Below are 57,325 nucleotides of genomic sequence, written 5' to 3'. Positions count from 1 at the left end.
TCGGCCGGCCGGTCCGCCGCGGTGGCGATCTGGAGCGCGGCACGCCGGCCGCCGGGCAGGCGGACCGGGACCGCGTAGCAGGTGAGGCCGGGGAACACATCCTCGTCGTCGACCGCGGCGCCGAACGGGCGGCGGCGGGCGGCAGTGACCCGGCCGCCGCCGAGCACGATCGCGGCCGCGGTCGTCACGGGCATCTCCGAGCCGGACCGGGCGTCGATCGGCAGCGTGTCCCGGCCGGGGACCATCTCCAGCGCCACGAAAGAACGCCCGGAACCTGTCACAAGCGAGACGGCGGCGCCGGTCTGCTCGCGCAGCGTCTGGATCACGGCGGACGCGGCACTGCGCAGGCCCGTCACCGGCTCGACCTGCCGAGACAGGCCGAGCAGGTCCGCGGAGAGGGCCCAGCGGCCCTCGCGCCACTCCACCGCGTTCACGGCGTGGAGCTGGTCGAGCATCCGGTGGACGGTCGGGCGCGGCAGGCCGGTCAGCTCCACGATGCGGGCCACCTGACCGTCCGTACCCGCGAGCGGCAGTGCCCGCAGCACCCGGAACGCGCCGTCGACGACGCTGCGGCTCTCCGTCACGTCGGCTCTCCTAGCGATCGATGAGCACCCGAAGCCTACCGGGACCGCCGGGCGCCCTCGCAGCCTGTCTAAAGTCTGAATCCGTGAGCAACGGGGATGAGTCGCGGGTCAGGGAAGTCGCCTGGCTGTTCCTGAAGCTGGGCGTGATCGCGTTCGGTGGGCCGGCCGCGCACACCGCGCTGATGCGGGACGAGCTGGTGCGGCGCCGGGGCTGGGTGACGGACGAACGGTTCGTGGACCTGATGGGCGCCACAAACCTGATCCCGGGCCCGAACTCCACCGAACTCGCCATCCACCTCGGCCACGAACGGGCCCGCGGGCGCGGCCTGATCGTCGCGGGACTGTGCTTCATCCTGCCGGCCGCCCTGATCGTCACCGGCCTGGCCTGGGCATACGTCAGATACGGGGACACGCCGGCGGTGGCGGGTCTGCTCTACGGCATCGTCCCGGCCGTCATCGCGATCATCGCCCATGCCCTGGCCGCGCTGCTGCGTACCGTGATCAAGTCCCTGTGGTCGGGTCTGCTGGCCGCGGCCGCGCTCGGCGCCTATCTGCTTGGCGTCAACGAGCTGCTGATCCTCGCCACCTGCGCGCTGCTGGCGGCCGCCACCCGGCTGCCCCGGGTGCTCCAGTCGGCCGCGCCGCTGTTCGTGGACCCGACCGGCGGCCAGCTCTGGCAGCTCTTCGCCACCATGCTGAAGATCGGCTCAGTGCTCTACGGCAGCGGGTACGTGCTGCTTGCGTTCCTGCGCGGCGACTTCGTCGACCGGCTGGGCTGGCTCACCGAGCAGCAGCTGATCGACGCGGTGTCGATCGGCCAGGTCACGCCCGGCCCGGTCTTCACCACTGCCACATTCATCGGGTACGTCGTGGCAGGCCTGCCCGGCGCGTTCCTGGCCACCGTCGCGATCTTCCTGCCGTCGTTCGTCTTCGTCGGCCTGCTCACCCGCCTCACCGACCGGCTGCGCGCCTCCGCCTGGACCTCCGCGCTGCTCGACGGGGTCAACGCGGCCGCGCTCGCGCTGATGGCGGGCGTCTCGTTCCAGCTCGCCCGTACCGCGATCGTCGACCCGCTGACCGCGGCCATCACCGTGGTCACGCTGCTGCTGCTCTGGCGGACGAAGCTGAACAACGCCTGGTACATCGCGGCCGGCGCGGTCATCGGCCTCGTGCACAAGCTGTTCATCTGACCGGAGGCCGGCGGGCGTCGGTTCGGGCCATCGCGTTCGTCGATACGTTGCTACAGTGTGGACACCCCCCAAGTGCGTCCTGTCTGCACCCCCCAACCGCAGGAATTGTGGACGCGCCAGCTGTGGTCCCTCCGCCGGTTTCGGCGGAGGGACCATGGTCTGTCTCAGGTGAGCGCGTCACGGTCTCAGGTGAGCGCGTCGCGCGGCCTTAGGTGAGCGCGTCGCGCGGTCTTAGGTGAGCGCGTCGCGCGTCGCCCTGTCTCAGGTGAGCGCGTCGCGCGTTGCCGCGAGCACCCGGTCGGAGAGAGGGCTGCCGGCGGTCGCGCGTGAGATCAGCAGCGCGCCCACCATGGTCGACAGCGTCACAAGCGCCTCGTCGTCGATCTCGTCGCCGTCGGACAGGTGGCGTGCGTAGGACTCGACGCCCGCGAGGAACGGCGCCCGGGCCGGGCTGTCCAGCGCCTCCCGGGCGACGTCGGGGGCCAGCGCCGTGGTCGGGCAGCCTTCGCCGGGATTGTCACGGTGCGCGAGGGACAGGTACTGCGAAATCCACTCCTTGCGCGCCGCGTCCGGGTCGCCGGGGTGGCGCTCGCCCACCGTCCGCACGCGGGTCTCCTGGTCGGCGAACGCGCGGCCGGCGGCCTCCGCCACAAGCGCCTCCTTCGAGGCGAACTGTTTGTAGAAGCCGCCGTGCGTGAGCCCGGCCGCGGCCATCAGGTCCGCGACGCTCACCCCCGCGACCCCGCGTTCGCGGAACAGGCGGGCGGCCGTCTCGACCACCCGCTCCCGGTTCTGCTGCGCCTGCGCCTGCGATACCCGTGCCATCGGCCCATTATATGACGTCTGTCATCTAACCCTTGCGACTCTTAGATTATGACCATAATCTTTCGGCATGGACATCACGAACTCCGTAGCCCTCGTCACCGGCGCCAACCGCGGTCTCGGCCGCGTCCTCGCCCAGCAGCTGCTCACCCGCGGCGCCACCGTCTACACCGCCGCCCGCAACGCCGCCGCAGCCGACCTGCCCGGCGCAATCCCGCTGCAACTCGACATCACCGACCCCGAGTCAGTACGCCGGGCCGCCGAGCGCGCCGGCGACGTCACCTTCCTGATCAACAACGCTGGCATCTCCACCGGCGCGGACCTGCTCACCGGCGACCTGAACCAGATCCGCCTCGACATGGAGACGCACTACTTCGGCACACTCGGCGTGACCCGCGCCTTCGCCCCCGTGATCGAGCGCAACGGCGGCGGCGCGATCCTCAACGTGCTGTCAGTACTCTCCTGGGCGCACTTCGGCGGCGCCGGTTCCTACGCCGCCGCCAAAGCCGCAGAATGGGCCCAGACCGACGCGCTGCGCGAACTACTCGCCCCCCGCGGCATCCAGGTCAGCGCGCTCCACATGGCCTACGTCGACACCGACATGGCCGCCCACATCCCCGCCGACCAGAAGACCGCGCCCGACGTCATCGTCAAGCTCGCGCTCGACGGAATCGAGGCCGGCAGCCCCGAGATCCTGGCCGACGAGATCACCCGCACCGTAAAGGCCGGCCTCTCGGCCACCCGCTGAAACCCACCGGCCAGTCCACCTTCGCCTCTGGTGCTTCGCCTCTCGTGGTGGTAACGGCACCCATGCTCCCGCGAGCGCATGAGCTTGCCCTGGGGCGACCTCGGGCCCCGATCTTCCCGCTCCCGCGGCGGAGGCGGCCCGCATGCTCCCGACTCTGCTGCCCACTCGCGTGCGGTGGTCTGGGGCCCGACGATCGAAGGGCCGGCATCGAGGGCAGGAGTATGGCGGATCGTTTCGGCTGGTCGCTGGCCTCGCGGCCCGCGGGGGCAGCGCGGTCATCGCCTACTGAGGTTTCGCGGTCGGGGCGCGAGTCGGGCACTCCGCGCCCGAAATTTCGGTATATAGAAGCCCCTGGCACGCCTTACCCTGACCGCGGAAGGCCAGCAAGCGGCGGCTGGTCAGTGAGCAGCGGCTGGTCAGTTAGCGGAGGCTGGTCAGTTAGTTAGTGGAGGCTGGTCAGGGCGGCTGCGGTCTGGGCGGTCCCACGGTTCGACATCGAGGCAGCGGTGTCGTGGGAGGGCCCGTTGATCTTGGCTTGGTTGGCTGCAAGGGCCCGCACCAAGGCGGCGGGTGCGGCGGGAAGGCTGGGTGGTCTCGACCTCGGTGGTCACAAGGGCCGGCACCGAAGCCGTGAGCTGCCGAAGGCCAGTCGATCTTGGCTCTCGTGCGTCGCCGTGCCAGGGCCACGGCAGCTCGGGTGCTCCGCGACGAGATGGTTCGCTATTCGGAATCCTGGGTCTATCTGACGGGATGCAAGATCCTTGCGGCTCTGGTGGCCCTTATCCGAGCGCGATAAGGGCCACCAGAGCCGCAAGGATCTTGACGTGGGCGCTACTGACCTTTCGGCGTCAGGGTTAACGCGCAGGGCGGTGCCTTTATAACGAAATGTCAGGCGGGCATCGCTTGAACGTGGACCCTGGCTTGCGGACCTGCATGAGGCGGGTCGTGAGCATGGGCCGTGTCCTGACGTATTCGGATCCGGTGCGGCTCCGCGTCGGTACCCGCCCCTGATGCCTGCCGAGTGCCGCGACCGGCTTCACACCTGCGGAACTCGGGGCCTCGGTGCCGGTCCTTGCCCACTCGCGCCGTGCCTGCTCGCGCCTTGCCTGCTCGCGCCGTGCCCGCCTCGGCCCGCAGCCGCTGAGACGGCGGCAGTGCTGCTCTCACGCTCCGCAACTACAACGAACAGCTGAAACGACTCACCACGCCCCAGTCCTTTCGTTCGTGGGTCCCATGCGGCGGACGCGAATGGGTGGCTCGGTTATCGCTTGATCAGACCCAACGCTTGTCAGAGATATCGCGAAAGTCCTCTGCTGCTGGCCGTTGCCGCTGTCATTAATCGGCAACGGCAGATAGATCAGCGGTCAGGTGAGGCATGAGCACGTCATTCGCCGCGAATGACGTGCTCATGCCTCACCTGACGCCTTCCACCCTCGCTACTTTCTCACATTCCACCAATATCGTCGCCGCGCCGCCCAGCCCGGCCCCGCCTTTGATCTTGGGAGGCGTGCGCAGCACACAAAGGTGACCGCCTGGCTGCCCCGTCTGCCATCGACCCGCCCCACGGGGAGCAGATCATCGGCAGGGCCGCCACCAACGAACAGATACCAACACCGCGAACCGCGACCAACAGCACGCGCCCACCCACGGGCCGGAACCCGGCGAACCCACCGTGACCAGCAGACCCGTGAGAACCGATCAAGACGGCGCCAACACCACCCAGCCTGGCGGCCCTGCCGATGATCTGCTCGGCTCTGCCCGGGTCGATGACAGACGGGGCAGACAGGCCACACGAAACCCAGCCACCCCGGGTCAGAAGGCGAAGCCGCAAGCTTTTTCGGTCGCCCCGGAGCCGGAGCGCTCCTCCCGGAGGGCCGCCGGAGGCAAAACCGCAGCCAACCCACTCTGACCATCAATAGGTAGAAATGTCGGGGTAGGCCGCCGTCGACGGGATGCGTTTCGTCATGCCGAGGGGCGCGCACCACCACCGGCCGACACGTGGCAAGACCTCGGGCCGCACGGCGCCTGATGCTGCACGGCGCCTGATGCTGCACGGCGCCTGATGCTGCACGGCGCCTGATGCCGCACGGCGCCTGATGCTGCACGGCGCCCGATGTCACACAGCGCCCGATCCCGGGCCTTACCGCGGAAGGTAAGTAAGTCACGAAATTTCGGGCGCATAGCGCCCGCCCCCGCCCCTCGGATGAGCAACAGCGTCGCTCCTGCCGGTAAGTCTCGGCGTCGCCTCCGCAGGCAAGCCTCAGCGCCGCCTCCGCAGGCAAGCCCCAGCGCCGGGCTCCGCTGCTGCTCCGCGCATCGTTCGGAGCCGACCCCGCCGTGGCCGGAAAACCATCACGCCCCTCCCCGACAGCACCGGCGCGCCCGGGACCGGCGGTCAGCCGATCCCGGGCGCGGTGTTCCGGCTGCCCGCCGTTCGTGCGGCGGCCGGGTGGGCCGAGAATTACCGGCAGTTCGTCCAGCGCACCGGCTTGCCGCCGGAGTTGCCGTAGGCGATCCCGGTGTCGCTGAGCGCGGTCACATAGGGCACTCCGCCCGGCGACTGGAGCCGGATCCGGGAGCCGTCGCGGCGTTCGATGACGTTGCCCTGGCCGGCGACGCTGCCGTGCCCGTTGACCACGTTCACGATGTCGAGGCTGCGGATCTCCCGGTCCGGCCCGCCGAGGTTCCAGAGCATCGGGGTGTCGGCGCCCTGGTAGCCGGTCACGTAGCCGCCGCTGATCCCGATGCCTCTGCTGCCTTCGCCGAGCGACTCCACGCGGTTGTCGGCCGGGTGCCAGATCACTGCCGGTCCGGGTAGGCCGGGCATGCCCTTCTGGACCAGGACGGTGCCGTCCTCGTCCACGCCGATCGCGGAGTGCGGGGCGTCGCCCGGCATGATCTCGACCGTGCCGGGTGTGTCGGCCGGCCATCGGACGGCGTGCTGCGAGTCGAACACGGCGGGGTCGTCGGCGGTTCCGACGATGTCGCCGCGGGAGTTGATGCCTGTCGCCTGGGCGTTCCAGCCGTCGTGCGGTACCGGCAGTTCGCGCAGGCCCGTCGTCTCCGACCAGGTTACCGGCACTGACGCGTAGCTCATGGTGAGCCCGTAGCCGACAGTGAGGCCTGAGGAGTTCACGTCTGCCAGGTGGCCGGTGCCGAACGGCAGCGGCGGCACGCTTACCGCGCCGTTCCTCCAGACAACCTGCTCGATCTGGTCGTTGATCTCGGTGCTGCCGACCGCCCACCGGCCGGTGACGTCCGCCCCGGCGATCCAGGTGTTGTGGGCGACCGCGTTCGGCGGCAGCGGCAGATCCGTGACGCTGCAGCGTGTGATCGCGGACTCCGCGGACGCGGGCGCGACTGTGAACGCGACTGCGGCGAGCACCCCGGCGGCGACCGCGGGCGCAACTGTCCTAAAAGGACTGTGCATGCCTGTTCCTCCTGCTTGGGCGGCGGCTGACCCCCGTGTGTCAGCCGCTCGACGTGAGGAACACGTCACGGTCCGGCGACCGGTTGCAGGCGGATCCGGAAAACCTTCGAGGCGATCCAGACCGGGGAAATACAAACACTGACCGTCCGCACAGGATCTTCACCGTGGCAGGTGGTTCGTGTACGTGCGGGGAGATCCACCGCTCCCTGAGACGTGGAGAATCTATGTCGCCTCGCGCTGGTGCGTCCGGCCGTGGCACAGGATGCGGAGACGCCGAGCATCGCGCTGGCCCAGGAGGCGACCTACCAGAAGGCGCTGCGGGACGCCGTTAACGGTGGTGCCGGGCGGCAGGGGATCGAGCAGGCCTCGCGGACGTTCGTCGGGTCCGAGGACTTCGCGGCCGAGCCCGGCTCGACGCCGCCGACACGCACTACGTCGGCTACCTCGGCGAGGAGCTGGCCGCGCCCGAGGCGGACTGGCGGGCGCTGAAACCGGCCGACAGTGCGGGCCGGGAACGCGCGCTGGTCCGGATGGGCAAGCTGCTGCACGGTGTCGGGTTCTTCCACTCCAACGCGGTCGAGCTGCTACACGCCCGTTCGCACACGCCAGCACAGGGCGAGCACGCCGGCACAGGCCGAGACGGAGACCGGCGAGGACTTCCTGAAGCGGTTCGTCACGGAGATCAAGGAGCCGGACTTCGCGCCGGACGTGCCCACGATCGTGCGGAACCGGATGCGGCGCAAGCTGTTCCGGCGGCTGCGGTTCCCGGCGTACGAACGTGGCGACCGGACCCAGAGCGGCGGGAAGCTCAGCACGAAGCCGTCCACGCCCGCGCTGCGGTTCGCCTACCCCGCCTTTCCGTCCACCCAGGACACCGCCACCACGCTGCTGCATCCGCTTGAGAACCTGGAGCACAAGCTCCTCACCGCGGGCTGTACCGGCGGCTGGAGACGACGTTGTCCCGCTACCGGCATCCGTGACCGCTCAGCCGCCGCCGTAGTCCTGGATCTCCATGTCGACGTGGAGATCCAGGTGGACGTGCACGGTGTCGGGCGCGTGGTGGCCGTGATCGTGCGGGTCGTACCCTTGATGGTCGTGTGGATGCTGGTCATCCGGATGCGGGCCGGCCGCCTGCGCGGGATGCCCCGACGTCGCGATGCCGAACACCGCCCCCAGCCCCGGCACCGCCATCCCCGCCGCCCGCCGTACCCTGGCGCTCCCGCCGAGCCCGGCCAGGCCCGCGCCGAGCGTCACCGTCGCGCCGATCTGCGACCAGGTCACCTCCGTGTGCGCGGACGGCGTCGGACCGGGTAGAGGCGTGTGCAGCCAGACCGTACCCTCGTAGCCCTTGTCCGGCAGCGCGACCGCCGTCCGCCGGAACTCGTCCCGGTCCAGGCCCGGGTAGCGGTGTGCGATCACGTCCCGGTAGATGTCGTCGGTCACGGCGATCGCCAGGTCGATCGCGTCGTCCTCGGCCATCGCGGCGCGGACCTGCGGCGCGTCTATGGTCCGGCAGGCCGCGATCACCGCATCGCCGACGAACCCGCTGGCCGAGTTCGCGATCGTCCCCTGGGCCAGCGCGGCCCGCATCCGCAGCCGCCCGAAGAGGCCACCGTCCCGGTTCGTCTCGTAGAGGCCGTGCCGAAGACCAAGGATCAGCGCGGGTACGGCCTGCGCCTCGTCCAGCCCGGGCCGCATCACCAGCAGCTCCCCGTCGCCCTGCTTCTGCGGCTGCGGCCAGACGATCCCGGCGCGCGCGCAGGCGTAGCGCATCACGCGGGTCAGCCGGGTCTGCGCGTCGACCTGTTCCGCATTGGAGTGCCGGCTGTAACCGACCACGTCGGTGACCAGGCAGAGCCGGCGGCGGAAACGCGGCAGGCTCATGATGGCATCGCGGTGAACTGGGTGATGATGTCGACGGCGCCGCTGTCCACCTCGTCCAGCCGGGCGCGGTGGCCGAGCAGTTCCCGCTTCACCCGTGCCGCGTTGTCCCGGCCCTGGCTGAGCTCGTACATGACCGTCTCCACCTCCTTGCGGACGCCGGCCAGCTGCCCGCCGAGGCTTGAGTCGATGCCCATCCGGATGGTGTCGAGCGCGGCCTGCACCTCGCCGCCGATCTTGGCGGCCTGCTCCGGCGCGGAGCCGCGGATCTCGTCCGCCACCTTCTCCGCGACCTTGTTCGCCAGGTGTTCGTTCGCCCGGTCCAGGCCGACGACGAACTGGATGAACGCGGCCGCGGCAAGCATCGCGGCCAGGCCGAACGGGCCGAAGCCGAGCAGCACGCCGAGCACCGCGACGCCGAGCTGCGGGCCGACGCCGGCCAGCACCTGCTTGAAGCCGAACCGCGCGCCGACAAGCGCCATGCCGGGGCTGAGCACCAGCCCGACCGCGGTGGCGGCGGTACGTTCGAGCGCGGACGGCTGCGCGACCTCCGCGCCGGACGCGGTGCTGCCGGCCGTGAACGACAGCGTGACCTCGTCGATGCCGGCCACGAAGTGCCGCAGGTTGTCGTCGATGTCGCCCTCCAGCCGCTCCAGATGCGCCTCGAGCATCGGCATCAGCGTCTCCGCCTGCCAGGTCGCGAAGTGTGCCTGGAGCCGGACGCCGAGCCGCTCCGCGACCTCCTGGGTGGCGGCCTCGACCTGCTTGCGGGCGGTGAACGGGTTCATCGTGATCCGGTGCTCGCGCTCGGCCTCGCGGGCCCAGGTGGCGCAGGAGGCGGCCGCGTCCGCGAGCATCCGCCGGGCCGAGTCCTCCGCGTCCGCGCGCGCGGCGGACAGCTGCTGTTCGATCATGGTGACGATCAGCCGCCGCTCCTGCTCCAGGTGCCGCATCGGCTCCTGCGCGCGGTCGTAGCGGTCGCGGAGCGTCTCCACGTTCTCGTCGAGCATGCGGATCTGCCTGTCGATCGCGTCCCGCGCCTTCGCGACCAGGTGGTTCAGGTGCCGGGCCGGCGGCACGATCTTCAGCGTGGCGCGCTGGTGGGTGAGGAAGAACTCAAGCTCCCGCTCGAAGTCCGGGATGCCGCTCGCGGCCACCTGGGCCGGGTCGCCGCCCTGCCGGCCGCGCAGCGCGGACCGGGCGTCCACGAAGAACACCCGCCGGCTGGACGCGTCCCAGTTCTCGGCCAGGATGCGCAGCACCCGGTTGCGGACCGCGTCCTGCTCGTCCGGGTCGTCGTCGACCAGGTTGATCCGGTTGCAGATGAAGAAGATGTCGTCGTGGCCCTGCGCCTTGATGTGCAGGTTGAGGAAGTCCCGCTCGCTTGCGGACAGCGCGCGGGTGGCGTCGGAGACGAACACGATCGCGTCCGCGCGCCCGACGTACCCCATGGTGACCTTGCTTCTGGCGGGGTGTTCGTTGAGGCCGGGGGAGTCGACCACGACCACGCCGTTGCGGCACAGCTCAAGCGGCCAGTCGATCTCGGCCAGGCCCCAGGTGCTGACGTCGTCCGGGTGCAGCTCGTCGATCGTGACGTAGCGGTTCAGGTCCTCGATCGAGATCGGCGTGGGCGTGTCCGACACGCCGCTTGGGGTGGACTCGTCGAGCGCGTAGAGGCGGGCGGCGGGCGCGTCCGCGTACCTGACCACGCTGAGCACCGCGGTGGCCGGGGTGGCGCGCGCGGGCAGCACCTTCGCGCCCAGGACCGCGTTGATCGTGGTGCTCTTGCCGGTCTTGAACTCGCCTGCCACAAGCACCACGAACTCGTCGCTGCCCACCCGTTCGCGCAGCTCCGCGATGTCGGCGAGCTGAGGCAGTGCCAGCTGGTCCGCGACCTCGTTCATGATCAGGACCAGGCGCAGCAGCTCGGCGCGGATCTGGCCGACCCACTCGTACCCGGCGGTGGTCGGGTCGCTCATCCCTCGGCTCCGTTCGTCTTCAGGGCGGTCTCGATCTCGTCGGCGAGGCGGGTGGCGCGCGCGGTCAGCCCGGCCCAGTCCCGGGTCTGCGGCGCGCCCGGCGCGGCCAGCGCGTGCACCCGGTCGTCGTGCCAGGACCGACGCCGGCGTACCGCCTCGGCGAGCAACTGGTCGTAGAGCGTGCGCAGCGCCTCCGAGATCGCGTCGCCGAACTCGGCGAGCACGCGGTCGATCAGCGGCCCCAGATGCCGTTCCGCGACCGTGCGCTGCCTGTCGACCGCATTGCGCAGCAGCACCTCGCCGAAGACCACACCTGCCGCGGTGGCGCCGATGGTGGCGAACGGCACGAGACCGGCGCCGAGCGTGGCCACAAGCAGAGCCAAACCCAGTGGCCCCACGCGGTACGCGATGCGCCGGTTCCGCATGTTCTCCAACTGCAGCTCCTCGGGGTCGACCCGCGGGGCGCGCAGTGCGTCAAGCGTGACGTCCAGCCCCTCCGGCCGCAGCGCGAACCGCTCGGCCAGCCGCTCGCGCAGCCAGCTCAGGTCGATCTCCACGCCGGCCAGCAGCGACCGCTCGTACTCCTTCGCGGTCACGGCCAACTCGCGCCGCAGCCGGTACGGCAGGTCCCGCTCCCACCACAGCCGCGGGTCCGGCGAGTGGTTCAGCTCGTACCGCAGCACCTCGGCCAGCCGCTCCCGGGTCGCGGTCAGGTGACCGCGGAACCGGGCGGCCGCGTGGTGCTGCCGTTGCCGCAGCTCCACCCGCAGCCCGTCGAAGACGAGGAGCTCCTCGGCGAGCGTCGCGCGCGCCCGGGCGTCCGCCTCGGCACGGGCGTCCGCGTCGAGCCGGTCAGACTCGGCCGCCGCGCCGGTCAGCGCGGCCGCGTCCCGCATCGCACGCGCCAGCCGGGCCGCCAGCGCGCCGCCGCGCAGCCGGGGGCGGTCCGCGTCGCGTGCGGCAGCGGTCAGCCACTCGGCGACCGGCGCCACACCGTCGTCCGCCGCCTCAAGCACCGTGATCCGCGGCGACACCGACCGGGCCCGCTCCACGATGAACGCGCGCACCTCGTCGCGCTCCTCCGCCTCGACCTGGTCCAGCCGGGTGACCACCACTGCCACGTGCGGGATGTCCAGGGCCAGCACCACGTCCGTGAGGAACCGCGTCTCGGTGAGACTCAGCGCCGCGGTCGCGAACACCACGAGCAATGCCGCGTCCGCGCCGCCCACCACCGCCCGCACGCTCTCCGGCTCCTCGGCCGCGGTGTCGTTGACCGCGGGCGTGTCCACAAGCTCCAGGTCGAGGCCGGTGAGCAGCTCGGAGACCAGGCCGCGGCGTACCGTCGCATGGTCTCTGCCGGTCAGGTCCGGCCAGGCGCCGGGCTCAAGCGGGGTGGTGCCGCCCACGTCCCGGACCTCGAGGCGGTCGGCGGTGTCGCCGGCGACGAGCACCGGCACCGGGCAGGGCGGGTCGGGCGGCACCGCCTCCGTGCCGAGTAGGCGGTTGATAAGCGTGGTCTTGCCGCGGCCGCGTTCGCCGAGCACGACCGCGCGGAACGCGGGCCGGGCCGTGTGCGCCTGCACGGCGCGCAGGTCGGCGAGCACACCTGGCAGGTCAGCAGTGGACGCGATCGACCGTGCCTCGGTCAGCCAGGCGGTGAGTTCGGTCATCGGCGTGCCTTTCCGGAGAGTCGGGTGCGGGCCTGGTCCAGGCGCGCGCGGTGGGCCACGGTCTCGGTCCGGGATGCCGCCAGCCGGTCCGCCCGGTCCCGCAGCGCGGCCCGCCGGGCCTGCTGGTCGGCGCGGGCCGCGGCGACGGTCTGCCGGTAGCTGTCCCGGTACCAGCCGAGATGGTCGGCGAGCGCGGTGTCGGCGCGGCCGGCGCTGACGTCCACGGCCTCGGTCAGCTTCGTCGCGGCCTCGCCGAAGACCGCCTCCGCGGTGGCGATCGCGCTGGCCGTGGCCTCGGCGCGCACCTCCTCCAGGTCACGGGCGAACGCGGCGCCGGCGACCAGTCCGAGCAGCCCGCCGACGACTGTGCCGACGCCCGGGAAGATCAGCGTGCCGATCGCGGCGCCGGCGCCCGCGCCGAACCCGAACGCCTTCTTGTCGCGGCTCTGATCCTCGACAGTCACTGCCACTGCCGCGCCGAACGTGCCGGTGAGCACCAGACGGTCCGACTCGACCCGGGCCGCGGCCGGCACGTCGATCTTCGGCACGCCCGCGCGGCGCAGGCGGGCGTACTCGCGGGCGAACGCGGTCTGCACGATCCCGGTCGCGGCGTCGAGCTTGGCCGTGAAGATCGCGCGTACCTCGGCCGCGGCCCGGTCCGCGAGCCCGTCCAGCTCGCGGCGGACCAGGTCGGGCACGGCGCCGCGCAGCGCGGTCTCCATCGCGGCGGTCCCGGCGCAGTTCCGCAGCGTGGTCCGCACGCCGTCGCGCGCCGACTCCAGCGCGGCCGCGCACAGCCGGTCGACAGCGACCCGGGCCGCGGCACGGGCGTCGCGCAGTTCCCGGCCGGCCGGACGCCGCTGTTCGCGAAGGAACGCGTCCAGGTCGGTGAGGCCGGCCGCGTCAAGCGCACGCTCCTGCCGCCCGGCCGCCGCCCGGTCCTCGGCAAGCGCCTCGTCAAGCCCGGCCAGCAGGCCGTCGACCAGCCGGAGCGCGGTGTCGGCCGCGGCCGCGGGGCGCCTGTCGCCGACCGCGGTGGTCAGCCACACCGGCAGCGCGGCGAACCGGGCGGACCAGCGGGCCTGCTCGTCGGAGAGCGGGACCCCGCGGCGGGCGCGGACGGCCGCACCGGGCGCGCAGAACGCCACCGCCGGGTCCGGATCGTCAAGCATCGAGCGAATGCGCTGGACCGCTGTGGTACGCACCCGGTCCGCGTCCTCGTCCACCTCGTCCATCCGGGTGACCACGTAGAGGCACCGGCTCAGCAGGTGCGGGTCAAGCGTGGCGGTGAGGAAGTCGGCAAGCGTCGCGGGCATCAGCCGGCCCGCGCTCAACACGATCAGCGCGGCGTCCGCGTCGAGCACTGCCTGCCGGGCGATCTCCGAGTGGCCGTCCTCGGCGTTCGTGCCGGGCGTGTCCACGATGACAAGTCCGTCGCGCAGCAGCCGGGCCGGGTGGCGCAGCTCCACGGCCGTGACCTGTGGCGCCAGGTCGTCACCGGTGGTCAGATGCTTCAGCGCGCCGAGAACGTCGTCCGAGTCGGACCGCCACTCGCTGCCGTCCTTGAAGAGCGCGCGCACCTCGGGACGCGCGCCGTAGGAGATCCGGACCGCGGCCGAGGTGGTCGGCCGCGCCGACACCGGGAACACCTCCGCGCCGAGCAGCGCGTTGATCAGCGTGGTCTTGCCGCTCGAGAACTCGCCGATCACGGCCACCCGGTGACCGCGGTCGGCGATGCGCTCCCGGGCCCGGTCGATCCGGGCCCGCCACTCGTCCCGGCGGGCGTCGCCGGAGGGGAACAGGTCGGTCAGCCGCTGGGCGAGCGCGAAGTGCTCGCCCACGGCCGGAAGGTCGGTAACGCGCGGTCCATCGGGCACGTCGGCTCCTCCGATCACCACCGCGACGGCGGGTCGAATGGGAGCGAATCACCGGGGCGGAGCGGGCCGCAAGACCGCGGCCGTGCAGTGCACCCTTACCGGTGGCCGATATGTCCGCGCAGGTCAGCGCCGGTTCTCGATCGGCTGGAAGGCCCGGCCGATCGTGCACGTAAGCCTCCGCAACGGTGGAGCCGTTCCGCATTGGACGCGGGCTCCTCGCCACAAGCCGGCCTCACCGCTGCCTCACCGCCGTCTTGCCGCAGCCTCACCGCCGTCTTGCCGCTGCCTCACAGCCAGCCGGAGCGGCGGAAGAGCCGGTGCAGCACGAGCGCGGAGGCGGCCATCAGTGCCAGCGCGCCCAGATATCCGTACCGCCACTGGAGTTCTGGCATGTTCTGGAAGTTCATGCCGTAGACGCCGGCGATCGCGGTCTGCGCCGCCGCGATCGCGGCCCACGAGGCGATCTTGCGCATGTCGTTGTTCTGGTCGACAGCGACCTGTGCCAGCCCGGCCTGCATGATCGAGTTGATCAGCTCGTCGAAGCCGGCCACCCGGTCGACGGCCCGGCTGAGCCGCCCGGCGACGTCTGTGAAGTAGTGGTGCAGGTCCGCCGGAAGCGGGCTGTCCACGTCCTCGGCCAGCTCCCGCAGCGGCGCCTGCAGCGGCAGCACCGCCCGCTTGAACTCGACCACCTCGCGCTTCAACTGGTAGATCTGCTGCATGTCGAGCCGGCCGTCCCGGGCGAACGTGCTCTCCTCCATGCCCTCCAGGTCCGTCTCTACGTGCGCGGCCACCGACAGGTAGAGCTGCACCATCTGGTCGCACACGGTGTGGGCGACAGCCCACGGGCCGAGCGTCAGCATCGGCGGCCGCCGCTCGAGGCCGGCCCGCACGTCGGCAAGCGCGCCGGCCGCGCCGTGCCGGACGGTGACCACGAACCGCTCGCCGATCAGGATCATCACGTCGCCGGTGTCGACCACTTCGGAGGTGGCGGTCAGCGCGTCGTGCTCGACGTAGCGGGCCGTGCGCAGCACCAGCAGCGTGACGTCGCCGTGCCGCTCGACCGTGGGCCGGTGTCCGTCGGTGAGCGCCTGCTCGACCGTGAGCGCGTGCAGGCCGAAGACCGTGCCGACCTCGGCCATCAGCGCGGCGTCCGGCTCGTGCAGGCCGAGCCAGACGAACGCGCCACGACGGCGGCGGGCCGCGGTGTACGCGTCCGCGAAGTGCCGCCGCCCGGCCTGGCGTCGCCCCTGGACGTAGACGGCGCAGTCCACCACCGCGTGCGGGTTCTCCCGCGCGGCAGGGGTACGCGGGGCCGGTGCGTCCATCTGGCGCAGCCTGGTCAGCAGTCGCAGGCCCGGCAGCGTGCGTCGCCGCGTCTCGGTCACGGTCACCTCCGTCGTCGTGTAGGCGAGAACGGTACGGCCGGCGGGATGCGGCCCTCGCGGCGCGGGTCGGCCTGACGAAACGCCTGGTCTACCGTGTTCCGGACAATCAATATCATCTGGTGCACAACCTATCGAGAGTGGACGTTATAGTGCACCGGTGATGCGACACGGATCCAGAGACGTAGGCCATGCCCCTGGAGGCGTTTACCCACCGGTGACTGTGCGGCAGACCGCCCAGACCGTCGGTGAGAACCGCCGCCCGACCATCGAGGCCATGGAGATCGTGCAGCGGACCGCGGCGAAGGTGGCCGACCGGCCGGTCGCCCTGGCCGAGGCGTTCTACGGGCACCTCTTCGCGCTGGCGCCGGGCGTCCGCCAGATGTTCCCGGCGGACATGACCGCGCAGAACGAGAAGCTGTGCCGCGCGCTCCTCAACGGCGTCCGCGCGCTTGTGGAGCCGGAACGGTACGCCACCGACATGGAGCGGACGCTGCAGAGCCTTGGCGTGCACCACGCCCAGTACTTCGGCGTCCGGCCCGAGCACTACCCGTACGTGGGCCATGCGCTCGTGCGGGCGGTCGGTGACGTGTCGGACGACTGGACCTCCGGCACGGCGTCGGCCTGGATCTGGGTGTACGACTGGATGGCCGCCCACATGCTCAGCTCGGCTGCCACGCGGTCATAGGTGCAGGCCCGCCCGGGGTCGCCCGGAGCGGGCCAGCAACCGCGCCTCCTCGTCGAGGTAAAAGTTCGGGCGCTGATCGGCCTCGTGGTAGTAGCGGTGGAACACCGGCGTGGCCGCCCCGGACATCGGCGGCACTATCCAGCTCCAGTCCGCCGGCACCTCGCGGCCGGCCTGCTGCTCGCGGCGCACGTGCTCAAGGAACCGCGCCGCCTCGGTGTGGTGGTCGCTCATCTTCACCCCGGCCCGGGCGAAGGAGTGCAGCACCGCGCGGTTCAGTTCGACGAGCGCGCGGTCCCGCCACAACGTCGTCTCGGAGCTCATGTCCAGGCCCAGCCACTGCGCGACAAGCGGGAGAAGGTTGTACCTGTCAGTGTCGGCCAGGTTGCGGGCGCCGATCTCGGTCCCCATGTACCAGCCGTTGAACGGCGCGAGCGGATAGCTGACGCCGCCGATGCTGAGTCGCTGATTGGCGATCGCGGGTACGGCGTACCAGCGCAGTCCCAGCTCCAGGAACCAGTCGTGCTCCGGGTGGGCGAGCGGCACCTCGAGCACCGCGCTTCCGGGCAGCTCGTACATGTGGGTGCCGTGCTGCGGGGTCTCGATCACCAGTGGCAGCACGTCGAACGGCGTGCCCTGGCCCTTCCAGCCGAGCAGCTCCATCGACTCGGTGAACTCGGTCTGTGACGGGTCGCCGATCAGCGAGCCGTCCGGCAGGCGGTAACCCGCGTACCGGATGAGCTGGTCGTTCCAGACGCGCGCGTACGGCTGCCCGGGCTTGGCCGGGGCGAACACGCTGAGCACCGGCCGGATCGCGCCCTGCCGTCCGGCGCGGCTGCCGGGCCGCACGTCGGTGCCGCTTGCGACCTCCAGGTGGCGCACGAGCGCGGCGTAGATCTCGTGCGGCGTGCGGGCCGCGCGCCGGTCAAGCACGTGCAGGCTGCGCCAGTAGAGCCGGCCTATGCAGCGGCTGGCGTTGCGCCAGGCCATCTTCGCGCCGTAGGTGATCTCGTCGAGCGTGTGCTCGTAGGTGCCGGTCCTGGAGATCTCCGCGTACACCTCCGCCAGGCGGGCCGGCAGCGAGCCTGCGCCGGGGTTCTCCGCGTGGTACTTGTGGAGGAACTCCTCGGCCTCACCCCAGTCCGCCGTCGCGTCCGAGTCCCAGTCAGCAACGGGATGGTCCCGATAGCCGGGTGTGCCCACGTCTCTCCCACCGTCCACCATTAGTCCATTTAGAACCGATGAGGATAGTAAAATCCCGACAGAACGTCGTCAATGGGACAAGAGTCACCCGATGATCACTTTCAGTGCCAGGCGGCCGGGTCCAGGGCTCCCGGACCCGGCATGGCCTCAGGCGGACGCCACCATGCGCTCGTAGAGCGCGGCATATCCGGCCGCCATCACGGCCGGGGTGAAACGGCGCGCGGCCTCGGCCCGGCACTCCGCCTCGGAGATGGCGTCCACCCCGTGCATCAGCGCGCCCAGCTCGTCCTCGTCAGTGGTGAGCAACCCGGTACGCCCGTGCTCGATCAGCTCCGGCAGGCAGCCGCGGGCGATACCGACCACGGGTGTGCCGAGCGCGAGCGCCTCGACGACAGCGGTGCCACCCGGCTCGTTCCAGCGCAATGGGAACAGCGCCGCGCGGGCACCGGCCACAAGCGCGTCCCGGTCGTCACCGGCGACCGTGCCGACCCAGCGGACCCGGTCGCCGTCCACGTGCGGCGCGACCTTCTCCCGCCAGAACCGCACGTCCGGGTTCTGCGGATCCGCGCCGGCCAGGGCCTCCGGCGTGTGGTACGGCCCGACCGGCCCGGCCAGCACCAGGTCGAAGCCGTGCCGGTGGGCCAGCTCCGCCGCGAGATCCTGGCCCTTGCCCGCGTTGATCCGGCCGAGCACGACGGCGTACCCGTGCTTCTCGTGGCTCTCCCGCCGGTCCGCGTCGACGGCCAGCGGCGTGGCCAGGTGCACGTGCCCGATCGCGTGCCGCCGCAGCGCTTCCGGCGCGTGCGTGAGCTGGTCGGCAGAGACGCCGTTGACCCGGACCCGGTCGCCACCGTCGAAACTGCCGTACAGCTCCGGGTGCTTGCGCAGGTCCCAGTGCAGCGTCTGCAGGCCCGGCGGCCCACCGGCGCCGAACGCGGCAAGCATGGTCAGCCCGGCCGCCTCCACGTGGTCGTGCACGAGGTCGATGTCGCCCACGGCCACCCGGCGTACCACAGCGGCCTGGTGTGCGGGCACGACGCCGCAGGCCTGGTTGTACGGGCGTTGCAGCATCTCGAACTGCCCGGACGGGAACGTGTGCACCCGCTCGTCCGCCGCGAGCGTGCTGTCGCCGACCGTGGCCAGCACCACCTCGATGCCGAGCGCGCGCAACTCCGGCACCAGCGTCGCCACGATGTTCTCGATGCCGCCGTAACCGCGCGGTGGCACGGGCAGCCAGGGCCCGGCGTTCATCAGGACCCGCATCACGCGGCCGCCGGAAGCGTGCGGACCGCGGCGGCAGTGGACGCCAGTGGAGGCCGCTCGGTGACGACGATCTCACTTGTGACGATCTCCCGCTCCAGTCCGGGCAGGCCACCGGCCGCGCCGCGCCGGAACTGCGTCATCATCGCCGACGGCGGCAGCGGCTCGGTGACCAGGCCACCGCGGTGAAGGCGGCCCCACGCGGTCATCATGATCTGCGCGGACATCCGGCCCAGCGCCTCGGTGGTCTGGTGGCGGTGGTGTCGTACGCCCAGGTCGACCTGGGCCAGCGCGTCCAGCCCGACCAGGTGCAGCAGGTCGATCAGCATCGCGATCTCGACGCCGTAGCCGGACACGAACGGGATCCGCTCCAGCGCGGTACGGCGGCCGGCGTACTCCCCGGCGAGCGGTTGCACCACCCCGGCCAGGTCCGGCCAGAACAGGTTGATCAGTGGGCGAGCGGCCAGCTCGGTGACCCGGCCGCCGCCGTCCGGCTCGACGCCTGTGGCCCGGTGCAGCGGCCGGTGGTAGAAACCCTTGACGAACTGGACGGACGCGTCGGTCAGCAGCGGGCCGAGCAGGCCGACCACGAAGTGCGCGGAGAAGTCCTCCAGGTCGCCGTCGACGAACGCGACCACGTCGCCGGTGCTGGCGGCCAGGCCGGCCCAGAGCGCGTCGCCCTTGCCCTCCATCCGCGGCAGGCCACGGGTCATCTGGTCCTGGCTGACAACTGTGGCGCCGGCGGCGCGGGCGATCAGCGCGGTGTCGTCGGTCGACCGGGAGTCGACGACGATTATCTCGTCGACGAGCGCGATCTCCTCGATCAGGTTGCGGCGGATGGTGGTGACGATGGCGCCGATTGTGGCCTGTTCGTTGCGGGCCGGAATGACCACGCTGACGCGGGTGCGTCCCTTGCCCTGTGCGAGGTCGTGAGCGGTCCACTCGGAGTGCACGCGGGTGCGTGCGGAGGCCCAGGCCTCGATGACCGGAGAAACAGCGAGCGTCATTCGTACCCCCGGAAGTTGATCTCGGTAATTGATCCTCTTGCCCCGGTGGGACTCCCATCAGTCTCGTTTGTGAGAAAACTTTTGCTGTTCCGCAAGTGTTTGCCAGGCGCTCCCACCGAGCAGTGGAGATCCACAACAACTGTGAGGAGTACGGGATGCCGCTGACCAAGGTCGGAATCGTCGGTGCGGGTGGAGTCGCCCAGCGCCATGCGAGGGTGCTGTCCGAACTGCCGGACGTGCAGGTGGCAGCCGTGACCGACGTGGTCGCGGACGCCGCGTCCGCGCTGGCCGGGACGCACGGCGCACGGGTGCTGCCGGACGTGGCGGCGCTGCTCGGCGAGGGCCTGGACGCGGTCTACGTGTGCGTGCCGCCGTTCGCCCACGGCGCTGCGGAACGCGCGGTGATCGAGGCCGGGCTGCCGCTGTTCGTGGAGAAACCGATCGCGATCGACCTCGCCACCGCGCGGGAGATCGCCGATGCGGCAGCCGAGCGTGACATTCTCACCGCTGTCGGTCACCACTGGCGGTACCTCGCGGTCGTCGAGCAGGCCCGCGCGCTGCTGGCCGGCCGCCCGGTCCGGCTCGTCTCCGGCGCCTGGCTGGACAAGGTGCCGCCGGTCGGCTGGTGGCCGCACCGGGAGAAGTCCGGCGGCCCGGTCGTCGAACAGGCCGCGCACGTGCTCGACCTGGCCCGCCACCTGGTCGGCGAGGTCACCGAGGTCTCCGCGGCAGGCAATGGCACCCCGCCTGTCGACGGCGCGGACATCGACGGCGCCACGGCCGCGGTGCTGCGCTTCGCGAACGGCGCGGTCGGCACGTTGGCCGCGACGTGCGTGCTCGGCTGGAAGGAACGGGCCGGCCTGGAGATCTACGCGGACGGCCTAGCGCTGAGCATCTCCGAGACCGGCCTTACCGTGCGTGATGCGGACGGCACCCGCACGATCGACAGCGACCCGGACTCGGCCCGGGTGGCAGTGGACCGCGCGTTCATCGCGGCGGTCCGTGGCGAGGAGCAGGACGTGCGCGTGCCGTACGCCGAGGCGCTGCGCACCCACGCACTCGCCCTGGCGGTCGCGGAATCGGCCGCCACAGGTTCGGCGGTGACCCTCGATGCGTGACCGCAACCTGATCGTCAGCGCCCCCGGCACGCTCGAGATCGTCGAGGAGGAGGCGGCCCCGGGCCCGTTCCGCGTCCGCACGCTCTACAGCGGCGTCTCCGCCGGCACCGAGCTGTCGTTCGTCAAGAACACCCACCCCGGGCTGCACACCGGCTTCGACGCGGAGCTGGGCCTGTTCGGCGGCCCAGCCACCGACGCGTTCCCGGTCACCCGGCTCGGCTACATGGAGGTCGGCGTCGTCACGGAGAGCGACGCCCCAGTGGTGAAGCCCGGCATGACAGTGGCGATGACCTACGGCCACCGGACCGGCTGGACCGGCGACCCGCTGCGCGACCGGATCGTCCCCCTGCCGGACGACCTCGACCCGATCCTCGGCATCTACGCCGCCCACATGGGCCCGATCTGCGCCAACGGCCTGCTGCACGCGGCCGCGGACCTCTACGGCCCGGCCGTGCGCGGGCTCGGCGACGGTGTCTCCGGCCGCCGCGTCGCGGTCACCGGCGCCGGCGTTGTCGGCCTGCTCACCGCGCTGTTCGCCCGCGCGCACGGCGCCGCCTCGGTCGTCGTGCTTGACCCGTCGCCGGAGCGCCGCGCGATCGCGGAGGCGCTCGGCCTGGACACGCTCGACCCCGAGGCCGGCGACGCCGCCGTCACGCTCAAGACCGCGTGGCGGCACTGGCCCGGCGACCGCGGCGCGGACGTGGTGTTCCAGTGCCGCGGCCAGGCGTCCGCGCTGCACCTGGCGATGCGGCTGCTGCGGCCACAGGGCACGGTGGTGGATCTGGCGTTCTACCAGGGCGGTGCGGCGGACGTCCGGCTCGGCGAGGAGTTCCACCACAACGGCCTGAGCCTGGTCTGCGCGCAGATCGGCCGGGTGCCGCGCGCGCTGGCCACCGGCTGGGACCGCGAGCGGCTCTCCGCGGCCACAGTGGACCTGCTGCGCGCGGACGGCGATCTGGTGCGCCGGCACCTGATCACCGCGGTCGTGCCGTTCGGCGAGGCACCGGAACTGCTTCACGACCTGGCCGCCCGCCGCCGTCAGGAGGTGCAGTCGGTGCTGTCCTTCGAGGACGCCGGTGACGGCCGCTGAAGTTGATCAAAAGGCGTCATTCGAGACCTTTCCGTGATCGGCTAAGGTCTGCGGCCATGCGCCGAAGAATGTCGATAGCCCTGACCCTCGGGGTGGCCGCGGGCGCGCTCGCGGTCGGCCCGCTCGTCACCGCGGACGCCGCCACCACGGCCGGCGACCCGTTCTCCCTGACGAACGGGCTGTTCGTCAACTCGGCGCTGCCGGCCGCCCGGTGGGTCGCCGCCAACCCCGGCCACCCGGCCGTCGGCGCGATCCGGACCTCGATCTCCACCGCGCCGATGGCCCGCTGGTTCACCGCGACAAGCGACCCGGACATCGGCGCGGCGGTCGCGAAGTACACCGGCACCGCAGTCTCGGCCGGCGACCGGCTGCCGATGCTTGTCGCCTACAACCTCCCCGGCCGGGACGCCTGCGGCGGCGAGTCGTCCGGCGGCGCCCCGAACGCCGCGGCCTACAAGCAGTGGATCTCCACATTCGCGGCCGCGATCGGCGACCGCCCCGCGCTCGTCGTCATCGAGCCCGACTCGCTCGGCGATTTCGAGTGCCTGACCGCGGCCCAGATCGCGGAGCGGAACACGCTTCTCGACTACGCCGGCCGGATGTTCGCCGAGAAGGCGCCGAACACCTGGGCGTACCTGGACGCGGCGAACCCGAACTGGGTCTCACCCGCGGTGATGGCGCAGCGGCTGACCGCGGCCGGCGTCGCCCGCGTGCACGGGTTCGCGGTCAACGTGTCCAACTACGTCGACACCGCAACCTCCCGGGAGTACGCCGCGCAGATCCGGTCCGGGCTGGGCGCCGCCACGCCGTACCTGATCGACACCAGCCGCAACGGCAATGGCTACAACGGCCAGTGGTGCAACCCGGCCGGCCGGAAGATCGGCGCACGCTCCACAAGCGACCGCACCGCGCTCCAACTCTGGATCAAAAACCCCGGCAACTCCGACGGGACCTGCGGCATCGCCCCCTCGACCCCCGCCGGCACCTTCTCCCCGGTCCTCGCGAACCGCCTGATCGCCGGCTCGTAGCCCAGGATGACCGCCGAGGTCACGCTTGTCGCGATCGTGCTGCTGGTCAGCGCGGTCCTGCAGACCTCTACCGGCTTCGGCTACGGCCTGCTGAGCGCGCCGATCCTGGCCGCCACGCTCGGCCCGGCCGAGGCCGTCTCCACGATCATCGCCACCGGCGTGGTCGTGGACGCGCTGGTCCTCATCGCGGGCGGACGCCGCCCGCAACCACACCGGCGCGACGTACTCGAACTCGGCGCCTGGTCCGTCCCCGGCCTCGTGCTCGGCGCGGTGCTGCTCACCGCACTGCCGGCGACCGCGCTGCAGTTCCTGGTGGCGGCCGCGGTCCTGCTTGCGGTCTGGCACCGCGCCCGCACCCGCCCCACGACCGGCCGGACACCGCGTCGCCGTCAGCTGTGGCTGGCCGCGCTGGCCGGCCTGACCTCCGGCGCGCTCAGCACCGCCACCACACTCGGCGGCCCGCCCACTGTCATGTACCTGACCCGCGAGCCCCGCCCTCCACAACAGACCCGGGACACGCTCGTCGCGCTGTCCCTGCTGCGCCTGCCGATCAGCGTGGCCGCCCTCTGGTACAGCGGCGCCTGGATCCCGCCCACCGCGCTCCCGCTGCTCTGGGCCGCCGTCGTGCTCGGCTACCTCTCCGGCCGCTGGATCTTCGCCCGGCTGGACGTCACCCGCTACCAGCGCGCGGTCCTGCTCACCCTCCTGGCCGCCGGCCTCACCGCAATCATCACCGGCCTGCTGCGCGCCTGACACCCGCTTCAGAGCCAAACGGCCATTGAGTGGTACGACAGGAGGGATGGGCGAGCGGGATTGAGCCCTTCTCGCACTACGTGATGATTGATTGGTGCTGAGGCGCCTCCGCACTTCACGATGCGGTCTCGAGTGGGGCGCGGGTCTGGAGGATGTCCAGGAGGGCACGGTTCAAGTGCCGCGGACGTGCGTTCGGGTGGTTGTGGAGTGACCGGCCACGGCGGGTCCGGCTCTGGGGTGACGTGCGGAGCCGGCTCCGGGGCGACGTGCGGGGCGACGTGCGGGGCGACGTGCGGGGCGACCTGCGGGGCGATGTGCGGAGCACCAGCGGAGCCCGCCGCGCCGTTTTGCCCGCGCGAGCGACTCTGTTGCCCATTCGCGTCCGGTGGCCTGGGCCTGACGATCGAAGGGCCAGTCGATCTTGGTTATCGTGGGTCGCCGCGCCAGGGTCATGGCATCTCGGCGCTCCTCGCTCGCGATGGTTTCGTTATTCGGGATCCCGCGTCCATCTGACGGGATGCAAGATCCTTGCGGCTCTGACGGCCCTTATTGCGCTCGGATAGGGGCCACCAGAGCCGCAAGGATCTTGACGTGGGGCCTTACCGATCTTTCGGCGTCAGAACGAACGCACAGGTCGGCGCCTATATGGTGAAATTTCCGGCAGGTGGGGTTCGAATGTGGACACTGACCGCGGGCCGTCATGAGGTAGGCGGGCCGGAGCGCCGCGGGATGTGGTTCAGGGGGTGCGGGGATCGAGGCCGAGGAGAAGGGTGCCGTAGTCCTGGGTGACGGCGTGCGAGGCGAACTGGACGTGGCGGGAGCCGATGGAGACGTCGCGCCAGAAGCGCTGGAGCGGGTTGGTCGCGCTGAAACCGCTGGAACCGTGCAGATCCAGCAGGTCGTCGAGGGCGTGGCGGCACTCGCGGGTGGCGGAGAGCAGGTCCATGCGCAGGCGGGACCGATCCAGCGGCGTCAGCGATTCGCCAGGCGGGACGGCGTCGACAGCGGCGGCGACGCGCATCAGGCGCTGCTCCGCGGTGTCGATCCGGTGGGTGGCCTCGGCGAAGGACTGCTGGGCGCCGGGCACGTGCGGAAGGTCCGGGTAGGCGGCGCTTGGGGAGGGGCGGTTCCCGATGGCGGCGGCCACCACGTCGAGGGCGCCGCGGGTCGCGCCGAGCAGCGTGGCGAAGAGGCCTGCCGCGATGGCGATGTCCGGGTTGCCGCCTGTCGTCATCCGGGTGATGTCGAGCACGTGTGAGTCCGGCACCAGCACGTCGTTGCCGACGAGCGTGTGGCTGCCACTGCCGGACAGGCCGGCGACGTGCCAGTCCCGGTCCACTGTCAGGTCCGTGGCCGGTACCAGCGCGGCCACCGGCGTCGTGCCGTCGATGAGTGCGACAAGGAGCGAGTGCGTGGCGTGCTCGCACCCGGAGGCGTAGCCCCAGCGACCGGAGATGCGCAGCCCGCCCGCGACCGCCTCGGCCCTGCCCGGACGTGCGGACGCGCACATCACCGCGTCCGGATCGGCGAAGACCTCCGCCTCCGCCTTGTCCGACAGTGCGGCGCGGACCGCGATCTTCGCCTCCGCGGTGGTGGCGGTGATCCACGCCGTCGACGGGCAGCCCTGGCCGAGCGCGGCCAGGACCTGGACGCGGGTGCTGAGGTCCGCCTCCCGGCCACCGTGCCGGATGGGCGTGGCCAGCGCGAGCGCGCCGGTGTCGCGGACCGCGGCCAGGCTTGCGTCTGTCACCCGCCGATCACTTTCGGTCCTGCCGGACTCGCGGGCGAGTGTCGGGATGATGTCACGGGCGGCCTTGACGAGCGGTGCGGTGTTGATGGCGGTGCCTTTCGTCCTGTCTGGATCCCGATGGTACGACTTCGCGCGTGCGCCGCGACGGCCCGGTGACGCGCTGTCGACGAGGTGACAGCGGCCGACGATATAGCTGGCCGAACAGCTGGTGGCCTGCGGTTTTGCCGCGTGCGAGGGTCACGGCCATGTCTGCATCCGATCACCCGATGGACGACGCGCTGACCGCCTACGCCGAGGGGCGCGCGGACGGCCTGGCCGGTGCCCGCGACGAGCACCGCACCGGCGACCCCGACTACCGCACCGGCCTGCACGACGGGCAGGTGGCGGTCTTCGAGAACGACCTGCTGGCCGCGGTCCGCAAGGCGCTGGGCGAGGACTGAGTCAGCCCTCGAGCCGGGCTCGCACGTCGCGGGTACGCGCACGTTGCTCCCGGCTACGCGGCCCTCGATCGATGCGATGCGCGGTGCGGCGCGGTGCGAGGCACGGCGCGGTGCGCGGTGCGATGCGGCGCGGTGCGATGCGGTGCGATGCGCTGCGCGGTGCGATATGCGGCACGGCGCGGCGCAGCGTCGGCCCGCGCCTCACGACTGACCGATCGATTGCCTCATAACACTTTTCCGGGCGCTGTTATCGACGATTAACAGGCGATGTCGGATTGGTTGCATCGACGTTTATCGCGTTGTATGTTAGCGGTCACATCGCGCCTCTCATGAATGCGAAATCGGCATTCCGGGCACTGCCGGATGGTCCCGGCAGGTGAGTGAGTGCGTCGCATCGCCGTGGCGGCCGAGTCGGCACCGCCCGCATCGCGACCCTGCGCGATCACCTCGCATAACACTTTTTCATGCTCGGAGGAGACCTCCATGAGACGTACCCTCATGTCCCTGTCCGTGGTGGCCGTCGCGGCGGTTGCGGCCGGCACCGTGCTCGGCGGCGTCGCGCAGGCCGGGACCACGCTCGGCGCGGCCGCCGCGGAGAAGGGCAGGTACTACGGCGCGGCGATCGCGGCCGGGAAGCTCGGCGATTCCGTCTACACCGGCATCCTGAACCGGGAGTTCAACTCGGTCACGCCGGAGAACGAGATGAAGTGGGACGCGACCGAGCCCAGCCAGGGCCGGTTCAGCTACGGCAACGCGGACCGGATCGTCAGCCAGGCGCAGTCGCACGGAATGCGCATCCGCGGGCACGCGCTGCTCTGGCACCAGCAGCAGCCGAGCTGGGCGCAGGGCATGTCCGGAAGCGCGCTCCGCAACGCCGCAATCAACCACGTCACCCAGGTCGCCACCTACTACCGCGGGAAGATCTACGCCTGGGACGTGGTGAACGAGGCGTTCGCGGACGGGAACGGGGGCGGGCGGCGCGACTCCAACCTGCAGCGCACCGGCAACGACTGGATCGAGGCCGCGTTCCGGGCGGCGCGTGCGGCCGACCCGGGCGCCAAGCTCTGCTACAACGACTACAACACGGACGGGATCAACGCGAAGTCGACAGGGATCTACAACATGGTCCGCGATTTCAAGTCCCGTGGCGTACCCATCGACTGTGTGGGGTTTCAGTCGCACCTAACGAACTCGGCGCCGTCGGACTACCAGGCCAACCTGCAGCGCTTCGCCGACCTCGGCGTGGACGTGCAGATCACCGAGCTGGACATCTCCGGCGGCAGCCAGGCGAGCGCGTACGGCGCGGTCACCCGGGCCTGCCTGGCCGTGTCGCGGTGCACAGGCATCACGGTGTGGGGGATCAGGGACAGCGACTCCTGGCGGACCGGCCAGAACCCGCTGCTCTTTGACAACAGCGGTAACAAGAAGGCGGCCTACACGGCGGTGCTCGACGCGCTGAACTCCGGCGGGATGACAGTGCCGACCGGCGGCCCGACCACGCCGGTGCCGACCACGCCGGTGCCGACCACCGGCGGGCCCACCCAGGGACCCGGCGGCTGTTCCGCCACCGTGTCGCTCAACTCCTGGTCCGGCGGCTATGTGGCCACCGTCCGGGTCACCGCCGGGTCCGCACCGCTCACCGGCTGGACCGTGAACGTGGCCATCCCGTCCGGCGGCGCGGTCACCAGCGCGTGGAGCGCCACGAACAGCGGCACGAGCGGCACCGTGGCCTTCCGCAACGTCAGCTACAACGGCACGGTCGCGGCCGGCGCCGCCACCGAGTTCGGCTTCCAGGGCACCGGTAGCGGCCCGACCGGCACGCCCACCTGCGCAGCGAGCTGAGACAGCTCACGCCGGCCGGGTAGGCGTCTCGCCTACCCGGCCAGCGGCGCGCGGATCACGAACGACGACTCCGCCTCGGTGGACTGGTCGACCCACAGCTCGGCGCCGCGGCGGTGCACGAACCAGCCGGGGTAGTTCGACGACTCCAGCGCGATCGTTCCCGCCTCCGCGCCGGGCAGCGCGCAGAACGTCGCGTCGCCGCGGAACAGCGGGGACGGGTCCGGCAGGTCGAATCGCAGCCGCCAGGACGAGTGGCGCAGGAAGCGGCCGTCGGCGAACCGGAACGAGTGGCACCGCGCGTCCGCCAGGCCCTCTACCACCTCGAACGTCGCCGTCACCCGGACCGAAGCGGTGCTTCCCGGCCCGGCCGGGGCCAGCCCGGCCACGCCGCGCGCGGTGGAGACGAACGACCCGGGCACGTCCGCCGACTCGAGCGACACCGCGCCCGGGGACAGTGTGGTGGGCGTGGGGGAGGGGCGGCCCGGCGGCGCGGCGATGACCGGCAGCGCCGGGGACGTCGGAGGAGACACCACCTCGGCGGTACCGACCGCGGCGCCGGCCGCGAGCGTGCCCGCGGTCAGCGCGGCCACCACCGGGTGCGCGCCGATCGCCTGGACGATCAGGCCGAGGACCCCGGAGCCGCCGGTGACCGACGCGCCGGCCGCGACCAGCCCGGCCTTTCCCGCGGCGAGCTTGCCGAGCACCGCGCCCGCCAGGCCGGCCGGCACCGGCAGCAGGGCCAGCACCGGGAACAGCCGGTCCGCCGGGAGTAGGCCCTCGCCGGCGGGCGCGCAGACCCGGCAGTCCCGGATGTGCCGGTCCGCGCGTTTGCGCCACAGCGGCCCGGGCTCGCCGTCCCAGCCGGTAAGCGTGACGGCCAGGCCGGGGCAGCGGGGCTTGAGGTCAAGCGCGGCCACCACGCCGCGGGCCGTGTCGAGCCGGTCGCGCAGCCGCTGCACGCGCACGCCCGCGTGCGCGACGCTGACGCCGAGCGCGGCCGCCAGGTCGGCCCGGGACATCTCGTCCGCCATCTCCAGCCACCACAGCGACAGCAGCACGCGGTCGTCCGCGTCAAGCCAGAGGCCCGCGCGCCGGGCCTGCCGGCGCTGCCCGGACAGTTCCGCACGCAGCAGCGCGGCCTCCTCGAACGCGGCGTCCGCCGTGTCGTCGGCCTCGTCCAGCACGGTCATCCGCTCCGCGGCCCGCGCGGACCGCTCAAGGTAGGTGCCGACCTGGCGGACCGCGATCGACGTCAGCCAGGGGCGGAAACTCTCCGGATCACGCAGTGCCGGCAGCCTGCGCAGTGCCCGCAGCATGACGTCCTGCACCAGGTCGTCGACGTCCGCGCGGTCGTCAAGCGCCCGGCGCGCGATCGTGTAGACCAGCGGCAGGTAGGCGGCGACCAACTCGTCAAGCGCCGCCCGGTCACCGGCCCGTGCCGCACCGATCAGCTGCGCGTCGTTCCTGTGTGTGGTGTGCACATCTCCTCATCGTCTGCGGTCCGCATCGACTGTGAATGATTGATGCAGCCTGCGTCAACATCCAGGAGACATCGATACCTGGTCCCGGAGACCGTATCGACGTGGGAGCCGGGCCGCGGCGAGGCCCGGCCGCACGGCGCACCACGCCGGCCGCACCTGGATCCGGCCTTCAGGTGGGCTCGGTGAGGCCGTTCTGCCAGGCCCAGATCGCGATTTCGGTACGGTTGCGCGCCGCCAGCTTCTCCTGCGTGCTCGCCAGGTGCGACTTGACAGTGGACAGCGAGATGCACAGGTCCGCAGCGATCTCAGCGTTGGTCAGCCCGCGGGCCACCGCGAGCGCCACGTCCAGCTCCCGGCCGGTCAGCGGCAGGTCCTCCCGGTCCGCGGCCCGGGTGGCGTCGTCGGTGAGACGGCGCAGCAGCCGTACGGTCACCGATGGTGAGACTATCGCCTCGCCCTTGACCGCGGCCCGGACCGCCTCGGCCAGCCAGCCCGCGCCCGCGTCCTTGAGCAGGAACCCGGAGGCGCCGGCCCGCAGCGCGGCGTAGACGTTCTCGTCGACGTCGTAGGTGGTCACCACCACGACCTTGAGCGGATCGTCGACATCCGGGCCGGCAAGCAGCTCGGTGGCGCGCACGCCGTCCAGTTTGGGCATGCGGATGTCCATCAGCGTGACGTCGGGGCGCAGGCTGCGGGCCAGCCGTACGGCGGCCTCACCGTCCGCGGCCTCGCTGATCACCTCGATGTCCGGCTCGGCATCCAGGATCAGCCGGAACGCGGTCCGGATCAGGCTCTGATCGTCGGCCACCAGCACGCGGATCGGCATCAGTCTCCCAGGGTTCGGCAGTGGACCGGCCTTTTCGGCAGGCGACCCTGGCCGAAAGTACTACCTTCGGTGGACGCGTGGTGCGGGCGCTGCTGGGATCGGACGGTCAGATCCCTGCCACGAAAGGACTACCGTGCGCAGACCGACCGCCGGTACGGCGTTCGTCCTCACCACGGCGTTGCTGCTCACCGGCACCGCCGGCCCCGCCGGTGCGGCACCTGCCGACCCGTTCACCGCGTTCGCGAACCAGGACGTCGCCTGGGGACCGTGCGCGTTCACCGCGGACCCGGACGCGTTGCCGTCCGAGTGCGCGGTGATCACCGTCGCCCGTGACTGGGCCGCGCCCGGCAACGGGCGGACGATGCAGGTCTCGATAAGCCGGGTCGCCGCGAGCGGTGAGCACCTCGGCTCGCTGCTGATCAACCCGGGCGGTCCCGGCGGGCAGGGCACGTCGCTGCCCGGCGTGCTTGGGGCGCTCCAGCCGCAGTTGCACGAGCGCTACGCGCTGATCGGCATGGACCCGCGTGGCACCGGGCAGGAGGGTGGCACCACGCCGGAGACCGAGAAGTGTGAGGTGCCGCTCGACCGGCTCTCCGCCCGGACCGACCTCGACGCGCGGGACCGCTCGGCGGACAGCATCGCCGAGCACCTCAAGCAGCCGCGCGCGATAGCCGAGGCCTGCCAGAGTGAGGCGCTCGCGCCGTACATCACCACCTGGCAGACCGCGCACGACATGGAGCTGATCCGGCTGCTGCTGGACGAGCCGAAGCTCGACTATCTCGGCTACTCCTACGGGACCTGGCTCGGCGCCAAGTACGCGTCGCTCTTCCCAGGCAGCGCCGGGAAGATGGTGCTTGACTCAAGCGTCGACTTCCAGGGCCGGTTGCAGGCTGCTTTCGAGGCGTGGCCGCCGATCAATCAGCGGCTGTTCGACGACACGTTCCTGCCCTGGATGACCCGGGTGTTCCCGGCCGAGGTCGGCGCCACCACCGAGGAGGCGGCGGCGAACTGGGAGCGGGCGCGCGACTTCTACGCGTCCGCCGGGGTCAGCCCGGACGCCTATGACAGCATCTTCGTCGGTATGGGCGCGCCGATCCGCTGGGTGCTCGGCGCCGCGATCTTCGTGATGGGCGTCAGCGGGGCGAACGGCGAGACCGGGGCACCGACCGACTCCCGCCTCGCGCCGCAGCTGGACGCGTTGTCCCGGGAGCGGTTCGACGTGCCGCTCGCCGAGCTGACGCCGTCCGTGGCCGCCGCGGCGCTCGCGGACGACCCGGAGGATTACGCGCTCATCCCGACCACCCGGTACGCCGTGGCCTGCAACGACCAGCCGACCCGTACGGCCGGCTGGTACCAGCGGCTCAGCGACCGGCAGGGCCCGGAGTACCCGCTCTTCGGCTGGCAGTACGGCCTGAGCGAGCCGTGCGGTTTCTGGTCGGACGCGCCGCGCCAGGGCCTGCCGCAGTTGCCGGCCGAGGTGGCCGGCCGGGTGCTTGTGGTGCAGGGCGAGTTCGACCCGCAGACCGGGTACGAGCAGGCGAGATCAGCTGTCCGTGCCGCGCCCGGGGTCAGTCTGGTCTCGGTGGACGACAGCCCGTTCCACGGTCAGTACACCTTCGACGGCAACCCGTGCGTCGATGGCATGGTCAACGTGTTCCTGCTGCGCAACTCGCGGCCCGGCACGCTTACCTGCCCCGGCGTTCCGCTGCCGGGCGAGTCCGAGGTGTTCCCGGTGTCCGGACCGGTCCGCACGCCGGGCGCGGCGACGATGACGGCGTCGTCGGTGGCGCCGCTGCCCGAGCTGCGCGCGTCGGTCCAGGCCCGGATCAGCGAGATGAACGCGCCTCGCTGATCGGCTGAACAGGGTGCGGTGGCTCGTCACCGCACCCTGTTCTTTCTTCATCCGCCAGAAACACCTATCCGAAAAGTGTTACGCCGATCGGCCGCCGATCGTGAACTGCGCATCGATGGTTCTCACTTGAGAAGAAGCGATGGGAGCGCTCTCGTACCATGCCAAATGCATTTACGCCTATAAATGTGTTTGCCGCAGGTGCGGAAGGGAGTGGCTGTCATGGACAGATTCAGAGCGGCCGGGGTCGGGCTGGTGACGGCCGCGGTTACGATTGCGGCGGCGGCGGTGGCGCTGCCGGCCGGCGCCGCGGCCGCTGGATGCGCCGTCGACTATGCGGTGTCGTCGCAGTGGCAGGGTGGCTTCGGCGCCAGCGTGGCGGTGACGAACCTCGGTGATCCGCTGAACGGCTGGACCGTGACCTGGTCGTTCGGTGCCGGGCAGACCGTGACGCAGGCGTGGAACACGACGCTCACCCAGTCCGGCGCCGCGGTGACCGCGAAGAACGTGAGCTACAACGGTGCGGTGCCGACCGGCGGCACTGTGTCGTTCGGCTTCAACGGCTCGTCGGGCGGCAGCAACCCGGTCCCGGCGAGTTTCGCGGTGAACGGCGTGACGTGCACCGGGGGTGTCGCTCCCACGACCGCACCGCCCACCGGCCAGCCGCCGACAAGTCAGCCGCCGAGCAGCCCGCCACCAGGCACGTGCACGCTTCCGTCCACCTACCGCTGGTCGTCGTCCGGGGTGCTTGCCACGCCGAGGTCCGGCTGGGTCTCGTTGAAGGACTTCACCACGGTCCCGTACAACGGCAAGCAGCTCGTCTATGCCACGACGCATGACAATGGCACGTCGTGGGGTTCGATGAACTTCAGCCTGTTCACGAACTGGTCCGAGATGGCCTCGGCGAGTCAGAACGCGATGTCGTCCGGCACTGTCGCGCCGTCGTTGTTCTACTTCGCCCCGCGCAACATCTGGGTGCTCGCCTACCAGTGGGGTGGTGCGGCGTTCTCCTACCGGACGTCGAGTGATCCGACGAACCCGAACGGCTGGTCGTCGCCGCAGACGCTGTTCTCCGGGAGTATCTCCGGTTCGGGGACCGGGCCGATCGATCAGGCGGTGATCGGTGACTCGTCGAACATGTACCTGTTCTTCGCGGGTGACAACGGCAAGATCTACCGGGCGAGCATGCCGATCGGGAACTTCCCGGGCAGTTTCGGCTCCACGTCCACGGTGATCATGAGCGACTCGACGAACAACCTGTTCGAGGCTCCGCAGGTCTACAAGGTGCAGGGTCAGAACCAGTACCTGATGATCGTCGAGGCGATCGGTGCGAACGGCCGCTACTTCCGCTCGTTCACCGCGAGCAGCCTGGGCGGGTCGTGGACTCCGCAGGCCGCCACCGAGAGCAATCCGTTCGCCGGCAAGGCCAACAGTGGTGCCACCTGGACCAACGACATCAGCCACGGTGAGCTGATCCGGGTCAGTGCGGACCAGACCATGACTGTCGACCCGTGCAACCTTCAGCTGCTCTACCAGGGCCGTTCGCCGAGCTCCGGCGGAGACTACGGGCTGCTGCCGTACCGGCCTGGCCTGCTGACGCTGCGGCGCTGACGGTTGATATCGTCGCCCATCGATGATTTACTTCCGTGGAAGCGCTCCCACTGCTGGTCGAACCGACATTCTCTGGGAGGACGAGGTATGAACAAACACCGGATCAGCCTGCTGGGCCTGATCGCCGCCCTGGTCATCGGAGTCTCGATGGCCATGGCGGGGCCGGCCGCGGCGAGCGCCCCCGCGACCGTCGCAAGTGTCACGACAGGTTACGAGAACACCTGCACGATCGGCACCGACGCGTCACTGTGGTGCTGGGGCAGCAACTTCGCCGGCCAGGTCGGCGACGGCACCACCACCAGCCGCAGCGCGCCGGTGCGGATCGGCGACGCCACCTGGGCGAGCGTGGACGGCGGCACCAGCCACACCTGCGCGATCCGCACCGACGGCTCACTGTGGTGCTGGGGCTTCAACCTCAGGGGTCAGGTCGGTGACGGCACCACCACAAACAAGACCTCGCCGGTACGTGTCGGCACCGCCTCCACCTGGGCCACAGTCAGCGCGGGCAGCAACCACACCTGCGCCACCCGCACCGACGGCACGCTCTGGTGCTGGGGCTTCAACCGGCACAACCAGCTCGGCCAGCCCTCGTCCGTCTACGTGGCGTCCACGCCGCTGCAGGTCGGCACCGCGACCAGCTGGGCGAGCGTCACCACCGGGTTCGCGCACACCTGCGCGGTGCGCACGGACCGTACCCTCTGGTGCTGGGGTGACAGCTCCAGCGGGCAGCTCGGCGTCGGCAGCCTCGGCTACCGCACCAGTCCGGCCCAGGTCGGCACGGCGACCAGCTGGGCGAGCGTGACCGCGGGCTACACGTTCACCTGCGCGGTGCGCACGGACGGGACGCTCTGGTGCTGGGGCGAGAACGGCTACGGACAGCTGGGCGTGGCCGGCACCTATCAGGTCTCACCGATCCAGGTCCCGGGCACGACCTGGGCCTCGGTCACCGTCGGCAACGACACGTCCTGTGCGCGCCGTACCGACGGCAGCCTGTGGTGCTGGGGCAACAACGCGTTCGGGCAGCTCGCGGACGGCACCACCACCCACCGGTTCGCGCCGGTACGGATCGGCACGGACACCACGTGGACGGGCGGGTTCGCCGCCGGGCCGCACGTCTGCGCGATCCGTACCGACGGTGGCCTGTGGTGTTGGGGTAACAACTGGAGCGGGCAGCTCGGCGACGGCACCACAGTCACGAGGTCCGCACCGGCGCGGGTGCTCAGCTGACCCGCGGGTAGTACGGCCGCAGGCTCGCGGCGGCGATCCGATCGAGGACGCGGTCCGGGAGCAGGCGGGAGAGCCGGATGAGCACGGCGGCGTTCAGGCCGATGGCGAACCGGGCGCGGGGAGCGCGCCCGGTCACCGCCCTCGCGATGGCCTGCGCCGCCCTGTCCGCGCTCAGGGCGCCCTCGGTGCCCGCGCGCGACTGGGCCAGGACCGCCTCGATCAGCGAGCCGTAGCGCCGCTGCTGGTTCGGGGTCATGGCGGCGGCGAGTCGGCCGGCGGCGATCCGCCGAACAGGTTTACCTCGAACAGGCGCCGCCACTCGCTCAGCGGCATCGCCTCGACCGGCGCGTTGGTCTGGATCGCCGCGTTGTTCACAAGCGCGCGCAGGTCGGGGCCGACCCGTTCCCGCAGCGAGTCGATGTGGTCCTGCCGGGTGAGGTCAAGGATCACCGGCTCGAGGCCGGGCGCGCGCAGCTCCGCTCGACGAGGGTGGACCCGGAGCCGTCACGCTGCGCGAGGTGGGGGCGCGGTGTCAGCGGCATCATCAACGCGGAGCTCAGCGGCCAGCTCACCGGCGAGAAGTGGGTGCACCTCCGCCGATGAGCCGGCCGACACGCTGACCGCGATGATCGAGCGTTACGCCGCGGGCTGACTCATTTCCCGAAGCCGGCGGTGAGGCCGCTGAGCAGCTGGCGGCGGCCGACCGCATAGGCCACCAGGATCGGGACCGTGGTGAGCGTGACCGACGCCGCGATCGCCGGCGTGTTCACCCCGTACTCACTCTGGAACGTCCAGAGCGCGAGCGGCATGGTGCGCTGCTCCTCGCTCTGGGTCAGGATCAGCGGCAGGACGAAGCCGTTCCAGATGCTCAGCGTGTTGTAGATGGCTACCGTGACAAGCGCGGGCCGGGTCAGCGGGAATGCGAGCCGCCACATCGTGCCCCACTCGCCGGCCCCGTCGACCCGCATCGATTCGAACAGCTCCTTCGGCACGTCCCGGATGAAGTTCGACAGGACGAGCACGGAGAGCGGAATTGCGAACGCGATCGAGGGCAGGATGATCGCGGCGAGCGTGTCGTACATCTTCAGCCGGATGATGATCAGATAGACCGGGATGATCACTGCCTGCAGTGGGATCGCCAGGCCGAGCAGGAACACCGAGTTGATCGAGCGTAGCCACCGGTTGCCGGCGCCGCGGACGATTGCGTATGCGGCCATGAACGACACCGCGACGGCCGGGATCACCGCGCCGGCGGAGACGATCACGCTGTTCAGGAAGTACCTGACGAAACCGGCCTCGAGCACGACCTTGTAGTTGTCAAGGATCGGCTCGGTCGGTGGCGCGAACGTGTTGGTGACGAAGTACGACGACTGCGTCTTGAAGCTGGTGATGACCACCCAGTAGATCGGCACCATCGCCACGATGAGCCAGATCCAGCTGAGTGAGCCGCCGATCCAGTTGCGCCGCATCTCAGACCCCCTCCTGCTGGCTCTCGTCGCCGCGCCCGCCGAGCCGCCGCAGCAGCTGGGACAGGGCCAGGCCGACCAGGACCAGGACGACCGCGATCGCGCTTGCCGGGCCCATCAGGCTCTTGCCGAAGCCGGTCTCGTACATGTCAAGTGCCAGCACCCGGGTGGCGTCGCCGGGGCCGCCCGCGGTGAGCACGTAGATCAGGTCGAACAGCGTCAGCGAGCCGACCACCATCAGCGTGGACGACGTGACGATCGTGTACTTCAGCTGTGGCAACGTGATGCTGAAGAACTGCCGGACCCGGCCCGCGCCGTCGATGAGCGCGGCCTCGTACATGGTCTTCGGGATCGACCGGACCGCGCCCTGGTAGATGAGCGTGTGGAACGGGATGAACTGCCAGGACACGATGAAGACCAGCACGCCGACCGCGAGCGTGGAGTCACCGAGCCAGTCCTGGCTGAGGAAGTCGGCGCCGAGCCCGCTGCCGATCCCGAAGTTCGGGTCGAGCAGGGACTTGTAGGTGATCGCGATCGCGGCGGAGCTGAGCAGCAGCGGGATGAAGTAGAGCACGGCCAGGAGCCCGCGGTACCGGATGTGCGGGGCCAGGAAGACACCGAGCAGGATCGACATCGGCGTCTGGATCGCCCAGGACAAACCCATGATCAGGAACGTCACGCCGAGCGCGTGAAGCAGGTCCGGCGAGGAGAGCACTGTGGTCCAGCTGTCCAGTCCGGACGGATGGATGGTTCCGATCCCGTTCCAGGTGGTGAAGCTGAGCGCGAGCACACCGATCAGCGGCACGATCGCGAAACCTGTGAAGAGCAGGAGAGCGGGCAGTGTCAGCCAGATCAGGGCGCCGCCCCGCCCGCCGCTGCGGGCGGTGGTCTCGGTCATCCGCGCGGCGGGCGGAGCAAGCGTGGTCATTTGCCGATGACCGCGTTCATGTTGTCGACCCACTGCTGCGGGCTGATCTGGTTCTGGAACAGCTTGGCGATGTTCTCAAGCAGCGTGGTCGCGGCGGTCGGGGACAACGCCTGGTCCCAGGACTGGGCGAAGACCTTGGCATTGACCGACGTGTCGTAGCAGAACTTGAGGAACTGGCCCTTGGGCGAGGTGTCGTACAGTTTGTCGCTGCCCTGGATGATCGGCACGTTGCCCGACGTGATCCACTCGTTCTGCTCCGCGTCGTCAAGCAGGACCGTGGAGAAGAACTTCTTCGCGACCTCCTTGGCCTCCGGCGTGGCCTTGGACGAGATCGACAGGTAGTGGCCGGGGTTGCCGACCTGGTTGGACGGGTCGCCCTTGCCGCCCTCGACCGGCGGGAAGTTCATGTACCCGAGCCCGCCGCTCTTGACGAAGTCACCGCCCTGGGCCTCCTGGATGCCGTACGACCAGGAGCCGTGCACCATCATCGCGGCCTTGCCGGTGTAGAGCAGTGCCTGGTCCGCGTTCGAGTCGGCGGTGATCGAGGAGAATCCGTTGATGAAACCGTTTTCAGTGATGAGCTGCTGAACTTTGCCGAGCATGTCCAGAACCGCCGGGTCGGACCAGGCACCCGCCTCGCCGGCGAAGACCCGATCGAAGACCTCGGACCCGGCGATGCGGTCGAGGAGCAGCTCCAGCCACATCATGTTCGTCCACCGGGACTGGCCGCCGAGTGCGAACGGCGCGATGCCGGCCGCGTTGAACTTCGGCACCAGGGCCATGATGTCGCCCCACGACTGCGGCGGCTCCGCCTTGACCTGCTCGAAGACCTTCTTGTTCCAGTACAGCAGGATCGGCTGCACTGTCTCGTGCGGCATCGCCCAGATCTTGCCGTTGACAGTGGCCGCGCCGAACGAGGTCGGGAACAGCTTGTTCTTGACCTCGGCGTTCTGCGTGAACCAGTCGGTCAGATCCTCGACCTGGCCGGCCTCCACGTAGGACTTCAGCGTGCCGCCGCCCCAGCCCCAGATCATCGTGGGCGCGTCGCCGGCGCCGATCGCGGCCTTGATCTTCTGCTTGAACGGGTCGTTCTGGAAGAACTGCGGAGCGATAGTGGTGTCCGGGTTGGCCTTGTTGAACCTGTCGACCGCGGCCTGACGGGCCTGCTCACCGGGCGGCCCGCTGAGCGACCAGTAGGTGGCGGTGGCGTCGCCCGGGCCGGAACTGCCGCAGGCGGCCAGCGCGGCGGCCACACCGGCACCGGCGGTGAGACCGAGGAGATGACGTCGGGACAAGCCTGTACTGATCATGTGAACTCCGTAGTCGAGACGCTGGATTGCGCTTTGCCGGGTTCGTGGCACAAAGGGCCCTGGCCCGGTCTCGACGGGATCGCCAGGCCGGGCCGAGGACGAAGGTGGCGCAACCGTAAAAGCGCTGAAACCCCTGTGTCAAGACCTCGAAACTTTCGGAATGAAACTGTCGGAAAATGTTGCCTGCCGGTCGACACCCCATCGACCCAGATCACGTGGTCACGACCGTAAAGCTGACTACGCACCGCGCGGGCCGTCACCGGAGAACAAAGCCGAGCATTCCGAAAACTTCCGGAAACTAGCGGGGCCCGGACGATGCTGTTGGGGGCTGCGCGTACCCGTCAGCATCTGTTACGGTCGATGGCTGGCATGGAGCCCTCCGCAACCGTCACAGGCCGCTTGTGCGCGCGGCCGGGCGACGCTCAGAACGGCAGCTGGTCGGCCTTCAGGCTCGCGTGGACGGCGCGCAGGGCGTAGTGCACCCGGGACTTGACGGTGCCGGGCCGCAGGTGGTGCCGCTCCGCGATCTCCTCGACGCTGCGCCCCTCAAGGTGATGCTCGCGCAGCACGGTCCGGTGCGGGTCGCTCAGCCGCCGGAGGGCGAGCCGCACGCTGTGCGCGGCTACCGCCTGGTCGGCCGCGTCCGGGGCGAGCACCACCGACTCGTGCGGATCGAGCCGGACCTCGCGCGGACGGGCCTGGCGCATGCGCATCGAGTCGATGGCGACGTTCCGGGCCACTGTGTAGAGCCACCGGGCCAGAGCCTCCGGATCCTCCGGAAGCGAGTCGACGTGCCGCCAGGTGCGGACCATCGTCTCCTGCACCAGATCCTGCGCCAGGTCGGACGAGCGGGTGAGGCGGGTCAGGTAACGGTGCAGCCCGGCCGCGTGCGTGGTGTGGATCCCGGTGAAGCGGGTGGTGCTGGCGTACGACGACGAAGGCCTCATTGCAGCGAAGGTATGGGCCGGCACTTGAAGGGCAGTGGATTCGCTCTGAACGGCCGGCCTGACGGCTGACCCACTGCCCGTCAAGTGCTTCGCCCTACCGTGTGCCGGGTGACAGAGGTGAGCACGGCCGAGCCCGGCCGGTGGAGGAAAGCGCTACTGGCCGTACCCGTGGCGGTGGTTCTGATCGTGTGTTCGTGGGCCGTGTGGTACGGCTGGCTGGGCGCGTTCGCGGATGAGGGGGCGCTGCCGCCGCGGTCGTCGGCTCCGGACCTGCCGGCCGGTGCGAGCGTCGTCGACGAGTCGGTGGCGTGCGGCTCCGGCGGCTGCTGGCGGCTGATCACGGTGGCGCCGCCGGCCGGGACGTCGCCCGTCGATCTGGCGGCCGGGATGGGCCTGTCCGAGGAGCGGTGCACCGAGCCGACGATCGTCGAACCCCGGTCCGTGTGCGTGTGGGCCAGCCCGCGCGACGAGCTGCTTGTCGTCTACAGCGGCTACCGGTGACGCCGGGAGTCAACTGATTCTCCACCGGGCCCGCCTACGGTGCGGAGCCGGCCGCGCCGCACCAGAGGTGTGATCCACGTCGCTCCTGAAACGTTCCGCCAGGTGTGTGGCGTGTTGTCGGTGCGAGTCGTACCAGATCAACCTTTGAGGGGCATGTGTGAATACGCGTACGCGCCAGGTGGTGCTTTGTGTGCTGGCCCTGGTCCTGCTGGGAGCGGCCGCGATCACGATCGGCCTGCGCCGCGCCGGGGAGACGCCGGATCTTGCCGCAGGCGGTGACCTGGCCCCGGCAGCGGGACCGAGCCGGGACCCGGTTGCGCTTGCCGAGGTGGCGCATGCCCGGCTGCCGGCGACCGCTGACGCGCGGCTGACCGAGCACCAGGGGCCGGTGACCACGGCGAACCTGCAGACCCGCGGCGGCGACTACCTCGGCGACCTGACGCTCTGGGTGGCCTGCGCCGGTGCCGGGCGGATCACGATGACCGTGGTGGGCGTGCTGCACGCCGAGGCGATGGGCACCGAGTCCGAGGTCGCCAGGATCCCGGTGGACTGCGCGGACGACCCGGTCCCGGTGCAGGCGCGGTTCCCGGGCGAGAGGTACCGGCAGTACCTGCGGTTCGACCTGGCGGACACGGCCGGTGCGGTCGGCGCGGCCGGCTTCGCGTTCCGGCTCACAAGCAACACCGGGCGCCCGATGACCGCCTCGGACATCTCCCGCGAGATGAGCCTCGACGACGAGAGCGGGCACAGCCTGGCCAGTGTGGTCGGGGACGGCGACCTGATTCACCAGGGCGACGCCATCGCCGGCTCCCCGACCGTGATCATGCCGGTGAAGGCCGGATCGTATGCACCTGTCGGAGTCTGCGCGGGCCTCGGCACGCTCGTCCTCCTGGTCGGCGAGCAGCGGCAGGAGCTGCCGTGCAGCTGGCCGCCGAAGCGGAAGCAGCTCACGCTCGCCCCGGTCACCGGAACCGGCGCGCCTGTCACAGTGGAGTACCTGTCGACCTCGTCCAGCGCCGCGTTGTACTCCATCGTGTTCGTCCCGCGCTGAGCGCACCGCGGATGAAGGACTTCGACGAGGTCTACGCGGCCAGCTACGCGGACATCACCGTGCAGCTGTACGCGTACTTCAACGACCGCCAGGAGGCGCAGGACATCGCGCAGGAGGCGTTCTGCCGCGCGCTGGCCCGGTGGCGGAGCGTCTCCAGGTACGACGATCCGGTCGCCTGGATCCGCCGGGTGGCCTGGAACCTCGCGGTCAGCCGCTGGCGGCGCGGGCGTACCGCCGTGCGGTTCCTGCGCCGGCAGCGGGTGGAGGAGCCCTACCTGGACGGGCCCGGCCCGGACCGGGTGATGCTCTTCGCCGAGCTTGCCAAGCTGCCGGCCGCGCAACGACGCGTGGTGGTGCTGCGCTACCTGGCCGACCTGACCGTGCCGGAGATCGCGGAGCGGGAGGGCGTGCCGGAGGGGACCGTCAAGACGTGGCTGCACCGGGCCCGTACCGAACTCGCCGGGAAGGTAGACCATGACTGACCGCGAGATGGCGGACCTGTTCGCCGCCGGTCGCACGCAGGCGCTGGGCCAGGTTCGCGCTCCAGGCGTCGAGGCCGTCCACCGCACGGTGCGGCGCCGCCGCCGGCTTGGCGCCACCGCGGCCGCGTGCGCGGTGCTTGTCACCGCGCTCGGCTCGGCCGCGCTGCTGCCGCGGCTGGACGGCACCCCGCCGGCGCCGCCGATCGACATCGCCCGCAACGATCTCGACGCCGGTGGGACTGTCGTGATCGCCGAATCCGGGCAGGCCGACGCCGGCTACACCCGCTCCTTCCCCGCCTACCTGGGCAATCTGACGGTGCAGGTCTCCTGCGCCGGCACCGGCCGGCTGACGCTCGTGGTGGACGGCGTGCCCGAGGCGGCGACCGGGCAGCGGGACCCGGTCGAGCAGACCCGGGTGACCACCGAGTGCGGCACCGAGCCCACAGGCACGCTGTTCGCGGTCGGCCGCGGCGTGGACGGCCTCACGGTCCGGCTCGACGACGTGGCCGCGGGGGCGGCGTTCGCGTACCGGATCACCACCGACACCGGCGTGCCGATCACGCCCGGTGACCCGGCGGCCGACCCGGTCGCCACACTCGCCGCTTCAGGTGTTGAGGCGACCGGGCACCACCTGTGGGTCGCGCCGTCGAGCGGCTTCCACGATCAAACGCCGCTCGACGCCGGTACGTACCGCCTGGTGATCGCCTGCGCGGGCGCCGGAACGCTCCGCGTCGAGTTCGTCGGCGTCGACGGGACCGCGGTCACTGCCGGGCAGGAGACGGCCTGCGGCTGGCCGGCCCGACAGGCGATCTTCACGGGTACGCGCGACTCCACCGCCCTCCTCTCGATCAGCTTCCAGCCGGTGGCCGGTGGCGTCGCCCCCGCCCGGGTCGCCTGGGCCGGATCGTGACAGTGGAGCTGCAGGTCCTCGGCCCGCTGCGGCTGCGGCGCCACGGCGAGGAGGTGGACGCCGGTCCGCGCCAGCAGCGGTGCCTGCTTGCGCTGCTGCTCGCCCGGGTCGGTAACCCGGTCGGCACGACCGACCTGCTCGAGCTGCTCTGGGGTGCCGACCCGCCGGCCAGCGCGGTGAACGTCGTCCACAAATACGTCGGGGCTCTGCGCCGGCTGCTCGAACCGGGCCTGGTGCCCCGGTCGCAGGGCAGCTACCTGACCCGGCACGGCAACGGCTACCGGTTCACCGCCGGCCCGGAGACGCTCGATCTCGTCGCGTTCCGGCGGCTCGTCGCGGACGCCAAGGCGAGCGCGGGCAGCGACGACCCGGGCAGGGCGCTCGACCTCTACCTCGAGGCGCTCGGGCTCGGGCGCGGCCGGACCGGGGACGGCCTGGCCGACACCCCGTGCGCGCGGGCCGTGTTCGCGCGGCTGGACGGTGAGTTCTGCGACGCGGCCGTCGCCGCGGCCGAGATCGCGCTCCAGCTGCGGGAACCCGCGCGGATGCTGGCACCGCTGCGGCGGGCGGCGGAGATGGAGCCGCTCGACGAGCCGGTCCACGCGAGCCTGATGACGATGCTCGCCGCCGCCGGTCACCAGGCCGAGGCGCTGTCGATCCACCGGGCGATCCGCGCGCGGCTCGGTGACGAGCTGGGAATCGAGCCCGGCCGTGAGCTGCAGGAGGCGCAGCGCCGGGTGCTGACCCAGACCGTGCTGCCACCCGCCGTCGAGCCGGGCGTACGCCCCGCGCAGCTGCCGCCCGGCCTGACCGTGTTCGCCGGCCGGGCGGGCGAGCTGGCCACGCTGCACCGGCTCGCCACCCGCTGCGGGCCGGGGCCGGCGGTGATCGCGCTCGACGGCATGGGCGGCGTGGGCAAGTCCGCGCTCGCGGTCCGGTTCGCGCACGAGGTGGCGGCGGACTTCCCGGACGGGCAGCTCCACCTCGATCTGCGGGGTGTCCCGGCCGGGGAGGCGCTGCGCGCGCTGCTGCACGGGCTCGGCACGCGCGCCCCGGACGTACCCCTGGTGGGTGTCTATCGCAGTCTGACCGCGGGGAAGCGGCTGCTGGTCCTGCTCGACAACGCGCAGGACGCGGCACAGGTGCGCCCGCTGCTTCCCGCCTCCGCCGGCAGCCTGGTACTTGTGACAAGCCGCCGCCCGCTGCTCGGCCTGGCCGCGGGTGACGGCGCGCAGCTGATGCGGGTGGACGTGCCAGACCTCCGCACCGCCCGGGAGCTGCTCGGCCGCCGGCTGGCCCGGGCCGCCGACGCGGACCTGTGCGACGAGATCATCGAGCTGTGCGGCCGGCTGCCGTCCGCGCTGGCGATCGTGGCCGCCCGGCTGGCCGCCCGCCCGGGCCTGTCCCTCGCGGCGATCGCCGACGACCTGCGGGACGACGCGCGCCGCCTCGACGTCTTCGCCGGGCACGGTGTCGACGACCCCCGGACCGCGATCGCCGGCGCCTACCGGCAGCTCAGCGCGGGCGCGGCCGGGCTGTTCCGGCGCCTGTCCACGACCGGCGGGCCGGCCACCGACGGGTCCGCGTTGTCCGAACTTGTCGACGCCGCGCTGGTCACCGAGCACGACGACGGCCGGGTCAGCATGCATGTGCTGGTGAGGGCGTATGGCGCTCAGCTACACCGCGCCCTCCGCCGAGGCGCGGCGACCGCCTGACGTGCATGCTGCTCTATGCCCCGGCGTCGCGGAAGCCTCGCGCCTCCCGAAACCCGACCGTCAGCGTCTGTACACAGAGGAACACCGCGCCGGCCGCGAGCAGCGTGTCGTAGACGTACGGCAACGGGCCGGTGACGAAGCCGGACAGTCCTAACAGGATCAGTGCGACGTGCGCCTCGGTCGGGCCGAGCCGGCCGAACGACAGCCGGAACTCGCCGATCAGGACCGTCCGCAGCAGCACCAGGATGTTGAGCGCCTGCAACGCCACAAGCGTGAGCAGCGCGACGGGCATCGAGGCCAGCGGGGACACGCCCAGCCCGACGAAGAACAGGATCTGCGACACGGTGTCCAGGAAGTGGTCGACGTAGAAGCCGTACCGTGGGCGGTCCTCGCCGCGCAGCCGGGCCACAGTGCCGTCGAGCGCGTCACCGCACCAGTGCAGCGCCACGCCGGCGACCGCGACAGGGATGAACGCGCGGTGCAGGGTGCTCAGCGCGTACCCGGCACAGCACAGGATCGCGCCGGCCAGCCCGGCGAGCGAACAGGCGTCCGCGGTGACGCGCGGCGCGACAACCGCGGCGAGGCGGTCAAGCAGCCGGCGCTCCGCGACCGCGAGCAGACTGTCGTTGACCCGCGTGATCATTGGGTCAGGGCCTTCTCAAGCGCCAGGACGATACGCGCGTTTTCGTCAGCGCCCCTGACCGCGATCCGGACCGTCCGGCCCTCGAACAGCGCGGACATCGGGGACAGGTCGCGCAGGTAGACGTCGTGGCGGCGGCAGTGCGCCACCACCCGGGCCGCGCTCGGCCCGCCCGCCGGGAGCGTGACGAGCAGGTAGTTGGCCACGGCCTCGTCCACCGCGCCGATGCCGGGCAGCTCGCGCAGCGCGGCCGCCAGCCCGGACCGGAGCCGGTGGGTCTCCTGCCAGCGCCGCGCGTAGTAGTCCGGGTCGGCGAGCGCGTGGATCGCGGCGGCCTGCGCGGGCATGCCGAGCACCCACGGCGGCGTCCACCGGCGCAGCGCGGCAGCGGTCTCCACGTCGGTGATCAGGTACGCGGCCCGGGCGCCGGAGAGCGCGTACATCTTCGACATCGACGTGCACACCGCGACGTTCGGGAACTCGCTCGTCAACGGCGCCGCGGACTCGTGCGGGCCGGCATATCCGATGTAGGCCTCGTCGATCCACAGCCGGGTGCGGGACGGCAGCGCGGCCGCGATCCGCCGCACATCGGCCAGGGGCAGGTGGCGGCCGGTCGGATTGTTCGGATTCACAAGCACCACCAGGTCGTAGGCGTCGCCGGCCCGCGCGATCAGCCGGTCCACGTCGATCTCCCAATGTTCCTGGTAGCGCACCGCGAAGCGATCCACCCGGGCGCCCGCCACCTGCGCGGCGACGTGCTCGTACTCGCCGTAGCTCGGCTCGATCAGCAGCACCCGGCTCGCCGGCCGCAACCACTCCCGGAACGCCCGGAAGATCAGGTCGGAGGATCCGGCGCCCAGGCTTACCGTCTCGGCGCGCACCCCGCGGTCCGCCGCGATCGCCTGCCGCACACCGTCCGACGCCACCGGCGGTGACGTGCGGGCGAGCCACGCCGCGTCCGCCGTCAGCGCGTCAAGCACGCCCGGCGCCGGGTCGAACCAGGCGTCGAGCACGTCCGCGGCGACCACCGCGCCGCGCCGGTCAAGCGCGCTCAGATCGGTGCCGATCGCGGTGAACGAGGCACCGCCGTGCTCGCAGCCGTCCTGCTCCCGGACGAGTGGCAGGTCCAGCCGCCAGTCGAGGTCAAGCGCGCCGATCTGCCTGAGGAAACGGTCACGTACCCGGGCGGGCATGGTCCGGTGGTCGCCGCTCATCACCTCGAAGTCGACCCGGCCGGAGCGCACCGTGCGGCCTGTCGGAAGCAGGCCAATCGACCGGTACATGGAGGTCAGGCCCGCGCGACCAATCCCCACCACCCGCCGTGCGCCACGCGACTCTACCCAGCGCAGCGCGGCGTAGATCAGCAGCGCCGCGACAGGGGTGCCGCGCTCCTCCGGCGCGACGGTCAGGATCCGTACCTCGAACGTGTCGTGCGCGTCCAGGGCAGGTACTTCCGCGCGGGTCACGTACTTCTCGAGCGACAGGCGGCCCAGCCACGGCGGCGTCACGCTCACGAACCCGGCCGGCCGGCCACCCCGCAGCGCCACCAGGTAGACCACGCCCAGCTCGTCCATCGCGTCGCTCAGCTCGCCGGCCGCGTTCGTCTCGTGCTGGCCCAGCTCCGCACCGAACACGCGATGGCGCAGCCGGTAGATCCATTCCCGATCACCGGGTTCGCCCTCACGCAGTTCCACACGCCGACTGGTCATGCGGACGATCCTTCCGCCGGGTGACCGTCCGTACCTGAGTATCGATACTCACTGTGATTGACCGGCTCGGTGCGTTCGGCCGCGTTCGCCGCGGGTGCCCTGCCGCGGTGAATCACCACCACACACCCGATCTTCCCGCTCCCGCGGTGGTCCGGCCCGTCTGCTCCCGCGGGCAAACCTCCGCGCCGGGCTCCGCTGGCGCTCCGCACGTCGCTCCGGAGCCGGTCCCGCAGTGGTCACGGAAGACCCACCCGGGCCGGGCGGTGGTGCCTCCGCTAATGGCCCGCGTTGTCGATCGAGACGGCGTCCGGGTGCATGGTCACGTTCTCCGGATAGACGCGTCCGAGCACCGCAAGCGTCGACAGGTCGTCGAGGTGTGCGGTGTCGACCGAGCCACGTCCGCGGATCAGGCCCGAACCGGCCAGCACGGCCGCGGCTGCCACAAGCGGTTCGCCGGCGGCGCTCGTGCTTGTGCGGGCGTACCGGTGGCCACGCAGCGCCTGACCGAGATCGACAGACCACCCGGACGTCTCGATCCGGGCCGGCCTGACGCCGTCTCGGACCGGGCCGCTCAGGACGCGGGCCGGGCCGGTCGACGGCGACGCGGGAGTGAGCTCGGCCAGTTCCGTACGCGGCGCCGCGTAGTAGTCGTCGAGCTCGCTGACGTAGGTGGCGGTCTCGACGGCGTCCGGCGCCGGTCGCCAGGTGAGCAGGTAGCGCGGCGCGGTGCGCACCGGCCCGGAGGTGACCGCTGGCAGGACCGTCGCCCCCTCGTGAGTGAAGCCGTAGCCCTCGGGACCGTCCACGCCGGTGAGGACGTGCCGGGCGTAGCCGACGACGGCCGAGTGCCGGACCTTGCGGAACATGGCCTCGGCGAAGAACCGCTCCCGGGCCGGCTCGATCTGCCGCAGGCCGACCGGTGTGACGAGGAGCGGCACCTCCTGCCAGTTGGCGAACGGCAACAGGGCGTCGCGCAGCAGCACGGTCTGGTGGATCCACTCGTTGAAGTTCTGGATGGCGACCGGCCCGCCGCGTCGCCCGAGCAGCAGGTCGGCGGCCGGTCGGGTGAGCAGTTCGCCGTAGCAGTGGCTGCGGACCACGAGCGCCCCGCCGGGGAAGCGGTCCCGGCCGGCGAGCAGCCGGTCGAGCGCGCGCACCGCCCAGTCCGCGATCTCCCGCCCGATGGTCTCGGCCTGGGTGAGCAGCTCCTCGTTGGCCCGGGACGCGGCGGCCCGCAACGGCATCGTGCTCTCCCGCGTTCCCACCGCGAGCGTGGTGCGCACCTGGTCGGCGAGCACGTCCCGGTCGACGTCGCTGAGGGCCTCGATGGTGCCCTGCAACAGCGGCGCCGTGACGTCTGTGAACTCGCGGGCGGTGAGGGTGGTGGGGTCGGTGATCAGGTTCCAGCGGTCCGCGCCGAGCATGTGTTCCACCTATCTTGATCGTGCGTTACAGATTCGGGACGGCAAAAAATCAGTCGAGGGCGCCCAGTGCGACCTCCACGAGGGGAGCCAGCGTCGTGACGTCAGGTGTGACCTTCGCCGACACCAGAAGTCCGTTGAGGAACGTGACGAGGAACGCCGCGAGCGTTCGCGGATCGTGCCGGTCGGCGATCTCGCCCCGGCCGGCCGCGGCCCGCAGCACCTCGGCCAAAGCGTCCGCACTGATGTCGAGGGCGTCCCGGATCGCGCGCTGGGTCGGGCCGTCGTGCGGGAGCCGCTCGGCGGCCGCGTTGACGAGCAGGCAGCCCCGCCCGCCGTGCATGACCGCGATCCGGATGCGCTCCACGAGCATCGTCCGGATCACGGCCCGCACGTCACCGCCCGCCCGCAGGTCCGCGAGCGCGGCAGTGGCGAGGGTGTCGCGGTAGTGCGCGAGTGCGGCCCGGTAGAGCCCCTCTTTGCTTCCGAACGCCGCGTACAGCGAGCCCTGCCCGATGCCCAGGTGCTCCGTCAGGTCGCGCACGGAGGTCGCCTCGAAGCCGCGTGTCCAGAACAGGTTCATCGCCTGCGCCACGGCGGCCTCGGTGTCGAACTCGCGGACCCTCGCCATGGGAGCAGCCTAGGCTATCTGGATCGACTGTTCAAGAATCACCGTCGCGTCTACCTGTTGGTGACCACCACGTTGTCGAAGGCTGCCGAGGCGTTGTAGACGCGTACACCGGACTTGCCGGAGCCATACGCCGAGTCGGAGACCGTGATCTTCGGGGTGGTCAGGTCGTCGACGAAGACCTGGATTGTGGAGCCGCTGGTCTGGACGCGGAGGTGGTAGCGCTGCCCGGCGGCGACCTGCAGCCCGGCCGTACCCAGAGGCGTCCAGTTGTTGTCCGCCTTGCCGAGCACCACCCGGCCCTGCGGCGTGATCCCCGCGTAGTAGCCGCGGTACGCGTCCACACCCACGGCCGGCGCGCTCGCCCGGAACACCAGCCCGGCGTCGCCCGCGCCGGACTCGACAGTCACGTCGACGTCGTAGACCGCGTTGGTGTGGTTGTCGTCAAGCAGCGCCTTGCCGCCGTAGGAGTGTGCCGCCCGGTACGCCCCGCCGGTCGCGGTCCAGGTGCCGCCGTACGTCTTCCAGCCGTACGCGTTCCCGTCCGCGAAGTTGTCTTTGACGAGCATTGTGACCCGCTGGATCGTGCCGTCGGCGTTGAAGTTCATCCGGTCGTAGGCCAGCTCGCGGGAGTTGCCGTCGGTCTCGCTGAGCGGGCGGCGGTGGTAGAAGATGTACCAGGTCTCGGTGCCGGGGATGTTGAGCACCGAGTTGTGTCCGGCGCCGCGGGCCACGGCCGCATCCTGGGTGAGCACGCTGTCGAGGCGCTGGAACGGGCCTGTGGGGGAGTCCGCGATCGCGTAGGAGACCGAGTAGTTCGGGCCGGTCCAGCCGCCCTCGGACCACATCAGGTAGTAGCGGCCGTTGCGCTTGAACATCTGCGGGCCCTCGACGTACCCGCTGGGGGTGATCTCCTTGTAGGTGCTGCCGTCCGGGAACGTACCCAGGCTGGTCATGTCGCCGTTGAGTTTCGCCACGTTGGCGTGGCCCCAGCCGCCGTAGTAGATGTACGCCTGGCCGTCGTCGTCGATGAAGACGTCCTGGTCGATCGGCTGGGCGCCGTTGACGAACCGGGGGATGAGCGGCGCGCCGATCGCGTCCCGGTACGGCCCCTCCGGCCGGTCCGCGACGGCGACGCCGATGCCGCCCGACTCCGCGTTGCTCTGGATGTCGTTGGCCGCGAAGTACAGGTAGTAGCGGCCGTTGCGGGCGATCGGCGCGGGCGCCCAGACGGCCCGGCGCGCCCAGGAGACGTTCGCGGTGGTAAGCACGTTCGGGTGCTTGGTCCAGTTGACCAGGTCGGTGGAGGAGAAGGCGTCGAGGAAGGTCTGCTGGTCGTACGGCCGGGAGGCGGTCGGGAACACGTAGAAGCGGTCGTTGTAGATCGCGACGTCCGGATCGGCGTACCACCCGCTGACGAACGGATTTCCGGCCTCGGCGGTGGTGTAGGTGGGCGGCGATGCGCTCAGTGCTGTGGCATTGAAAACCCCGGTGGCGGCGAGCACGCCGGCGACGACAACTGCCTTTCCTCCAAGTATCGACATTCCACGATATTTCCCGTCGGGTTCCCCGCCGTCAAGCCCTGGACAGGTGGATCGCCTCCGGCACCGCTGCCTTCTTGCGCGCGGCCTTCTCCGCGTACATGGCCGCGTCGGCATTCGCGAACAGCGTGTCCGCGCTCGGCCGGTCCTGCGGCGTCCACGCGGACAGGCCCACGCTGACGCCGAAGGACAGCGCCTCGCCGTTCCAGACGACCGGCTCCTCGGCGAGCGCGCGCAGCCGGCCGGCCAGCCGGTGCGCGTCGTCCTCGTCCTCGACGCCGGTGGCCAGCACCACGAACTCGTCGCCGCCGAGCCGGGCCGCGGTGTCGGCCGGGCGGATGGTCGCGGTCAGCCGCCGGGCGAACTCGACAAGGATGAGGTCGCCGGCCGCGTGCCCGTACCTGTCGTTGATCTGCTTGAAGCCGTCCAGGTCCATGTACAGGACGACCGGGCCGTAATCGGACACCCGGAACAGCTCCAGCTCCAGCTGCGCGTGCAGCGCGGCGCGGTTCGCCAGGCCGGTCAGCTGGTCGTGCTCCGCCTGATGCGCGAGCGCGGCCTTGATGCGTTCCTGCTCGCGGACCACGAACAGGAAGCGCACGAGGATGAACGTGGTCAGCATCATGATCGAGACGAGCAGCGAGACCCGGCTGACGATCGTGCCGAACGAGTGCAGGCCGGTCACCGTGGGCAGCACGACAAGCGCGATCCCGAGGAACACCACGCGCGCCGGGTGCAGCCGCTGTGCGGTGAGCGCGCTGTCCGGCTGGGCGACCTTCGCCGCGTCCTGATGCACGACCGCGGCCGCGAGCATGCTGTTCGCGAGCAGGAGCAGGCCGTCGAACCTGTCGGCCTGGCCGGAACGGGACAGATCCTCGAACAGGATCGGCAGCAGCGAGATGCTGATGTCGCCGGCAAGCGTCAGCGTGAGCGCCGCGATCAGGTAGCCGGCCGATCCGCGGGTGGTGCCGGGCGCGAACACGAGAATCGCGACGCCGGCGAAGAACATCACGTCGCCGAACGGGTACGTCGCGCCGACGAACATGGCAAGCGACAGATCCTGGGTCTCGGCCGCCGGCAGGATCAGGAACTGCCAGAACAGCCAGGCCACCACCGTCGTCATCGCGGCGGCGTCGAGGACGCCGTCGCGCAGCCGGCCGGGCGCCCGCAGCCGGACCAGCTTGACCATCGCGGTCATCAGCAGCGGATAGCCGGCGATCCAGAGCACGTCCGACGGTGAGACGTCGCCGAACGGGCCGAGGAGGCGGGTCAGCACGTCGTACAGGATGTCGCCGGTGAGCCAGACCGTCAGCGCGATCGCGATCAGCCGGTAGGCGCCCCGGCTCGGGCCGGAGATCCTCCGCAGCCCGATCCACGCGCTCACGACCACCGCGGCGAAGCCGACGAGGTAGGCGTTGTGGGCCGCGGTGGTACCCGGCGCGAAAACGGACACCGAGCCCGCAAGCGCGGCAAAAATCGGCACCGCGGGAGCCGGGACACGTCTCATGAGCCTCTTATCGGTTCCCGACCCCATGATCCTCACGGTTTCGATGCCGCATCAGAGCCGTCTGACAGGTGCCGGATCGAGGGCGGTCAGGTCGCCGGCGGGCTCCGGACGGTGCACGCCGCGGGGCCGGTAACCGAGCGCGGGGGAGACGCCGGCCAGATCGGCAAGCAGCCAGACGATTGCCAGCCACATCTCGGTGCCCTGCAGCCCGGGAGTGCCGTGCCGGGCCTGGAAGCTGAAGCCCGCGCCGTCCGCCCAGTTGCGGAGCGCGTCGCGGAGCAGGCGTTCGGCGACCTCTGTCACCTCCGCAGCGCGGTGCCCGGTGTGGCGGGTCAGCCACAGCGGATGCGCGACGTCAAGGACGTTGCAGGCGTTCTGCCGGTCCGGGGTGAAGAAGCGGGCGTCGCGTACGTGGGCGAGGACTGTGTCGATGACCCGCTCCGGGTGCGGGACCGGCAGGCCGAACTGTGCGAACGTGCCGCGCGACGCCCGGTAGAAGCCGTTGACGATCTCCATCTGGCCGGTGTCCGGCACGCCGTTGCCCCACATGCCGGTCCGTGGGTCCGCGTTGAGGTGCAGCCAGCCGACGAGCGCCTCGACCGTGCCGTCCCGCAGGGCGCGGCCGTTGCGCAGGTTCCAGAGCAGCGCGGTGCCGAGCGTGTCGATCGCGGCCCCGCCATGCCAGGCGCGCCCGTTCCAGGGCAGCGCTCGGATCCGGGCGACGAGTTCCGTCGCGGGTGGTATCGCGATCGGCGCCGGAAACGAACTGCCCAGCAGATCAAGGGCATAACCCACACACAGCACGTGGTACGACTCCGCGCCGCCGAGCAGGTCCGTGCCCGGCGCGCCCGTGCCCCACTCGGGGACCAGCCCGGTCGCCGGGTCCTGCCATCCCCGCAGCCGCCGGATCTGCTCCTCGGCCGGGAGTTGGTCCGGTGCCCGGCCGAGGAGGAGGTCCGCGACCTCGACGGCGTCGCACTGGGCGCGCACTGTGGCCGCCACGCCGGGCCGGTCGGCGAACAGCCCGGCTTCGGCGTCCCACGACCTGTCCAGGATCGTGCCTGCCTGTTCCCTGGTCCGGTCCGCGAACGTGGTCAGCGCGGTGGTGAGGTCACCCCTGGCCGTGACCTGCTGCGGGACGCGCCACTTGAGCACCCGGGCCGGGTTGCCGCCGACGACAGCGCCGGCCGCGAGCACCGCCCGGCTGCCGACTGTCACGCCGTCCAGGATCACCACGTGCGAGCCGATCCACACGTCGTCGCCGACAGTGATGCCGAGCGAGAAGGTCGGCTGCCGGAAGACTTCGGTGTCCGGGTCCGCGAACGTGTGGTTGAACGCGAGGATCGACGTGTGCGCGCCGATTCTGACTCCGTCGCCGAGCCGGATCTCGCCGCGGACCACCGCGTAGGCGTTGATCGTGCAGTCCCGGCCCGTGTCGAGCGATCCGGACAGGTAGGCGCCGGCCGCGACGTAACTGCGGTCGCCGAGGCGCAGGTGCTCGTTCTGGACGGACGCCAGCGTGGAGACGAAGCACTGTTCGCCGAACGTGAAGTCGCGCAGCTCCGCGAGGTCACGTTGCAGCGTGAGCTGAGCGGCCTTGGCGCCGGGGCCGGCGTCGCGCCAGAAGTGCCACGGCGAGTAGTCGAGCGTGTGCTGCTGGAAGGGGTCTTCGGGTGGCACGGGGTCCGTCCTCTCGGCTCGGCCTGCAGTACATACGCGGGACGGTGATTACGGCAATCACACGTGCAGAGTCGAACACGATCGCACCTTCGATGGGGCCCTCAGTTGGAACTTAGTAGACCGGTCGTCTAGTGTCATCGGTACAGGGCCGGGGTGAAGCCGCCGGCCCGTGACCGCAGTGGGGCGTACCAGATGAAGGTTCTTGTTGTTCTGACCTCGCACGACCAGCTCGGCGACACCGGCCGGCCGACCGGCTTCTGGCTCGAGGAGCTGGCCGCGCCGTACTACCGGCTGAAGGCGGCAGGCGCGCAGATCACGCTCGCCTCGCCGAAGGGTGGGCAGCCGCCGCTCGACCCGAAGAGCAACGAGCCCGCGTCCCAGACCGACGACACCCGGCGCTTCGAGGCGGACCCGGAGGCGACGGCCGCGCTTGCGAAGACCGAGGTGCTGAGCACCGTGGCCGTGGGCGACTACGACGCGGTGTTCTACCCGGGCGGCCACGGCCCGCTGTGGGACCTGGCCGAGGACCGCGACTCGATCGCGCTGATCCAGGACACGCTTCGTGCGGACCGGCCGGTCGCGCTCGTCTGCCACGCGCCTGGTGTGCTGCGGCACGTGGCCGGCCCGGACGGCACGCCGCTGGTGGCCGGCCGGGACGTCACCGGCTTCACGAACAGCGAGGAGGTCGGCGTCGGCCTGGAGAAGGTCGTGCCGTTCCTGGTCGAGGACGAGCTGAAGGCCAAGGGCGGCAACTACTCCAAGGGCGAGGACTGGGCGCCGTACGTGGTGCGCGACGGCCTGCTGATCACCGGTCAGAACCCGGCCTCCTCCGCCCCGGCCGCCGACGCGCTGCTCGCCCTGCTGGCCGAGCGCGGCGTCGCGTAAACGACCGAGACGACCGGTCTAATCCACGGGTACGCTCAGCGCATGTCACCCAAGCGCGCCGACCTGGACACCCGCGCCCGCCTGCTTGACGCGGCCGAGAAGACCTTCGCCGGCAAGGGGTACGCCGCCGTCGGCATCAACGAGGTGCTGTCCGGCGTCGGCGTGCCCAAGGGGTCCTTCTACCACTACTTCCCGTCGAAGGACGCGTTCGGCGAGGCGGTCATCCAGCGGTACTTCGAGTCGTACCTGCGCGACCTCGACGAGACGCTCGCGGACGGTTCCCGCGACTGGCCCGGCCGCCTGATGGCCTACTGGGAGGGCTGGCGCGCCAACCAGGGCCTCGACGACTGCCAGGGCCGCTGCCTGGCCGTCAAGCTCGGCGCCGAGGTCGCGGACCTGTCCGAGCCGATGCGCCTGGCGCTCAAGACCGGCACCGGCGGGGTGATCGACCGCCTGGAGCGGGCGATCACCGCAGGCGTCGCGGACGGCTCGCTGACCCCGGGCGTGCCGCCGCGTGTGCTGGCCCAGTCGCTCTACGACCTGTGGCTCGGCGCCAGCGTGCTCGCCAAGGTCCACCGCAGCCTCGACCCGATGGACAGCGCGCTGCTGGTGACCCGGCACCTGCTCGGCGCCTGAGCCGCTCCGGTCTTCCCGCCACCCGCGGATCGCGCAGGGAGGAGCCTTGGCGACGACCGGTGCCCGCGGGAGCATGCGGCACCCGGCCACCCACAGAGTGGGAAGAAAAGCTTGTGGATCTTTTGGGTGGTGCCGGCCTGGCCGAGGAGAGCGCGGGTGCTAGGTGCGCCAGATCCCCCGCTTTCGCGGGGGGCCTCGAATTGAACGAGATCAGAAGGAAGCACCCGCATGGCCTCGGCCGTGGCCGGTCTACTCAGGGATCAGCTCGCTGAGCCGGTCAAGTGTATAGGTTTCCGATCCGGCCGGCAGACCGTCCGGCGCGTGCAGGCCGATGAACGTGACCGGCTCGTCCGGCAGGCTGCCGTCCCAGGTCAGGATCTCGGTGTGCGGCCGCCACAGGTCGATGAGGTAGGAGACGGTGAGGTAGCGGCGCTCGACGACCGCACGGACCCGGTCCGCGACAGTGAACGCGTTGCCCTCGACCCGGTTGAACAACGGCGTGCCGCGCAGGTAGAGGTGCAGCCAGACGGCCTGCCAGCCGTCCGCACCCTTCGCGAACGCCATCGGCAGCGCTATCCGGCCCGCACCGCGCATCTCCGACCGGGCCCGGACCGTCCGGGCGTCGAACGGTGCGCCGCGCTGCTCCCCGGTCCGGACCTGGTAGCCGAACATGGACTCGGCGACCTCGTCGAACGACTCACCCGCATAGATGTAGACCTGCGGCACCACGATGTCACTTGACGCGGCAAGCGGCACGTCGATGAACTCGGTCGCGCCGTCCGCGGCCGAGGTGATGTCGCCTGAGTAGACCGCGCCGCCCTGCCGGTAGTTGGTCCAGGACACCTGCCCGGTGGTGTGGAAATCCGCGTCGAGCAGCAGCACCGACAGGTCGAAGTCGGTACGCCGCTCGCGCTGACGCCAGTACGTGAAGAAGCGCAGCACGTCGCCGTCGACGGACGCGCGTGAGCCCCGCGGCAGCACCGCGAAACCGGACTCGGCCGCCGTGCCGGACAGCGGCAGCGCCACGTCAAGCACGGCCGGGTCCACAAGCAGCGGCCGCTCCGGAACGGGCAGCCGGCCGCCGATCTCCGCGTCGAGAAGCGCGGACAGCTCGGACACCAGCGCGGCCGGGAGCGGCGGGCGGGTGTCCGCGCCGATCCACGCCCGCCGGGAACGGCTCGCGTACATCCGGGCGGACGCGGGCGTCAGCCGGTTGTCCACGTGCTCGCGCAGCGACAGCAGTACCCGGCCGGACGCGGTGCCGAGCGCTCCGGTGACCGCCTCGACCACTGTGGACCGCTCGGCCGCGGGCGCCTGCCGGAGCAGCCGGTCCGCGGAGCGCAGCAGCAGGCCTGGCGCGGCGGACAGCACTGTCGCGGCCCTGCCCACCGCGCCGTCCCGGATCGCGGCCTCGGCCCGGCCGGCCAGGCTCGGCACCCGCCGCTCGCCGCGCGCGACCTCGAACACCTGCCGCGCGTGCGGCCACGCCGGGTACTCGTGCGGGTGCAGCCGCTCGCCGAGCCGCTTCCACCGCTCCGCGTAGGACGCGACGTCCCCGAGCTTGCCGGGGCTCGCGGCGACGACCGCATCCAGCGCGGACAGCAGCACCCGGCGCTCCCGGCGCGGGAACGCGCGGAACCGGGTCGGCGTGACAAGCGAGGGATCGCCGTGCGAGACCTGGCAGGCGAGACGAAGTACGTCAGTGGTGGTGTCCACGGCGACCAGCGGCCGGCCGAGGACCAGCCGGACGCCGTTGAGCACGGCACGGTTCTCCCGCACCGGGATCACGGCCGGCTGGACACCGTCAGCGCAGGCGACCGCGAGCTCGCTCAGCAGCGCCAGGTCCGCCTCGCCGTGCGGCGTGGCGCTGCCGGCCAGCGACAGGTAGAGCCGCTCCGCCTCCACCTCGGCGGCGTCGCCCAGCTGAAGCACGGTCAGCCGGTCGCCGGCCGAGGCGATCAGGGCGTTGTGCGCGGACAGCAGCTCCGCGTAGGTGTGCTGGTAGGTGCCGTAGCCGGGGAGGTCGAGCAGGTTGACTGAGGCGGGGAGGACCTGATCGCCGCCACCGGTGAGCACTGCCGCGCGCAGCCGCTCCAGCCAGAACTCCACAGTGTCCGGCACGTCGTCCGGGAAGCCGATGAAGTACGCGTTGTGCCGCACGTGGTCGCCGACAAGCTCGCGGACCGCGGACACCGCGGTGGCGGCGAGGTCCATCGCGGGGCCGGGCGCCAGCGTGCCGACGTGCTCAAGCAGCGCCCGCGACGCGGAGAAACCGGCGTCGAGCAGCGCGGCGTCAAGCTGCCGGGCCACCGGGGCGCCGTCGCCGGCCTCGCCGGTGCTCGCCGGCACGCGCAGCGTCCTCTTGATGATCAGCTTCTCGAGCATGCGGGTGCCTCCCCACGGGAACGTCGAACGGAGTGGGCCGCCGGGGACTCGAACCCCGAACCCTCCGGTTACCAAGAGGAGAAGGAAGCGCCACCATGACCGCACGAGGCGGGGAGCGGACGCGCTGACCATTCGGATGCTCTACCAGTTGAGCTAGTGTTCTGTCTCGTAAATAGGTAGTCGGTTGGTACGGTGGCGGTTGTGAATCGTGCCGCCGCGCCTTTGGTGCTTGATCCGGGTCAGCGTG

General features: G+C 71.2%; 48 protein-coding genes and 1 tRNA gene (1 of these 49 cut by a window edge). 20 read left to right on the top strand and 29 right to left on the bottom strand.

Going from position 1 to position 57,325, the window contains the following annotated elements; genetic code table 11:
• Positions 1 to 584 carry the 5' portion of a helix-turn-helix domain-containing protein gene (locus tag ACIA8K_RS22730; RefSeq protein WP_396062341.1) on the bottom strand. 70 nt of this gene lie to the left of the window's left edge, so 584 of the gene's 654 nt are visible here — the first part of the coding sequence; the start codon lies at positions 582 to 584; the stop codon falls past the left edge of the window.
• Between the two features lie 83 nt (positions 585 to 667).
• Here ACIA8K_RS22730 and chrA point away from each other — a divergent pair, with 83 nt between their 5' ends.
• Complete coding sequence (gene chrA / locus ACIA8K_RS22725) at positions 668 to 1,774, top strand: chromate efflux transporter (protein ID WP_396062339.1); 1,107 nt, start codon at positions 668 to 670, stop codon at positions 1,772 to 1,774.
• 261 nt (positions 1,775 to 2,035) lie between these two features.
• On the opposite strand, the gene ACIA8K_RS22720 is transcribed toward chrA, so the two are convergent.
• A complete protein-coding gene (locus tag ACIA8K_RS22720; protein WP_396062337.1) occupies positions 2,036 to 2,599 on the bottom strand; it encodes a TetR/AcrR family transcriptional regulator in 564 nt (187 codons plus the stop codon).
• Positions 2,600 to 2,666: 67 nt separating this feature from the next.
• Between ACIA8K_RS22720 and ACIA8K_RS22715 the strand changes: the two genes are divergently transcribed.
• Positions 2,667 to 3,344, top strand: a complete 678-nt coding sequence (locus ACIA8K_RS22715; protein ID WP_396062335.1) for an SDR family oxidoreductase — start codon at positions 2,667 to 2,669, stop codon at positions 3,342 to 3,344.
• Positions 3,345 to 5,805: 2,461 nt separating this feature from the next.
• Here ACIA8K_RS22715 and ACIA8K_RS22710 read toward each other — a convergent pair.
• On the bottom strand, positions 5,806 to 6,774 hold the full coding sequence (locus ACIA8K_RS22710; RefSeq protein ID WP_396062333.1) for a hypothetical protein: 969 nt from the start codon (positions 6,772 to 6,774) through the stop codon (positions 5,806 to 5,808).
• A 252-nt stretch (positions 6,775 to 7,026) separates the two neighbouring features.
• Between ACIA8K_RS22710 and ACIA8K_RS22705 the strand changes: the two genes are divergently transcribed.
• The gene (locus ACIA8K_RS22705) at positions 7,027 to 7,263 is read left to right on the top strand and encodes a hypothetical protein (RefSeq protein WP_396062331.1); all 237 of its coding nucleotides are present in this window, start codon (positions 7,027 to 7,029) and stop codon (positions 7,261 to 7,263) included.
• A 495-nt stretch (positions 7,264 to 7,758) separates the two neighbouring features.
• Here ACIA8K_RS22705 and ACIA8K_RS22700 read toward each other — a convergent pair whose 3' ends face one another.
• The 5 genes from ACIA8K_RS22700 to ACIA8K_RS22680 form a co-directional block, all read right to left on the bottom strand.
• Positions 7,759 to 8,658 (bottom strand): hypothetical protein, encoded by a 900-nt coding sequence (locus ACIA8K_RS22700; RefSeq protein ID WP_396062329.1) that lies wholly within the window; start codon positions 8,656 to 8,658, stop codon positions 7,759 to 7,761.
• The gene (locus ACIA8K_RS22695; RefSeq protein ID WP_396062327.1) at positions 8,655 to 10,634 is read right to left on the bottom strand and encodes a dynamin family protein; all 1,980 of its coding nucleotides are present in this window, start codon (positions 10,632 to 10,634) and stop codon (positions 8,655 to 8,657) included. Before ACIA8K_RS22695 ends, ACIA8K_RS22700 begins: the two co-directional genes overlap by 4 nt.
• Positions 10,631 to 12,304, bottom strand: a complete 1,674-nt coding sequence (locus tag ACIA8K_RS22690) for a hypothetical protein (RefSeq protein ID WP_396062325.1) — start codon at positions 12,302 to 12,304, stop codon at positions 10,631 to 10,633. The genes ACIA8K_RS22695 and ACIA8K_RS22690 overlap by 4 nt, the downstream gene beginning before the upstream one ends.
• Positions 12,301 to 14,181, bottom strand: coding sequence for a dynamin family protein (locus tag ACIA8K_RS22685; RefSeq protein ID WP_396062323.1), 1,881 nt, complete (start codon positions 14,179 to 14,181; stop codon positions 12,301 to 12,303). Before ACIA8K_RS22685 ends, ACIA8K_RS22690 begins: the two co-directional genes overlap by 4 nt.
• 287 nt (positions 14,182 to 14,468) lie before the next feature.
• On the bottom strand, positions 14,469 to 15,569 hold the full coding sequence (locus ACIA8K_RS22680) for a magnesium and cobalt transport protein CorA (RefSeq protein WP_396062321.1): 1,101 nt from the start codon (positions 15,567 to 15,569) through the stop codon (positions 14,469 to 14,471).
• Positions 15,570 to 15,783: 214 nt separating this feature from the next.
• Here ACIA8K_RS22680 and ACIA8K_RS22675 point away from each other — a divergent pair, with 214 nt between their 5' ends.
• On the top strand, positions 15,784 to 16,254 hold the full coding sequence (locus ACIA8K_RS22675) for a globin domain-containing protein (RefSeq protein ID WP_396062319.1): 471 nt from the start codon (positions 15,784 to 15,786) through the stop codon (positions 16,252 to 16,254).
• Here ACIA8K_RS22675 and ACIA8K_RS22670 read toward each other — a convergent pair.
• The 3 genes from ACIA8K_RS22670 to ACIA8K_RS22660 form a co-directional block, all read right to left on the bottom strand.
• Complete coding sequence (locus ACIA8K_RS22670; protein ID WP_396062317.1) at positions 16,249 to 17,454, bottom strand: nitric oxide synthase oxygenase; 1,206 nt, start codon at positions 17,452 to 17,454, stop codon at positions 16,249 to 16,251. The genes ACIA8K_RS22675 and ACIA8K_RS22670 overlap by 6 nt on opposite strands.
• Positions 17,455 to 17,601: 147 nt before the next feature.
• Complete coding sequence (locus tag ACIA8K_RS22665; protein WP_396062315.1) at positions 17,602 to 18,705, bottom strand: glycosyltransferase; 1,104 nt, start codon at positions 18,703 to 18,705, stop codon at positions 17,602 to 17,604.
• A gap of 11 nt (positions 18,706 to 18,716) precedes the next feature.
• The gene (locus ACIA8K_RS22660) at positions 18,717 to 19,721 is read right to left on the bottom strand and encodes a glucosyl-3-phosphoglycerate synthase (protein ID WP_396062313.1); all 1,005 of its coding nucleotides are present in this window, start codon (positions 19,719 to 19,721) and stop codon (positions 18,717 to 18,719) included.
• Between the two features lie 155 nt (positions 19,722 to 19,876).
• Here ACIA8K_RS22660 and ACIA8K_RS22655 point away from each other — a divergent pair, with 155 nt between their 5' ends.
• From ACIA8K_RS22655 to ACIA8K_RS22640, 4 genes are read left to right on the top strand one after another with little or no spacing between them, the layout of a single operon-like run.
• Positions 19,877 to 20,839: a Gfo/Idh/MocA family protein gene (locus ACIA8K_RS22655; RefSeq protein WP_396062311.1), complete on the top strand. Its 963-nt coding sequence runs from the start codon at positions 19,877 to 19,879 to the stop codon at positions 20,837 to 20,839.
• Positions 20,832 to 21,929, top strand: a complete 1,098-nt coding sequence (locus ACIA8K_RS22650) for a zinc-binding alcohol dehydrogenase (protein ID WP_396062309.1) — start codon at positions 20,832 to 20,834, stop codon at positions 21,927 to 21,929. The genes ACIA8K_RS22655 and ACIA8K_RS22650 overlap by 8 nt, the downstream gene beginning before the upstream one ends.
• A 56-nt stretch (positions 21,930 to 21,985) precedes the next feature.
• Positions 21,986 to 22,957, top strand: a complete 972-nt coding sequence (locus ACIA8K_RS22645) for a glycoside hydrolase family 6 protein (protein WP_396062307.1) — start codon at positions 21,986 to 21,988, stop codon at positions 22,955 to 22,957.
• 6 nt (positions 22,958 to 22,963) lie between these two features.
• Positions 22,964 to 23,710, top strand: a complete 747-nt coding sequence (locus ACIA8K_RS22640; RefSeq protein WP_396062305.1) for a sulfite exporter TauE/SafE family protein — start codon at positions 22,964 to 22,966, stop codon at positions 23,708 to 23,710.
• A gap of 736 nt (positions 23,711 to 24,446) precedes the next feature.
• On the opposite strand, the gene ACIA8K_RS22635 is transcribed toward ACIA8K_RS22640, so the two are convergent.
• Complete coding sequence (locus ACIA8K_RS22635; RefSeq protein ID WP_396062303.1) at positions 24,447 to 25,460, bottom strand: acyl-CoA dehydrogenase family protein; 1,014 nt, start codon at positions 25,458 to 25,460, stop codon at positions 24,447 to 24,449.
• Positions 25,461 to 25,705: 245 nt separating this feature from the next.
• Here ACIA8K_RS22635 and ACIA8K_RS22630 point away from each other — a divergent pair, with 245 nt between their 5' ends.
• Together ACIA8K_RS22630 and ACIA8K_RS22625 are read left to right on the top strand one after the other, a co-directional pair.
• Positions 25,706 to 25,900, top strand: a complete 195-nt coding sequence (locus tag ACIA8K_RS22630; RefSeq protein WP_396062301.1) for a hypothetical protein — start codon at positions 25,706 to 25,708, stop codon at positions 25,898 to 25,900.
• A gap of 483 nt (positions 25,901 to 26,383) precedes the next feature.
• Positions 26,384 to 27,742: an endo-1,4-beta-xylanase gene (locus ACIA8K_RS22625; protein ID WP_396062299.1), complete on the top strand. Its 1,359-nt coding sequence runs from the start codon at positions 26,384 to 26,386 to the stop codon at positions 27,740 to 27,742.
• Positions 27,743 to 27,774: 32 nt separating this feature from the next.
• Here the strand turns inward: ACIA8K_RS22625 and ACIA8K_RS22620 are convergent, their stop codons facing one another.
• On the bottom strand, positions 27,775 to 29,223 hold the full coding sequence (locus ACIA8K_RS22620; protein WP_396062298.1) for a sigma-70 family RNA polymerase sigma factor: 1,449 nt from the start codon (positions 29,221 to 29,223) through the stop codon (positions 27,775 to 27,777).
• Between the two features lie 169 nt (positions 29,224 to 29,392).
• A complete protein-coding gene (locus ACIA8K_RS22615; protein ID WP_396062297.1) occupies positions 29,393 to 30,049 on the bottom strand; it encodes a response regulator in 657 nt (218 codons plus the stop codon).
• A gap of 133 nt (positions 30,050 to 30,182) precedes the next feature.
• Here ACIA8K_RS22615 and ACIA8K_RS22610 point away from each other — a divergent pair, with 133 nt between their 5' ends.
• The 3 genes from ACIA8K_RS22610 (at position 30,183) to ACIA8K_RS22600 (ending at position 34,736) form a co-directional block, all read left to right on the top strand.
• Positions 30,183 to 31,901 (top strand): alpha/beta fold hydrolase, encoded by a 1,719-nt coding sequence (locus tag ACIA8K_RS22610; RefSeq protein ID WP_396062295.1) that lies wholly within the window; start codon positions 30,183 to 30,185, stop codon positions 31,899 to 31,901.
• Between the two features lie 219 nt (positions 31,902 to 32,120).
• A complete protein-coding gene (locus tag ACIA8K_RS22605; RefSeq protein ID WP_396062293.1) occupies positions 32,121 to 33,509 on the top strand; it encodes a non-reducing end alpha-L-arabinofuranosidase family hydrolase in 1,389 nt (462 codons plus the stop codon).
• 87 nt (positions 33,510 to 33,596) lie between these two features.
• Positions 33,597 to 34,736 (top strand): RCC1 domain-containing protein, encoded by a 1,140-nt coding sequence (locus ACIA8K_RS22600; RefSeq protein ID WP_396062291.1) that lies wholly within the window; start codon positions 33,597 to 33,599, stop codon positions 34,734 to 34,736.
• Here ACIA8K_RS22600 and ACIA8K_RS22595 read toward each other — a convergent pair.
• The 6 genes from ACIA8K_RS22595 to ACIA8K_RS22570 form a co-directional block, all read right to left on the bottom strand.
• Positions 34,729 to 34,992 carry a hypothetical protein gene (locus ACIA8K_RS22595; protein WP_396062289.1) on the bottom strand — a complete coding sequence of 88 codons (264 nt, stop codon included), beginning with the start codon at positions 34,990 to 34,992 and terminating at the stop codon, positions 34,729 to 34,731. The two genes, ACIA8K_RS22600 and ACIA8K_RS22595, sit on opposite strands and share 8 nt — an antisense overlap.
• Positions 34,989 to 35,186, bottom strand: a complete 198-nt coding sequence (locus tag ACIA8K_RS22590; protein WP_396062287.1) for an SDR family NAD(P)-dependent oxidoreductase — start codon at positions 35,184 to 35,186, stop codon at positions 34,989 to 34,991. Before ACIA8K_RS22590 ends, ACIA8K_RS22595 begins: the two co-directional genes overlap by 4 nt.
• Before the next feature lie 203 nt (positions 35,187 to 35,389).
• Entirely contained in the window at positions 35,390 to 36,205 is an 816-nt protein-coding gene (locus ACIA8K_RS22585; RefSeq protein ID WP_396062285.1) for a carbohydrate ABC transporter permease, read from the bottom strand.
• Between the two features lies 1 nt (position 36,206).
• Positions 36,207 to 37,130 carry a carbohydrate ABC transporter permease gene (locus tag ACIA8K_RS22580; protein WP_396062283.1) on the bottom strand — a complete coding sequence of 308 codons (924 nt, stop codon included), beginning with the start codon at positions 37,128 to 37,130 and terminating at the stop codon, positions 36,207 to 36,209.
• Positions 37,127 to 38,440 (bottom strand): extracellular solute-binding protein, encoded by a 1,314-nt coding sequence (locus ACIA8K_RS22575; protein WP_396062281.1) that lies wholly within the window; start codon positions 38,438 to 38,440, stop codon positions 37,127 to 37,129. Before ACIA8K_RS22575 ends, ACIA8K_RS22580 begins: the two co-directional genes overlap by 4 nt.
• Before the next feature lie 422 nt (positions 38,441 to 38,862).
• Complete coding sequence (locus tag ACIA8K_RS22570) at positions 38,863 to 39,387, bottom strand: sigma-70 family RNA polymerase sigma factor (RefSeq protein WP_396062279.1); 525 nt, start codon at positions 39,385 to 39,387, stop codon at positions 38,863 to 38,865.
• 108 nt (positions 39,388 to 39,495) lie between these two features.
• Between ACIA8K_RS22570 and ACIA8K_RS22565 the strand changes: the two genes are divergently transcribed.
• From ACIA8K_RS22565 to ACIA8K_RS22545, 5 genes are all read left to right on the top strand, one after another.
• Positions 39,496 to 39,888, top strand: a complete 393-nt coding sequence (locus ACIA8K_RS22565; protein ID WP_396062276.1) for a hypothetical protein — start codon at positions 39,496 to 39,498, stop codon at positions 39,886 to 39,888.
• A 157-nt stretch (positions 39,889 to 40,045) separates the two neighbouring features.
• Positions 40,046 to 40,939, top strand: a complete 894-nt coding sequence (locus tag ACIA8K_RS22560) for a hypothetical protein (RefSeq protein ID WP_396062274.1) — start codon at positions 40,046 to 40,048, stop codon at positions 40,937 to 40,939.
• Between the two features lie 11 nt (positions 40,940 to 40,950).
• On the top strand, positions 40,951 to 41,421 hold the full coding sequence (locus ACIA8K_RS22555; protein ID WP_396062272.1) for an RNA polymerase sigma factor: 471 nt from the start codon (positions 40,951 to 40,953) through the stop codon (positions 41,419 to 41,421).
• Positions 41,414 to 42,331 (top strand): hypothetical protein, encoded by a 918-nt coding sequence (locus ACIA8K_RS22550; protein WP_396062270.1) that lies wholly within the window; start codon positions 41,414 to 41,416, stop codon positions 42,329 to 42,331. Before ACIA8K_RS22555 ends, ACIA8K_RS22550 begins: the two co-directional genes overlap by 8 nt.
• Before the next feature lie 2 nt (positions 42,332 to 42,333).
• On the top strand, positions 42,334 to 44,046 hold the full coding sequence (locus ACIA8K_RS22545; RefSeq protein WP_396062268.1) for a BTAD domain-containing putative transcriptional regulator: 1,713 nt from the start codon (positions 42,334 to 42,336) through the stop codon (positions 44,044 to 44,046).
• Positions 44,047 to 44,059: 13 nt separating this feature from the next.
• Here ACIA8K_RS22545 and ACIA8K_RS22540 read toward each other — a convergent pair whose 3' ends face one another.
• The 7 genes from ACIA8K_RS22540 to ACIA8K_RS22510 form a co-directional block, all read right to left on the bottom strand.
• Positions 44,060 to 44,689 (bottom strand): CDP-alcohol phosphatidyltransferase family protein, encoded by a 630-nt coding sequence (locus tag ACIA8K_RS22540; protein WP_396062266.1) that lies wholly within the window; start codon positions 44,687 to 44,689, stop codon positions 44,060 to 44,062.
• Complete coding sequence (locus ACIA8K_RS22535) at positions 44,686 to 46,395, bottom strand: aminotransferase class I/II-fold pyridoxal phosphate-dependent enzyme (protein WP_396062264.1); 1,710 nt, start codon at positions 46,393 to 46,395, stop codon at positions 44,686 to 44,688. Before ACIA8K_RS22535 ends, ACIA8K_RS22540 begins: the two co-directional genes overlap by 4 nt.
• A gap of 275 nt (positions 46,396 to 46,670) precedes the next feature.
• A complete protein-coding gene (locus tag ACIA8K_RS22530) occupies positions 46,671 to 47,828 on the bottom strand; it encodes a hypothetical protein (protein ID WP_396062262.1) in 1,158 nt (385 codons plus the stop codon).
• Positions 47,829 to 47,868: 40 nt separating this feature from the next.
• Positions 47,869 to 48,447 carry a TetR/AcrR family transcriptional regulator gene (locus ACIA8K_RS22525; RefSeq protein ID WP_396062260.1) on the bottom strand — a complete coding sequence of 193 codons (579 nt, stop codon included), beginning with the start codon at positions 48,445 to 48,447 and terminating at the stop codon, positions 47,869 to 47,871.
• Between the two features lie 50 nt (positions 48,448 to 48,497).
• On the bottom strand, positions 48,498 to 49,988 hold the full coding sequence (locus tag ACIA8K_RS22520) for a glycoside hydrolase family 43 protein (RefSeq protein ID WP_396062258.1): 1,491 nt from the start codon (positions 49,986 to 49,988) through the stop codon (positions 48,498 to 48,500).
• 31 nt (positions 49,989 to 50,019) lie between these two features.
• Positions 50,020 to 51,492, bottom strand: a complete 1,473-nt coding sequence (locus tag ACIA8K_RS22515) for a diguanylate cyclase domain-containing protein (protein WP_396062256.1) — start codon at positions 51,490 to 51,492, stop codon at positions 50,020 to 50,022.
• A 51-nt stretch (positions 51,493 to 51,543) separates the two neighbouring features.
• On the bottom strand, positions 51,544 to 53,172 hold the full coding sequence (locus tag ACIA8K_RS22510; RefSeq protein WP_396062254.1) for an acyltransferase: 1,629 nt from the start codon (positions 53,170 to 53,172) through the stop codon (positions 51,544 to 51,546).
• A gap of 192 nt (positions 53,173 to 53,364) precedes the next feature.
• Between ACIA8K_RS22510 and ACIA8K_RS22505 the strand changes: the two genes are divergently transcribed.
• Positions 53,365 to 54,057, top strand: a complete 693-nt coding sequence (locus ACIA8K_RS22505) for a type 1 glutamine amidotransferase domain-containing protein (RefSeq protein ID WP_396062252.1) — start codon at positions 53,365 to 53,367, stop codon at positions 54,055 to 54,057.
• Between the two features lie 42 nt (positions 54,058 to 54,099).
• Positions 54,100 to 54,693: a TetR/AcrR family transcriptional regulator gene (locus ACIA8K_RS22500; protein WP_396062250.1), complete on the top strand. Its 594-nt coding sequence runs from the start codon at positions 54,100 to 54,102 to the stop codon at positions 54,691 to 54,693.
• A 249-nt stretch (positions 54,694 to 54,942) separates the two neighbouring features.
• Here the strand turns inward: ACIA8K_RS22500 and ACIA8K_RS22495 are convergent, their stop codons facing one another.
• Both ACIA8K_RS22495 and ACIA8K_RS22490 read right to left on the bottom strand, forming a co-directional pair.
• Positions 54,943 to 57,078 (bottom strand): hypothetical protein, encoded by a 2,136-nt coding sequence (locus ACIA8K_RS22495; RefSeq protein ID WP_396062248.1) that lies wholly within the window; start codon positions 57,076 to 57,078, stop codon positions 54,943 to 54,945.
• 33 nt (positions 57,079 to 57,111) lie between these two features.
• A tRNA-OTHER gene (locus ACIA8K_RS22490) sits at positions 57,112 to 57,235 on the bottom strand.
• Positions 57,236 to 57,325 lie beyond the last annotated feature (90 nt).

It is taken from the genome of Catenuloplanes sp. NPDC051500 (genome assembly GCF_044454585.1).
In the GTDB taxonomy this organism is placed as follows: domain Bacteria; phylum Actinomycetota; class Actinomycetes; order Mycobacteriales; family Micromonosporaceae; genus Catenuloplanes.
The sequence above is the reverse complement of the archived record's forward strand: the minus strand, read 5'-3'. Positions and strand labels throughout refer to the sequence as shown.

Coding starts and splice junctions, on each gene's coding strand:
- ACIA8K_RS22525 (WP_396062260.1), bottom strand. CDS start 48,447: ATGGCGAGGGTCCGCGAGTTCGACACCGAGGCCGCCGTGGCGCAGGCG.
- ACIA8K_RS22580 (WP_396062283.1), bottom strand. CDS start 37,130: ATGACCACGCTTGCTCCGCCCGCCGCGCGGATGACCGAGACCACCGCC.
- ACIA8K_RS22630 (WP_396062301.1), top strand. CDS start 25,706: ATGTCTGCATCCGATCACCCGATGGACGACGCGCTGACCGCCTACGCC.
- ACIA8K_RS22585 (WP_396062285.1), bottom strand. CDS start 36,205: ATGCGGCGCAACTGGATCGGCGGCTCACTCAGCTGGATCTGGCTCATC.
- ACIA8K_RS22710 (WP_396062333.1), bottom strand. CDS start 6,774: ATGCACAGTCCTTTTAGGACAGTTGCGCCCGCGGTCGCCGCCGGGGTG.
- ACIA8K_RS22495 (WP_396062248.1), bottom strand. CDS start 57,078: ATGCTCGAGAAGCTGATCATCAAGAGGACGCTGCGCGTGCCGGCGAGC.
- ACIA8K_RS22500 (WP_396062250.1), top strand. CDS start 54,100: ATGTCACCCAAGCGCGCCGACCTGGACACCCGCGCCCGCCTGCTTGAC.
- ACIA8K_RS22720 (WP_396062337.1), bottom strand. CDS start 2,599: ATGGCACGGGTATCGCAGGCGCAGGCGCAGCAGAACCGGGAGCGGGTG.
- ACIA8K_RS22575 (WP_396062281.1), bottom strand. CDS start 38,440: ATGATCAGTACAGGCTTGTCCCGACGTCATCTCCTCGGTCTCACCGCC.
- ACIA8K_RS22665 (WP_396062315.1), bottom strand. CDS start 18,705: ATGAACGCCGGGCCCTGGCTGCCCGTGCCACCGCGCGGTTACGGCGGC.
- ACIA8K_RS22605 (WP_396062293.1), top strand. CDS start 32,121: ATGGACAGATTCAGAGCGGCCGGGGTCGGGCTGGTGACGGCCGCGGTT.
- ACIA8K_RS22505 (WP_396062252.1), top strand. CDS start 53,365: ATGAAGGTTCTTGTTGTTCTGACCTCGCACGACCAGCTCGGCGACACC.
- ACIA8K_RS22570 (WP_396062279.1), bottom strand. CDS start 39,387: ATGAGGCCTTCGTCGTCGTACGCCAGCACCACCCGCTTCACCGGGATC.
- ACIA8K_RS22595 (WP_396062289.1), bottom strand. CDS start 34,992: ATGACCCCGAACCAGCAGCGGCGCTACGGCTCGCTGATCGAGGCGGTC.
- ACIA8K_RS22600 (WP_396062291.1), top strand. CDS start 33,597: ATGAACAAACACCGGATCAGCCTGCTGGGCCTGATCGCCGCCCTGGTC.
- ACIA8K_RS22690 (WP_396062325.1), bottom strand. CDS start 12,304: ATGACCGAACTCACCGCCTGGCTGACCGAGGCACGGTCGATCGCGTCC.
- ACIA8K_RS22700 (WP_396062329.1), bottom strand. CDS start 8,658: ATGAGCCTGCCGCGTTTCCGCCGCCGGCTCTGCCTGGTCACCGACGTG.
- ACIA8K_RS22625 (WP_396062299.1), top strand. CDS start 26,384: ATGAGACGTACCCTCATGTCCCTGTCCGTGGTGGCCGTCGCGGCGGTT.
- ACIA8K_RS22550 (WP_396062270.1), top strand. CDS start 41,414: ATGACTGACCGCGAGATGGCGGACCTGTTCGCCGCCGGTCGCACGCAG.
- ACIA8K_RS22655 (WP_396062311.1), top strand. CDS start 19,877: ATGCCGCTGACCAAGGTCGGAATCGTCGGTGCGGGTGGAGTCGCCCAG.
- ACIA8K_RS22535 (WP_396062264.1), bottom strand. CDS start 46,395: ATGACCAGTCGGCGTGTGGAACTGCGTGAGGGCGAACCCGGTGATCGG.
- ACIA8K_RS22615 (WP_396062297.1), bottom strand. CDS start 30,049: ATGCCGATCCGCGTGCTGGTGGCCGACGATCAGAGCCTGATCCGGACC.
- ACIA8K_RS22520 (WP_396062258.1), bottom strand. CDS start 49,988: ATGTCGATACTTGGAGGAAAGGCAGTTGTCGTCGCCGGCGTGCTCGCC.
- ACIA8K_RS22660 (WP_396062313.1), bottom strand. CDS start 19,721: ATGACGCTCGCTGTTTCTCCGGTCATCGAGGCCTGGGCCTCCGCACGC.
- ACIA8K_RS22555 (WP_396062272.1), top strand. CDS start 40,951: ATGAAGGACTTCGACGAGGTCTACGCGGCCAGCTACGCGGACATCACC.
- ACIA8K_RS22695 (WP_396062327.1), bottom strand. CDS start 10,634: ATGAGCGACCCGACCACCGCCGGGTACGAGTGGGTCGGCCAGATCCGC.
- ACIA8K_RS22715 (WP_396062335.1), top strand. CDS start 2,667: ATGGACATCACGAACTCCGTAGCCCTCGTCACCGGCGCCAACCGCGGT.
- ACIA8K_RS22640 (WP_396062305.1), top strand. CDS start 22,964: ATGACCGCCGAGGTCACGCTTGTCGCGATCGTGCTGCTGGTCAGCGCG.
- ACIA8K_RS22650 (WP_396062309.1), top strand. CDS start 20,832: ATGCGTGACCGCAACCTGATCGTCAGCGCCCCCGGCACGCTCGAGATC.
- ACIA8K_RS22540 (WP_396062266.1), bottom strand. CDS start 44,689: ATGATCACGCGGGTCAACGACAGTCTGCTCGCGGTCGCGGAGCGCCGG.
- ACIA8K_RS22515 (WP_396062256.1), bottom strand. CDS start 51,492: ATGAGACGTGTCCCGGCTCCCGCGGTGCCGATTTTTGCCGCGCTTGCG.
- ACIA8K_RS22645 (WP_396062307.1), top strand. CDS start 21,986: ATGCGCCGAAGAATGTCGATAGCCCTGACCCTCGGGGTGGCCGCGGGC.